The organism is Catenulispora sp. MAP12-49, assembly GCF_041262705.1.
Lineage (GTDB): Bacteria > Actinomycetota > Actinomycetes > Streptomycetales > Catenulisporaceae > Catenulispora.
The window spans coordinates 1-57,671 of the sequence record NZ_JBGCCP010000041.1 but is presented as its reverse complement, the minus strand read 5'-3'; the positions used below and the strand labels follow the sequence as shown (position 1 = coordinate 57,671).

The 57,671-nt window shown below is 72.6% G+C and carries 43 protein-coding genes, 1 tRNA gene and 1 pseudogene (1 of these 45 running past the window's edge); 28 read left to right on the top strand and 17 right to left on the bottom strand.

Annotated features, from left to right (window positions below; all coding sequences use genetic code 11):
- The 7 genes from metG to ABIA35_RS42290 all read left to right on the top strand — a co-directional run.
- On the top strand, positions 1–573 hold the 3' end of the coding sequence (gene metG, locus ABIA35_RS42320; RefSeq protein WP_370361733.1) for a methionine--tRNA ligase. The gene continues 1,245 nt to the left of window position 1, outside the view; 573 of the gene's 1,818 nt are visible here — the last part of the coding sequence; the start codon falls outside the window, past its left edge; it ends in the stop codon at positions 571–573.
- 103 nt (positions 574–676) lie between these two features.
- Complete coding sequence (locus ABIA35_RS42315) at positions 677–1,522, top strand: TatD family hydrolase (RefSeq protein ID WP_370361758.1); 846 nt, start codon at positions 677–679, stop codon at positions 1,520–1,522.
- A gap of 208 nt (positions 1,523–1,730) precedes the next feature.
- A complete protein-coding gene (locus ABIA35_RS42310; protein ID WP_370361732.1) occupies positions 1,731–2,861 on the top strand; it encodes a ubiquitin-like domain-containing protein in 1,131 nt (376 codons plus the stop codon).
- A gap of 49 nt (positions 2,862–2,910) precedes the next feature.
- Positions 2,911–3,975 carry a 16S rRNA (adenine(1518)-N(6)/adenine(1519)-N(6))-dimethyltransferase RsmA gene (gene rsmA, locus ABIA35_RS42305; protein WP_370361731.1) on the top strand — a complete coding sequence of 355 codons (1,065 nt, stop codon included), beginning with the start codon at positions 2,911–2,913 and terminating at the stop codon, positions 3,973–3,975.
- The gene (locus ABIA35_RS42300; RefSeq protein WP_370361730.1) at positions 3,972–4,925 is read left to right on the top strand and encodes a 4-(cytidine 5'-diphospho)-2-C-methyl-D-erythritol kinase; all 954 of its coding nucleotides are present in this window, start codon (positions 3,972–3,974) and stop codon (positions 4,923–4,925) included. The genes rsmA and ABIA35_RS42300 overlap by 4 nt, the downstream gene beginning before the upstream one ends.
- A 74-nt stretch (positions 4,926–4,999) precedes the next feature.
- Positions 5,000–7,531: a protein kinase gene (locus tag ABIA35_RS42295; protein ID WP_370361729.1), complete on the top strand. Its 2,532-nt coding sequence runs from the start codon at positions 5,000–5,002 to the stop codon at positions 7,529–7,531.
- Between the two features lie 70 nt (positions 7,532–7,601).
- Complete coding sequence (locus ABIA35_RS42290) at positions 7,602–7,892, top strand: YiaA/YiaB family inner membrane protein (RefSeq protein ID WP_370336598.1); 291 nt, start codon at positions 7,602–7,604, stop codon at positions 7,890–7,892.
- A gap of 42 nt (positions 7,893–7,934) precedes the next feature.
- On the opposite strand, the gene ABIA35_RS42285 is transcribed toward ABIA35_RS42290, so the two are convergent.
- From ABIA35_RS42285 to ABIA35_RS42275, 3 genes are read right to left on the bottom strand one after another with little or no spacing between them, the layout of a single operon-like run.
- Positions 7,935–8,516, bottom strand: coding sequence for an MgtC/SapB family protein (locus tag ABIA35_RS42285; protein WP_370336600.1), 582 nt, complete (start codon positions 8,514–8,516; stop codon positions 7,935–7,937).
- Position 8,517: 1 nt separating this feature from the next.
- Complete coding sequence (locus ABIA35_RS42280) at positions 8,518–9,777, bottom strand: aminotransferase class I/II-fold pyridoxal phosphate-dependent enzyme (RefSeq protein ID WP_370336602.1); 1,260 nt, start codon at positions 9,775–9,777, stop codon at positions 8,518–8,520.
- Positions 9,777–12,035 carry a putative bifunctional diguanylate cyclase/phosphodiesterase gene (locus ABIA35_RS42275; RefSeq protein ID WP_370361728.1) on the bottom strand — a complete coding sequence of 753 codons (2,259 nt, stop codon included), beginning with the start codon at positions 12,033–12,035 and terminating at the stop codon, positions 9,777–9,779. Before ABIA35_RS42275 ends, ABIA35_RS42280 begins: the two co-directional genes overlap by 1 nt.
- 250 nt (positions 12,036–12,285) lie before the next feature.
- Here ABIA35_RS42275 and ABIA35_RS42270 point away from each other — a divergent pair, with 250 nt between their 5' ends.
- The 7 genes from ABIA35_RS42270 (at position 12,286) to ABIA35_RS42240 (ending at position 27,882) form a co-directional block, all read left to right on the top strand.
- A complete protein-coding gene (locus ABIA35_RS42270; protein WP_370361727.1) occupies positions 12,286–15,681 on the top strand; it encodes a DUF4132 domain-containing protein in 3,396 nt (1,131 codons plus the stop codon).
- Positions 15,678–18,905, top strand: coding sequence for a DUF4132 domain-containing protein (locus ABIA35_RS42265; RefSeq protein ID WP_370361726.1), 3,228 nt, complete (start codon positions 15,678–15,680; stop codon positions 18,903–18,905). Before ABIA35_RS42270 ends, ABIA35_RS42265 begins: the two co-directional genes overlap by 4 nt.
- The gene (locus ABIA35_RS42260) at positions 18,902–21,178 is read left to right on the top strand and encodes a DUF4132 domain-containing protein (RefSeq protein ID WP_370361725.1); all 2,277 of its coding nucleotides are present in this window, start codon (positions 18,902–18,904) and stop codon (positions 21,176–21,178) included. Before ABIA35_RS42265 ends, ABIA35_RS42260 begins: the two co-directional genes overlap by 4 nt.
- A gap of 68 nt (positions 21,179–21,246) precedes the next feature.
- Positions 21,247–22,320, top strand: a complete 1,074-nt coding sequence (locus ABIA35_RS42255) for an AAA family ATPase (protein WP_370337568.1) — start codon at positions 21,247–21,249, stop codon at positions 22,318–22,320.
- Positions 22,320–24,656 (top strand): DUF5682 family protein, encoded by a 2,337-nt coding sequence (locus ABIA35_RS42250; protein WP_370361724.1) that lies wholly within the window; start codon positions 22,320–22,322, stop codon positions 24,654–24,656. Before ABIA35_RS42255 ends, ABIA35_RS42250 begins: the two co-directional genes overlap by 1 nt.
- Before the next feature lie 50 nt (positions 24,657–24,706).
- A complete protein-coding gene (locus ABIA35_RS42245; RefSeq protein ID WP_370337570.1) occupies positions 24,707–25,816 on the top strand; it encodes a VWA domain-containing protein in 1,110 nt (369 codons plus the stop codon).
- Entirely contained in the window at positions 25,813–27,882 is a 2,070-nt protein-coding gene (locus ABIA35_RS42240) for an SWIM zinc finger family protein (RefSeq protein WP_370361723.1), read from the top strand. Before ABIA35_RS42245 ends, ABIA35_RS42240 begins: the two co-directional genes overlap by 4 nt.
- A gap of 105 nt (positions 27,883–27,987) precedes the next feature.
- On the opposite strand, the gene ABIA35_RS42235 is transcribed toward ABIA35_RS42240, so the two are convergent.
- A complete protein-coding gene (locus tag ABIA35_RS42235; protein ID WP_370361721.1) occupies positions 27,988–31,383 on the bottom strand; it encodes a PAS domain-containing protein in 3,396 nt (1,131 codons plus the stop codon).
- 381 nt (positions 31,384–31,764) lie between these two features.
- Between ABIA35_RS42235 and ABIA35_RS42230 the strand changes: the two genes are divergently transcribed.
- The 3 genes from ABIA35_RS42230 (at position 31,765) to ABIA35_RS42220 (ending at position 34,417) form a co-directional block, all read left to right on the top strand.
- Positions 31,765–31,855, top strand: a tRNA-Ser gene (locus ABIA35_RS42230).
- Between the two features lie 212 nt (positions 31,856–32,067).
- The gene (locus ABIA35_RS42225) at positions 32,068–32,640 is read left to right on the top strand and encodes a class IV adenylate cyclase (protein ID WP_370361720.1); all 573 of its coding nucleotides are present in this window, start codon (positions 32,068–32,070) and stop codon (positions 32,638–32,640) included.
- Between the two features lie 172 nt (positions 32,641–32,812).
- Positions 32,813–34,417, top strand: a complete 1,605-nt coding sequence (locus ABIA35_RS42220; RefSeq protein ID WP_370361719.1) for an alkaline phosphatase family protein — start codon at positions 32,813–32,815, stop codon at positions 34,415–34,417.
- A gap of 37 nt (positions 34,418–34,454) precedes the next feature.
- Here the strand turns inward: ABIA35_RS42220 and ABIA35_RS42215 are convergent, their stop codons facing one another.
- From ABIA35_RS42215 to ABIA35_RS42195, 5 genes and pseudogenes are all read right to left on the bottom strand, one after another.
- Positions 34,455–35,483 (bottom strand): carbon-nitrogen hydrolase family protein, encoded by a 1,029-nt coding sequence (locus ABIA35_RS42215; RefSeq protein WP_370361718.1) that lies wholly within the window; start codon positions 35,481–35,483, stop codon positions 34,455–34,457.
- Between the two features lie 166 nt (positions 35,484–35,649).
- On the bottom strand, positions 35,650–36,663 hold the full coding sequence (locus ABIA35_RS42210) for a DUF2804 domain-containing protein (RefSeq protein ID WP_370336624.1): 1,014 nt from the start codon (positions 36,661–36,663) through the stop codon (positions 35,650–35,652).
- A 60-nt stretch (positions 36,664–36,723) separates the two neighbouring features.
- Positions 36,724–37,038: an oxidoreductase C-terminal domain-containing protein gene (locus ABIA35_RS42205; RefSeq protein WP_370361757.1), complete on the bottom strand. Its 315-nt coding sequence runs from the start codon at positions 37,036–37,038 to the stop codon at positions 36,724–36,726.
- Positions 37,039–37,053: 15 nt separating this feature from the next.
- A pseudogene (locus ABIA35_RS42200) lies at positions 37,054–37,215 on the bottom strand (rubredoxin); the annotation flags it as partial.
- Entirely contained in the window at positions 37,212–38,156 is a 945-nt protein-coding gene (locus ABIA35_RS42195) for an alkane 1-monooxygenase (protein ID WP_370361755.1), read from the bottom strand. The pseudogene ABIA35_RS42200 and the gene ABIA35_RS42195, both read right to left, overlap by 4 nt.
- Before the next feature lie 122 nt (positions 38,157–38,278).
- On the opposite strand from ABIA35_RS42195, the gene ABIA35_RS42190 reads away from it, so the two are divergent.
- Positions 38,279–38,590 (top strand): DoxX family protein, encoded by a 312-nt coding sequence (locus tag ABIA35_RS42190; protein WP_370361754.1) that lies wholly within the window; start codon positions 38,279–38,281, stop codon positions 38,588–38,590.
- Here ABIA35_RS42190 and ABIA35_RS42185 read toward each other — a convergent pair.
- Positions 38,504–39,502, bottom strand: a complete 999-nt coding sequence (locus tag ABIA35_RS42185) for a LysR substrate-binding domain-containing protein (protein WP_370336626.1) — start codon at positions 39,500–39,502, stop codon at positions 38,504–38,506. The genes ABIA35_RS42190 and ABIA35_RS42185 overlap by 87 nt on opposite strands.
- 193 nt (positions 39,503–39,695) lie before the next feature.
- Here ABIA35_RS42185 and ABIA35_RS42180 point away from each other — a divergent pair, with 193 nt between their 5' ends.
- Entirely contained in the window at positions 39,696–40,193 is a 498-nt protein-coding gene (locus tag ABIA35_RS42180) for a hypothetical protein (RefSeq protein ID WP_370336628.1), read from the top strand.
- A 15-nt stretch (positions 40,194–40,208) separates the two neighbouring features.
- On the opposite strand, the gene ABIA35_RS42175 is transcribed toward ABIA35_RS42180, so the two are convergent.
- The gene (locus tag ABIA35_RS42175; RefSeq protein WP_370336630.1) at positions 40,209–40,814 is read right to left on the bottom strand and encodes a DNA-binding response regulator; all 606 of its coding nucleotides are present in this window, start codon (positions 40,812–40,814) and stop codon (positions 40,209–40,211) included.
- Positions 40,815–40,956: 142 nt separating this feature from the next.
- Between ABIA35_RS42175 and ABIA35_RS42170 the strand changes: the two genes are divergently transcribed.
- The 5 genes from ABIA35_RS42170 to ABIA35_RS42150 all read left to right on the top strand — a co-directional run bounded on the left by ABIA35_RS42170 (position 40,957) and on the right by ABIA35_RS42150 (position 46,778).
- A complete protein-coding gene (locus ABIA35_RS42170; RefSeq protein ID WP_370361717.1) occupies positions 40,957–42,888 on the top strand; it encodes a sensor histidine kinase in 1,932 nt (643 codons plus the stop codon).
- Between the two features lie 87 nt (positions 42,889–42,975).
- Positions 42,976–44,112, top strand: coding sequence for an FAD-binding oxidoreductase (locus ABIA35_RS42165; RefSeq protein WP_370361716.1), 1,137 nt, complete (start codon positions 42,976–42,978; stop codon positions 44,110–44,112).
- A 107-nt stretch (positions 44,113–44,219) separates the two neighbouring features.
- On the top strand, positions 44,220–45,551 hold the full coding sequence (locus tag ABIA35_RS42160; RefSeq protein ID WP_370361715.1) for a sensor histidine kinase: 1,332 nt from the start codon (positions 44,220–44,222) through the stop codon (positions 45,549–45,551).
- Positions 45,552–45,669: 118 nt separating this feature from the next.
- Complete coding sequence (locus ABIA35_RS42155) at positions 45,670–46,317, top strand: response regulator (protein WP_370361714.1); 648 nt, start codon at positions 45,670–45,672, stop codon at positions 46,315–46,317.
- Positions 46,317–46,778 (top strand): ASCH domain-containing protein, encoded by a 462-nt coding sequence (locus ABIA35_RS42150; protein WP_370336640.1) that lies wholly within the window; start codon positions 46,317–46,319, stop codon positions 46,776–46,778. Before ABIA35_RS42155 ends, ABIA35_RS42150 begins: the two co-directional genes overlap by 1 nt.
- Positions 46,779–46,813: 35 nt before the next feature.
- On the opposite strand, the gene ABIA35_RS42145 is transcribed toward ABIA35_RS42150, so the two are convergent.
- A complete protein-coding gene (locus ABIA35_RS42145) occupies positions 46,814–47,575 on the bottom strand; it encodes an SDR family oxidoreductase (RefSeq protein WP_370336642.1) in 762 nt (253 codons plus the stop codon).
- 125 nt (positions 47,576–47,700) lie between these two features.
- On the opposite strand from ABIA35_RS42145, the gene ABIA35_RS42140 reads away from it, so the two are divergent.
- The gene (locus ABIA35_RS42140) at positions 47,701–48,168 is read left to right on the top strand and encodes an Rrf2 family transcriptional regulator (protein ID WP_370336644.1); all 468 of its coding nucleotides are present in this window, start codon (positions 47,701–47,703) and stop codon (positions 48,166–48,168) included.
- 223 nt (positions 48,169–48,391) lie between these two features.
- Here the strand turns inward: ABIA35_RS42140 and ABIA35_RS42135 are convergent, their stop codons facing one another.
- A complete protein-coding gene (locus ABIA35_RS42135; RefSeq protein WP_370336646.1) occupies positions 48,392–48,826 on the bottom strand; it encodes a pyridoxamine 5'-phosphate oxidase family protein in 435 nt (144 codons plus the stop codon).
- A gap of 192 nt (positions 48,827–49,018) precedes the next feature.
- Here ABIA35_RS42135 and ABIA35_RS42130 point away from each other — a divergent pair, with 192 nt between their 5' ends.
- Together ABIA35_RS42130 and ABIA35_RS42125 are read left to right on the top strand one after the other, a co-directional pair.
- Positions 49,019–50,917 carry a hypothetical protein gene (locus ABIA35_RS42130; RefSeq protein WP_370361713.1) on the top strand — a complete coding sequence of 633 codons (1,899 nt, stop codon included), beginning with the start codon at positions 49,019–49,021 and terminating at the stop codon, positions 50,915–50,917.
- Between the two features lie 60 nt (positions 50,918–50,977).
- Positions 50,978–51,985 (top strand): LacI family DNA-binding transcriptional regulator, encoded by a 1,008-nt coding sequence (locus ABIA35_RS42125; protein WP_370361712.1) that lies wholly within the window; start codon positions 50,978–50,980, stop codon positions 51,983–51,985.
- Here ABIA35_RS42125 and ABIA35_RS42120 read toward each other — a convergent pair.
- From ABIA35_RS42120 to ABIA35_RS42110, 3 genes are all read right to left on the bottom strand, one after another.
- Positions 51,972–52,199, bottom strand: a complete 228-nt coding sequence (locus ABIA35_RS42120) for a GNAT family N-acetyltransferase (protein ID WP_370361711.1) — start codon at positions 52,197–52,199, stop codon at positions 51,972–51,974. The two genes, ABIA35_RS42125 and ABIA35_RS42120, sit on opposite strands and share 14 nt — an antisense overlap.
- A gap of 28 nt (positions 52,200–52,227) precedes the next feature.
- Complete coding sequence (locus ABIA35_RS42115) at positions 52,228–52,401, bottom strand: hypothetical protein (RefSeq protein ID WP_370361710.1); 174 nt, start codon at positions 52,399–52,401, stop codon at positions 52,228–52,230.
- Between the two features lie 114 nt (positions 52,402–52,515).
- Entirely contained in the window at positions 52,516–53,238 is a 723-nt protein-coding gene (locus tag ABIA35_RS42110) for an MBL fold metallo-hydrolase (protein WP_370361709.1), read from the bottom strand.
- 106 nt (positions 53,239–53,344) lie between these two features.
- On the opposite strand from ABIA35_RS42110, the gene ABIA35_RS42105 reads away from it, so the two are divergent.
- Positions 53,345–56,278 (top strand): BTAD domain-containing putative transcriptional regulator, encoded by a 2,934-nt coding sequence (locus ABIA35_RS42105; RefSeq protein ID WP_370361708.1) that lies wholly within the window; start codon positions 53,345–53,347, stop codon positions 56,276–56,278.
- A gap of 68 nt (positions 56,279–56,346) precedes the next feature.
- On the opposite strand, the gene ABIA35_RS42100 is transcribed toward ABIA35_RS42105, so the two are convergent.
- Entirely contained in the window at positions 56,347–56,520 is a 174-nt protein-coding gene (locus ABIA35_RS42100; protein ID WP_370361706.1) for a hypothetical protein, read from the bottom strand.
- Positions 56,521–57,671 lie beyond the last annotated feature (1,151 nt).

The window sequence follows — 57,671 nt, the reverse complement described above, 5'->3', positions numbered from 1 at the left end:
AACCGGGCCATCTCGATGGCGGCCAAGAACCTCGGCGAGATCCCGGCCGCCAAGGACCTCACGCCCGAGGACGAGGCGCTGCTGGCGGCCTCGCGCGGGGCCTTCGAGGCGGTCGGCGACCTGCTGGACCGCTGCCGGTTCAAGGCCGCCCTGGCCGAGGCGATGCGCGTGGTGGCCGAGGCCAACAAGTACGTCTCCGACAACGAGCCGTGGAAGCTGGCCAAGACCGACCCCGAGCGCATGGCCACCGTCCTGCACGTCACCCTGCAGGTCGTCGACGACGCCAAGACCCTGCTGACGCCGTTCCTGCCGTTCTCCTCCGAGAAGGTCTTCCACCTGCTCGGCGGCGAGGGCACCTGGTCGGCGATGCCGGAGCTGCGCGAGGTCGAGGACCTGGACGGCGGGCCGGGCTACCCGGTGCTCACCGGCGAGTACGACCAGGCGCTGGCGCGCTGGGAGTCCACGCCGATCGAGGTCGGCCGCGCGCTGGCGCCGCCGACGCCGATCTTCAAGAAGCTGGACCCCTCGATCGTCGACGAGGAACTGGCCCGGCTCGGCGGCGAGACGGCGTAGGCGCGTGGCGGACGAGACCGTGTCGGACGAGGCAGAGGCCAAGCGCAAGCGCAAGCGGAAGTCCCGGGAGCGGGACGAGACCCCGCCCCCGGCGCCGGAGCCGCTGCCGGCCCCGGTGGGCGACAGCCACACGCACATGGACATGCAGGAGCCGGCGGCCGCGGACATCATCGCGGCCGCCGACGCGGTGAACGTGCGCACGCTGGTCCAGGTCGGCGTGGACGTCCCGTCCTCGCGCACCGCCGTGGAGCTGGCGGCCGCCTTCGAGCGCGTACACGCCGCCGTGGCCCTGCACCCGAACGAGGCCCCGCGCCTGGTCCTGGGAGACCCGGACGGCTGGTCCGGCCAGGACCGCGCGCCCGGCGGCGCCCAGGCCCTGGAGGCGGCGCTGGCCGAGATCGACAAGCTCGCGGCCGACGCGCAGGTGCGCGGCATCGGCGAGACCGGCCTGGACTACTTCCGCACCGGTCCGGAGGGCGTGCAGGCGCAGCAGGACTCCTTCCGGGCCCACATCGCGATCGCCAAGCGGCACGGCAAGGCCCTGGTGATCCACGACCGCGACGCGCATGAGGACGTCCTGCGCATCCTGATCGAAGAGGGTTCCCCCGAAACAGTGGTCTTCCACTGCTATTCGGGTGACGCCGCGATGGCCGAGGTGTGCGCCGAGAGGGGCTACTACATGTCCTTCGCCGGCAACCTGACCTACAAGGCGAACGAGGCATTGCAGGAGGCATTCCGGGTGGCCCCGCTCGACCGGATTCTGGTCGAGACCGACGCCCCGTTCCTGACGCCGCTTCCTTATAGAGGACGGCCGAACGCGCCCTACCTGGTTCCCTACACAGTCCGGGCGATGGCGGCACTGCGAGGCATCGACAGTGACACCGGTTTGGCCGAACTCTGTCAGGCCCTCGACAGCAACCTGCGCAATGCCTTCCACCTGGGGGCATGATGGCGGGATCAAATTAGTCATATCAGACGACCAACGGCCGACGTGGGTTCAAAGGGATGTCGGAGGACATCAAGCGGACGTTGGTGGCGGGTGCGGCGGAGTTGCCGCTAGTGTCACCTCGGCAGCCGGATCGACGCGAATTCAAACGGGTCTTCGAAGCCTTCGAAAGCCCGGCGTCGTAGCCGGAGGGCACTAGGTCTGGATCAGCGTGAGCAGTAGACGTTCCGCCAGCCGGCACAGCGAGGGTTCCAAGGTCAAGGTCCGCGCCGTCCAGGGCACGGTCCTTCTGGGGCTCGTCGGCGCCGCAGGAGCCTACGTCGGCTTCGAGAAGACCGTCCATTTGACCGTGGACGGCCAGGAACGCACCATCCACACGTTCGACGGCAAGGTCGCCGACGTCCTCAAGGCCCAGGGCATCGCCACCGACGCCCACGACCAGGTGGCCCCGGCCCCCGGCGACAACCTCGTGGACGGCGAGCAGATCTCGGTGCGCTACGGCCGCCAGCTCGACGTCAGCGTCGACGGCAAGGACCAGCAGATCTGGTCCACCGCGACGACCGTGTCCGAGGCGCTCGGCGACATGGGGGTCCGCGGCGGGTCGAACCCGTACCTGTCGGTCAACCGCGACCAGCCGATCGGCCGCCAGGGCCTGAGCTTCCAGGTCCGCACCGAGCGGCACGTGAACATACTCGTCGACGGCCGTTCGGTTCCGCTGGACACCACCGCGCAGACCGTGGGGCAGGCGCTGTCCCAGGCGAACATCACGCTCGCCGGCCAGGACACCGCGACCCCGGACCCGACCTCCTTCCCCACCGACGGCGAGAACATCACCGTCGACCGCGTGACCGGGACGCAGGAGACCAAGCAGGTCCCGATCGACTTCTCCACGACCCAGCAGTCGGACCCGAACTCCTACGTCGGGTCGCGGACCACGGTCACCGAGGGCGTGCCCGGCGTGCAGCAGGTCGTGTACGCGTACCTGACCGTCAACGGCGTGAAGCAGGCCCCGAAGATCGTCAGCAAGACCGTCACCAAGCAGCCGGTGAACGCGGTGGTGAAGGTCGGCACCAAGGCGGTCCCGAACACCGTGGCCGGCGCCGACAACCTGAACTGGGCCGGGGTCGCGCAGTGCGAGTCCGGCGGCAACCCCAAGTCGGTCGGCGGCGGCGGGCTGTACTTCGGGCTCTACCAGTTCTCGGTGTCGACCTGGGCCGCCATGGGCGGGTCCGGGCTGCCGTCCAACGCCACGCCGGCGGAGCAGACCTACCGGGCCAAGCTGCTGTACGTGCGCTCGGGCGCCGGGCAGTGGCCGGTCTGCGGACGGAACCTGTTCACCTAGCAGTGAAGCCGCGCTGCCGGATGAGGCAGCGCGGCTACGATGGCTGGCGATGTCCGAAACTCCGCACTCCACGCCACCGCGCACCGGTTCCGCCGAGGCTGCTGATACCGCCGGCGCCGCGGCCACAGGCCCCGGCAAGGCCACAAGCCCCGGCGATGCCGCCGCGCCCGACCGCCACCCGGCCCGCCTCCTGGGCCCGGCCGAGGTCCGCCGGCTCGCCGACAAGCTCGGCGTCTCGCCGACCAAGAAGCTCGGCCAGAACTTCGTCATCGACCCGAACACCATCCGCCGGATCGTGCGCGCCGGCGACGTCACCGCCGACGACGTGGTGGTCGAGGTCGGTCCGGGCCTGGGCTCGCTGACCCTGGGGCTGCTGGACGTCGCCCGCCGGGTGGTCGCCGTCGAGATCGACCCGGTCCTGGCCGCCGCGCTGCCGGACACCCTGGCCGAGTTCGCGCCGGGCATCGCCGCCGGCGAGGTGGAGTTCGAGCTCGTGCACTCCGACGCGCTGCGGGTCGCCGAGCTGCCCGGCCCGCCGCCGACCGCGCTGGTCGCGAACCTGCCTTACAACGTCGCAGTCCCGGTATTGCTGCACATGCTGGAGCGCTTCCCGAGCATCGAGCGCACCCTGATCATGGTCCAGGCCGAGGTCGCCGACCGGCTCGCGGCCGAGCCCGGCGGCCGGGTCTACGGCGTGCCGTCGGTCAAGGCGCGCTGGTACGCGGACGTGAAGCGGGCCGGCTCCATCGGCCGCAGCGTGTTCTGGCCGGCGCCGAACGTCGACTCCGGGCTGGTCCGCCTGGACCGCCGTGCGGTCCCGCCGACCACGCGAGCCGAGCGCCGCGACGTCTTCGCCGCCGTGGACGCCGCCTTCGCGCAGCGCCGCAAGACCCTGCGGTCGGCGCTGAGCGGCTGGGCCGGCTCCCCGGCCGCCGCCGAGCAGGCGCTGACCGCCGCCGGGATCAACCCGGGGGCCCGCGGGGAGACGCTGACCGTCGAGGAGTTCGCCCGCCTGGCGGAGCACCGACCGGAGCGGGAGACGGCAGACGGCTCGCGTACCAAAGAGCACCCGCCTCCTAAGCGGGGGGCCAATCGTTCCGAGGACACGCCATGACGGCCGCCGCGCTCAGCCCCGACGACGACACGCCCCGTCCCGGCGCGACCGAGTCCGTGACCGTCCGCGTCCCGGCGAAGGTCAATCTCGCGCTCTCAGTGGGCCCGCTGCGCCCGGACGGCTACCACGACCTGGCCACCGTCTTCCACGCCGTCGGCCTGTACGACGAGGTCAGCGCCGCCGCCTCCGACACCCTGGCGCTCACCTGCGAGGGCGAGGGCCAGGTCGAGGTGCCGCTGGACCGCACGAACCTGGCCTGGCGCGCCGCCGAGCTGCTGGCCCGGACCGCCGGCCGCGCCCCGGCCGTGCGCCTGCACCTGACCAAGGGGATCCCGGTGGCCGGCGGGATGGCCGGGGGCTCGGCCGACGCCGCCGGCGCGCTGGTCGCCTGCGACGCGCTGTGGGGCACCGGCCTGTCCCGCGACGACCTGCACGAGCTGGCCGCGCAGCTGGGCAGCGACGTCCCCTTCGCCCTCTACGGCGGCACCGCCATGGGCACCGGCCGCGGCGAGCAGATCACCCCGGTGCTGGCCCGCGGCGAGTTCCACTGGGTCTTCGCCTTCGCCCACGAGGGGCTGTCCACCCCGGCGGTCTTCCGCGAGCTGGACCGGCTCCGCGAGGCGGCCGGCGAGCACGCGGCGCCCCCGGGGGTCGACGAGGAGCTGCTGCGGGCGCTGCGGGCCGGAGACTCAACGCTGCTGGGTGCGGCGTTGCGCAACGACCTGACCCGGCCGGCCACCTCCCTGCGCCCCGACCTGCGCGCCACCCTGCAGGCCGGCCGCGAGGCCGGGGCGCTCGGGACCCTGCTGTCCGGGTCCGGCCCGACCTGCGCTTTCCTTGCCGCGGACGCCGTCTCCGCGGCCGCGGTCGCGGCCGCGCTGGAGGCGGCGCCGTCGGTCCGCGCGGTAAGGCGGGCCCTGGGGCCCGCAGCCGGTGCGCACGTGCTGTGAAGACGGCGAACGTCCCCGTGGTGCCACCGAACCAGGAACTCGCCGATACGCTTTCCCCTTGAAGGGGGACCCCAATGGATGCGCTCAAGCCCGAAGACCCGTCCCGCGTCGGGCCGTTCATCCCGCTCGCGCGGATCGGCGCGGGCGGAATGGGCCGGGTCTACCTGGCCCGGTCACGCGGCGGCCGGCCGGTGGCGGTGAAGGTGATCCGCGCCGAGTACGCCGAGGACGAGCGTTTCCGTACCCGTTTCCGGCGCGAGGTGCAGGCCGCACGCACCGTTGACGGCATGTACACGGCGCCGGTCCTGGACGCCGGGCCCGACGACCCGGCGCCCTGGCTCGCCACCGCCTACATACCCGGCCCCTCGCTCCAGCGCGCCGTCCACGAGCACGGCCCGCTGCCCGAGCACTCGGCGCGGGTCCTGGGCGCCGGCATCGCCGAGGCGCTCGGCGCGATCCACAGCGCGGGCCTGATCCACCGCGATCTGAAGCCCTCGAACGTCATCCTGGGCCCCGACGGCCCGCGCGTCATCGACTTCGGCATCAGCGCCTCCGAGGGCGGCAGCTCGCTGACCACGACCGGGATCGTCGTCGGCTCGCCCCGCTACTCCAGCCCCGAGCAGTGCCGCGCCGATCCGGCGATGGGCCCGGCCTCGGACGTCTTCGCGCTCGGCGGCGTCATGGTCTACGCCACCACCGGCGTCCCGCCGTTCGGCGACGGTCCGGACCACGTGCAGCTGTACCTCGTCGTGCACGAGCAGCCGGACCTCACCGGGGTGCCGATGGCGCTGCGGCCGATCGTCTCGGCGTGCCTGGAGAAGGACCCGGCGAACCGGCCGACCACCGACCAGCTGCTGGACATCCTGCTGCCGCCGGACGCCGACATCAGCGGCGTGGACTGGCTGCCCGAGGCCGTGAACCGGGACATGCGCGAGTACGCCTCCGCGCCGATGGTGCTGGCCGCGCAGTCCGCGTCCGGGCAGGCGACATCCGGGCGGCAGGCGGAAGGCGACGGCACGCCGACGCCGGCCCCCGCCGACGCGGACGTCACGAACGCCGGAGTCGGCGGCGCGGACGCCACCGGCAGCGGCGTCGCGATCGGCACGACGGCGGCGCCGACGGTGTCCGGTCCCTCCGGCGTCGCGAACCCCGGCCGGCGCCGGATGCTGGCCGGGATCGCCGGGGCCGTGGCGGTGGCCGCGTCCGGCGGCGGCGCCTGGTACGCCGCGACCCGCCACGGCGACAAGAAGGGGGCGACGCAGGAAGCCGGGGCCACGTATCCGCCCGGGACGCCGTCGAAGAGCGCCCCCTCGGGCGCGTCGACCGCCCCGGCGACAAGTTCCGCCGCGTCCTCGGCCCCCACGCCGACCCCGACTCCGACTCCGACGCACGCCCTCGGCCCGTGGGGCGAGGACTGGAGCTCGAAGACCGACCTGGGCGGCGCCTCGGGCGGCGCCGTGATCAGCGGCACCAAGCTGATCGGCATCTACCAGGCCACCAGCGTCGTGAACCCGAACCCGCCGCAGGACCTGGTCGCCATCGACACCGTCGCCGGCGGCACGGCCTTCCCCCCGGTGTCGATCCCCGCGGTGACCAACGTCGGCGGAGCGGGCATCGCCGCGGACGACAAGTTCATCTACAGCTACGGCGACGGCGTCGTCTACGCGTGGAACCTCGCCGACGGTTCGCAGGCCTGGACGGCCAAGACCGGCCTGCAGGCCTCGACGTCCACGAACAACATGCCCCCGACCGGCATCCTCGGGCTCATCGGCACCATCCTGATGGTCGGTTCCGGCAACTACGACCCCAGCTTCCCGCCCTGCCTGGCCGCCTTGGACGTCACGACCCGCAAGACGATCTGGTCCATGGCGCCGACCGACATGCAGGTGGTGGCCTCGCCGCCGAGCGGCCTGGTCCTGGCCCAGACCACCGTCGGGGTGTCGGTGCCCAAGGCGGGGAACCTGTTCTACGTCTCGTTGTGCGACCAGAACTCACTGCGGATCCTGCGGGGCATGGACCTGCGGACGGGCAAAGAGGTCTGGCACGTCCCCTTCGCGGCGTACAGCGACAACGGCGCCGGGACCGCCAACCCCACCGTGACCGGCACCGAGCAGCACGTCTACCTGACCGACATGCACAGCGGCTCGGTCCACGCCTACGACACGGCCGGCAAGTGGATGTGGACCTACCCCAGCGCCCTGGACAAGACGCCGCCCTCCAGCGACCGCCGCTTCACCGGCCTGGTGCTGGAGTCCGGCGACTCCGTCTACGCCGCCGACGCGAACCGCGTCTACGCCCTCCAGGTGAGCAGCACGGTGAAGAGCGGCACCACCCTGTGGAAGAACCCTGCGACGTTCAACGGCATCGCCAACGTCCCGGCCCTGGTCGGGGACAAGATCTGGATCGAGGTCCACACCCCGACCTCGCAGAACCCGCTGGCGATGACGGTGGTGGACACCGCGGACGGCCACGTGGTGCACAACTACCCGATGCCCGAGGGTCCCACCGCCAGCAGCGCCGACCTGACCGTCCCGGACCCCTCCGGCCAGGCGGCGTACGTCCTCACAGCCAGCGGCGAGGTACTCGGATACCGCCGGAACCAATGAGCCGCGGATGAGTACCCATATGAGTACTCGTACTCACGATCGGTGACCGCCTCGGCGCCATCATCGAAGCATGAGTACGCCACTGGCAAACAAGAACACGGCCGCGTACTACTTCCAGGCGGTCGCCTCCTTCATCGTGTCCGCCGGCGCGACCGTCGTCGGCATCTGCTACCTCCCGGTCAACGCCTGGGAGCGCGCCTTCCTGGGCCTGGGCCTGCTGTACACCATCACCTCGGCGATCACCCTGGCCAAGGTGGTCCGGGACAAGCAGGACGAGGTACAGCTGGTCGGGCGCGTCGACCAGGCCCGGCTGGACAAGCTGCTGACGGAGCATGACCCGTATCGGGTGGATGCGCCGTAGGGGAGTCGGTTGGGCGCGGGTTGGGGTTGCGCTGACCCATAATCAGAGCCGCCCGGCCCCGCCCCCTGCGCCCCCATCTCCCGCGCCCTCGTCTCCCCCGCCTCCGGCCCCGTCCCCCGCGCCCCCGGCCGCGTCCTTGTCCGGCAGCAGCACCTCATCGTTCGCGAACCGCGAAGCCCACCGCCGCCCGTCGGCGAACTTCAGCAGCGGGATGTGGCGCACCTCCAGGGCCAGCAGGACCAGTGCGGTGCCGCCGGTGGCCAGCAGGAGGCGGCCGAATCCGCATGCGGCGCCGATCGCGGCGGCGGCGAAGATGGTCGCGGCGGTCGTGACGCCCTTCACCATGTCGAGGAGGTGGCGGCGGGGGGTGGTGGCCAGGCTCGGGCGGAAGACCACGCCGGCGCCGATGAAGCCGACGCCGGTGATGACGCCGGCCAGGGCGTTGGGGGCGTTGCCGTCCTTGGCCAGGACGGCGATGATGGCGCTGCCCACGCCGATCAGGGAGAAGGTGCGGTCGCCGGCCGGCGAGCCGCGCAGGTCGCGCTCGAAGCCGAGCAGGTAGGTCAGGGCGAAGGCCAGCGTCAGGCGCCCCAGCTGGCTCAGGCTCTCCAGGTGCGGGTACACATCAGCTCCCTGATGTTCCCGCCCCGGCGCCGCCGCGGTGTTCGGCCTTGCGCAGCAGCGGCTCCAGTTCGGTCAGTGCCGCGTTCAACTGGTCGATCTCCTCATCGGTGTTCGCCGCGGTCACCTGGATCCGGAATCCGGCCTGGTCCCGCGGCACGAGCGGGTATGCCGCCAGTGTGACGTAGATGCCGCGCTCCCACAGCAGGGTGGCGATCTCGTCGATGTCCGAGGCCTGCCGGGCCGGCAGCTCGATGATGGGGAAGCCGCTGACGTTCGGTGTGTACAGGCCGAGTTTGCGGACGTGGTCGATGACCCGCGCGGTCTTGTGCCACAGCCGGCCGCGGATCTCCTCGCCGCGCTCGCGGTTCACCTTCAGCCCGGCCAGGACCGTGGCCAGCGAGGCCGTCGGGGATGGTCCGGAGTACAGGTACGGCGCCGCCGCGAACTTCAGGTACTCCTTCATCTGCGTCGGCAGCGCCAGGAACGCCAGGAGCGAGGAGTAGGCCTTGGAGAACCCGCCGACCAGCACCAGCCCTTCGTACGACTCCCCGAGGTGCCGCACGATGCTGTTCCCCAGCGCCCCGTACGGCGACGTCTCCGCCGCCGACCGCTCGCCGATCACGCCGAACCCGTGCGCGTCGTCCACATACAGCAGCGCGCCCTCGGCCCGGCAGATGTCCGCGATCCCCGCCAGCCCCGGCTCGTTGCCGGTCATGCTGTTGATGCCGTCCATGCACACCAGGCGCGGCAGGTCCTTGGGCGCCTTGCGCAGCGCCACGGCCAGCCCGCCGAGGTCCGAGGCCCGCCAGCGGTGCAGGGTGGCGCCGTTGCCGCGGGCCACCGAGCTGCCGTCGTAGATGGTCCGGTGCGCCTGCGCCTCGCAGAACACCGTGCCCTTGCCGGCCAGGACCGGGATCACCGTCATGTGGATGTGCGTGATGGTCGGCAGGACCAGCGTGTCAGGGGCCTGTAAAAGGTCGGTGAGCTGGTCCTCGATGTCCAGGTACGGCCGCGGGTTGCCCAGCAGCCGCGACCAGCTCGGGTGCGTGCCCCACTTGGCGATCAGCTCCGCCGGGGCGGCCATGATCTCCGGGTCGACGTCGAAGCCGAGGTAGTTGCAGGACGCGAAGTCGGACATCCAGTGGTCGCCGATCCGGATCCGCCGGGGTTCGACGCGGTCCTGCTCCTCGATGACCGCGTCGTAGAACCTCGTGGTGTCCTTCAACCGGGCCAGTTCCGCCCACACTTCGTGCCGCGCCATCAGCCGTCTCCCTTCTCGATGGTGGCCTGCACGCCGGCCGTGTCCGCCAGCGGCACCGCCGGCGAGTACAGGAAGCCCTGCGCGTAGGCGCACCCCATGTCGCGCAGCAGGTCCCGCTGCCCGACCGTCTCGACCCCCTCGGCGACCACGGCGATGTCCATCGTCCGGGCCACGTGCACGATCCCCCGCAGCAGCAGCTCGTGGTCCTTCTGGTCGGCGATCCGGTCCACGAACGACTTGTCGGCTTTGATCACGTCGAACTTCAGGTCCCGCAGGTACCCGATCGAGGAGTAGCCGGTCCCGAAGTCGTCGATGGCGATCCGCACCCCGAGCAGCGCCAGCCGCTGCAGGTCGATGAGGGCGTTGGCGGTCGCCTCGTGCAGGAAGACGTTCTCGGTGATCTCCACGGTCAGCCGGTGCGCCGGCAGGCCCGCCGCGCGCAGCGCCGCGCGCACCGAGTCGACGAAGCCGCCGTCGCTGAACTGGTGCGGGGAGACGTTGACGGCCACGTACCCGAACCCGGCGGCGGCCGCGTCCACGGTCGCCTGCCGCAGGATCCAGGCCCCGATCGGGGTGATCTGGCCGGTCTCCTCGGCCACCGGCACGAAGTTCCCCGGGGACAGCAGCCCCAGCTTCGGGTGCCGCCAGCGCACCAGCGCCTCGAACCCGGCCACCCGCGGCGGGCCCTGCAGGTCCACGATCGGCTGGTAGTGCAGCTCGAACTCGCCGACGGCCAGGGCCCGGTCCAGGCCGGTGCGCAGGGCCAGCCGCTGGAGCGCGGCGTCGTACAGCGCCGGGTCGAACAGCCGCCAGGTGCCCTTGCCGTCGGCCTTGGCCGCGTACAGCGCCAGGTCGGCGTTGCGGAACAGCACCTCCTCGGTGCCCCCGGCCCCGCCGGCGCTGGTGGCCACCCCGATGCTGGCCCGCACCGGCACCGGGGCCCCGGACAGCCGGAACGGCTCGGCCAGCACCTTGATCAGGCGTTCGGCCAGCGCCGTCGCCGCCTTCTGGCTGGCCCCGTCGGACAGCAGCACCGCGAACTCGTCGCCGCCCAGGCGCACCGGCAGGTCGCCGGGCCGCACCGCCTCGGCGATCCGGGAGGCGGCCGCCACCAGCAGCTCGTCGCCCACCTTGTGCCCCTGGGTGTCGTTGACCTCCTTGAAGTTGTCCAGGTCGATGAGCAGCATGGCCGCCACGCCGCCGAACTCCTCGGCCCGGGCCAGGGCGCGCTCGGCCCGGTCCTGGAACCGCAGCCGGTTGCCCAGGCCCGTGAGCGAGTCCCGGTAGGCCCGGTACTTCAGCTCGCGCAGCATGGCCCGGGTGTGCGCGCGGTTGTCCAGCTCCCGGGTCTGCCGCCCGGCCAGGTACAGCCGCAGCAGGACCAGCAGGAACATCAGCGCCGAGCACACGGCGATGACCACCCCGTCGCGCTGGTTCTGCTCCAGCGCCTCGATCATCAGCACGGTGGGCGCCACCAGGGCCGCGACCGCCAGCGGGATGACCCGCGAGCTGTCGGCGCCGTGCCGGTGGCGCGCCACCGGCTCGGTGAGCTCGGTCATCGACGGCGAGAGCCCGGCCGCGCCCCAGGAGATGTAGAACACCACCCAGCCCAGGTCGGCGGCGGTGCCCACGTGCCAGGTGCCGTACAGCCGGACCAGCGCGTAGGCGACGTCGGACCCGGTCAGCCCCACCACGCCGAGCAGCAGCAGCCGCACCGCCGGCCCGCGCAGGGCGCCGCCGGTGGCCAGGCGCGCGGTCACCGCCAGCAGCATGACGTCCCCGAGCGGGTAGGCGATGGACACCGCGCTGCTCAGCCAGGACTGGGTCCCCTTGTCCGCCGTCGGAGTGATGATGTAGACCCACAGCAGCAGCGTCACCGCCGTGGTCAGGATGAGCGCGTCGATCAGCGCCGCCCGGTCGCGCAGCGGGCTGCGCCGCCGCACCATGAGCAGCACCCCGGCCGCGGCCAGCGGGTAGGTCGCCAGGTAGATGGCGTCGGCGACCGAGGGGAACGGCTCGACCTGGCCGAAGACGTCAGTCAGCAGGTTGTACGCGGTGTCCCCGCTGACCAGCGTCAGCATCGCCCCGGCCAGCAGGTACCAGGCCTCCGGGGTGTGCGGGCGGTAGCGGCGGACGCCGAACAGCACCGCGCCGACCCCGCCGAGGCCGATCACGGTCCAGGTCAGCAGGTGCAAACTGGGAACCGAAAAGTAGAAGACGGTCCACAGCGCCATGAATGCCGCGAACCGGAGCGCCATACGTTCGAGGGGATCATGCACCCGAACGGGTCAGCAACTTGAGGGCAGCGTGCGGATGACGCCCGCGGTGCCGCGCCGGACCCGGCGCTGACCCGCGTCGACTCGCGTTGACCAGTGCTGACCCGTGCTGATGCACGCTCCCTGCCTCCGGGTCGCCGGACCCTGCCACCCCTGTCGGCTTGCCTCGCTATGGTTCTGGCCATTCGGGCGGGCGCGGTGTTGCTGGCCAATAAGGGGCTTGGGAGGGCTAGTGGGGAACGTCCTGGAACCGGTGGACGCTGTCGCAGGACTGTTCGACAGGCGGTTCGACCCCCGGGCGCTGGTGATCCCGCGCCGCGACGGGAAGGCGGCGGGCTTGGCCGAGCCGATCGAGGTCTCCCGGAGCGCGGGGGAGGCGGCGGCCGACTTCGAACGCGTATTCGCCAAGGCGGCCCGGACCGTCGAACTGGTGCTCGCCCACGACGGCACCGACGGCGACCTGGCCGAGGCCATGCGGCAGCCGGAGTTCGGCGACCTGGCCGCGATGACGCCGCAGCAGGCTGCGATCGCCGCGTCCGTCGTCCTCTACGACGCCCCGAAGAGCTACGAGCCCTACGTCCTCGTCGACGCCTGGGTCGCGGCGCGGGGCGTCCCCTTCGCGACCGCGGCGACGGCCCACCTCGGCGGCTTCGGGATCTGGGCCCTGCGCAAGGGCCAGAAGGCTCCCGGACTGCGCCGCAAGGACCACGACGCCGCCCACGCGCAGGAGCGCCTCGCGATGGCCGCGCGGATGCGCCGCTACCTGGCCGCCGCGAGCGCCGAGGACCACGCCGCGGCGCTCGCCGAAGCCAGTGCCCTGCGCGGCCTGGCCGACGTCCGGAACACCTTCCTGTCCTTCCTGTTCCCCGAGCGCGCCGACTGGGTCGATGAGGACGTCACCGGCCCGCTCGGCCGCCGCTGGGAGGGCCGCGACGGGCTGGCGGCGTGGCTGCTGATCGGGGCGGTGAGCACGCCCCAGCAGGCCGAGCGGCTGACCAAGTGGGCGCACGCCGACGCGCTGCGGCTGTGCTCGGCGGCGACCGCGACCATGGTCGCCACCATCGGGCTGGACCTGATCCCGGCGATCGCGAACTGGGTCGAGCACTACTGGGACGGCGTCGAGGCCCGGCAGCGCGTGCAGCGGATACTCGCCGGCTTCGACAGCGACGCCGCCTTCCTGGCCCTCCTCGGGCAGCTCGCCTACCGCGGCACCTCGGCCGTCCTGGCCGAGGCCGCGCAGCGGTTCCCGGAGCGCGGCATCCGGCTGCTCACCGAGGCGGCGCCGGAGCAGCCGGCCGTGCGAATCGCGGCCGAGCGGGTGCTGCGGCTGACGGTCACCAGCCGGCCGGACGCGGCCCGCGCGGTCCTCCCGCACCTGTCCGACGAGGCCAGGACCCGCGTGGAGAAGCTGGTGGGCGGCCTCGCGGCACCGCTGCCCTCGGCGTCCGCCGACACCCTGCCGGACTTGCTGACCACCCCGCCGTGGGAGAAGGCGCGCGAGACCGTGAAGCCGGTCATCATCAGGGACCTGATTGCGCCGACCAGCAGCGAGGTGGTGTGGCTGAGCGACCAGGAACGCGAGGACTGGCGCGCCGACACCCTCGGCGTGGCGCACCGCGAGGACGAGGACTGGGACAAGCGCCTGGCCAAGGCTTTGGGCCGGCGCAACGCGTATCAGCTCATGGTGATCGTCATGAGGGCCCCCGAAACGCAGGCCCGGCGAGCACTGCGCAACCTCGTGGACGGCTACTCCTACGACGCCCTCGCCTGGTGCAGCACCGCGACCGCGCGTTTCGGCGTGGACGCCTTCCCCGCGGTGATGAGCGCGGTGCGCAGCAGTCCGGTGGAGAACGCCGAACTCCTGCTGCCGTTCGCCTGCTCCGAGATCGCGCCGCTGGTCGCGGACTGGCTGCGGCTGAAGACGCTGCGTTCCCCGGCGCAGGCCTGGATGCGCCGCCATCCCGCGCTTACTGTTCGTACCCTGATACCCGCGGCATTCGGCAAGGCGGGCCGGACGCGCCAGGGCGCCGAGGCCGCGCTGCGCTTCCTGGCCGCCGAGGGTTTCGAGGACGAAGTCCGCACCGAGGCGGCGGCCTACGGTCCCGAGGCCGAGGCCGGCGTCGTCCGGCTGCTCGCCCAGGACCCGCTGGTCGCCGGGCTCCCGAAGACGATGCCGGAACCGCCCGGCTGGGCCGAGCCCGAGAGCCTGCCGCAGCTGCTGGTGGCCGGTCGCAAGGAGGCCCTGCCGCCGACGGCCGTGCGGAACGTGGTGCGGATGCTCATGGTTTCCACCGCCGAGAACCCTTATCCCGGGCTGGAGACGGTCAAAGAACTCTGCGACACCCGCTCGCTCGAAGACTTCGCCTGGGCCGTGTTCGAGAACTGGCAGACCGCGGACCACCCGGCGAAGCTGTCCTTCGCGATGGACGCCCTGCGGTGGTTCGGCGGCGACGAGGCCGTGCGCCGCCTGTCCCCGCTGATCCGGGTCTGGCCCGGCGACGGCGGCCACGCCCGGGCGGTCGCCGGTCTGGACGTGCTGACCGCGATCGGCGGCGACACCGCGCTGCTGCACCTCTACGGGATATCGCAGAAGGGCAAGTTCCGCGGGCTGAAGGACAGCGCCCAGGAGCGCGTCGCCGCCATAGCCGCGGAGCTGCGCCTGACCCGCGACCAGCTCGGCGACCGCCTCGTCCCCGACCTCGGCCTGGACGCCTCCGGCTCGATGGAGCTGGATTACGGCCCGCGCCGGTTCCGGGTCTTCTTCGACGAGCAGCTCAAGCCCGGCGTCACCGACGAGGACGGCAAGCGCCTGAAGTCGCTGCCCAAGCCCGGGGTGAAGGACGACGCCGAGCTGGCCCCGGCCGCCTACCAGCGCTTCAGCGGCCTGAAGAAGGACGTGCGGACTCTGGCCGCCGACCAGATCACCCGGCTGGAGTCGGCGATGGTGGCGCGTCGCCACTGGACCAAGGCGGACTTCCAGGAGTACTTCGTCGGCCATCCGCTGCTGCGCCATCTCGTCCGGCGCCTGGTGTGGTCGGACTTCCGGCCCGACGGCACCGGCGTGCGCGCCACGTTCCGGGTCGCCGAGGACGACTCCTGCGCCGACGCCGCTGACGACCCGATCACGCTGCCGGACGACGCCCTGATCGGCGTCGCGCATCCGCTGGATCTCGGCGAGGATCTGCCGCGCTGGTCGGAGGTGTTCGCCGACTACGAGATCCTGCAACCGTTCCGGCAGCTCGGCCGGCCGGTCCTCGCGCTCACCGCTGAGGAGGCGGAAGGCAGCTCGCTGATCCGCTTCGCCGGCGTCCGGACGCCCGCCGGCAAGGTGCTCGGCCTGGAGCGGCGGGGCTGGCGGCGCAGCGACCCGGCCGACGCCGGCTGGCAGGGCCACCTGCTGCGCGAGCTGCCCGACGGCCGCACCGTGGTGGTGGACCTGGCCCCCGGGTTCGGCGCGGGCTGGGTCGGCGACGCCGAGGACCAGGAGCTCAAGAGCGTCTGGATCTCCGGCGAGAGCCTTCGCCACGGCTACTGGCGGCGCGGGGAGCGTTCCGAGCCGCTGTCGTCGCTGGATCCGGTGACCGTTTCGGAGATCCTGAACGACCTGAGCGAGGTGACCGGACTGTGAGCGGCGCTGTGGAACTGCCGAAGGCCTACCAGAAGGTCGAGCCGATCGCGCGCGGCCGCTGCCGTCCCGACCAGATCCCGCAGACCGACACCGAAGCAGTGCAGCGGCTGTACGAGCGCCGGCGGGGCATGGCCAAGAACTCCCAGGGGCTCATCGAGGCTGCCCTGAAGCATCCGGGCAGCGACAAGCGCACCGTCGAGGCGATGACGGGGATGGACTTCGGCGACCTGACAAAGCTGACGCCGCGTCAGGCGGCCCTGGCCGAGGGCACGCTCGATCGGCTGGATGACTTCGGGGCCGAGGCCGCGGTCGACGTCTGGAACCACGTGCGGGGCGTTGCCTACGCGCTGGAGGCGTCCGCCGTCTACGGCCAGCTGGGCTATCGAGAACGCTTCAGCGTCCTGGACCGCATGGGCCCGGCGCGGCACCTGCTGGATCTGGTCCGCTCGGCGCCGGACGACGTCCACGCCGAGGCCATGGCCGCCGCCGAGCGGACCAGGACGGCTGAGGACGGCCGGTGGTTCGCCCGGACTCTGGCCACGTTCCTGTTCCCCGAGCGTCCGGACTGGCTTGAGGAGGACCTGGCGGCGGCGGGCCGGGGCGAGCTTCCGCCCGCCGCGCTGCTGCCCTCCGTCGCCACCGCCGAGCAGGCGGCCGCGGTCGGGGAACTCCTGCGGGACGGCGGAAGGTGGGTCTGGCCCGGAGATCCCGCCGTCGAGCTGACGTTCCTGTCGATCGCCGGAGACCGTGCCCTGCCCTTCCTGCTCGCCTGGCACGACGGCCAGTCCAACAGGGGCAAGGCATTGACCGGGGCCACGCTGGCGGCCCTGGACCTGATGTCCCGGATCCCCGGCGACGACGCGATCCGGGCGCTCGCCGAGCGGGACAACGGACGGCCTGAGACCCTGTCCTACCTCCACGCCGCAGCAGAACGCTTCCCGGACAGCGCACTGCGCGTCCTGTCCGCCATGGAGCCCACGCGGGCCACGACCCATGTCCTGGCGGCTCTCACCCGGACCGCGCCGGACGCCGCGCAGGAGATACAGCTCCCTGACATCCTGGCCCGGCCGCCGTGGTCTGACCCGAAGGCCAAGCGGCCCAAACCGATCGTGGTCGGCGGACTGACGCCGCCGGCCGAGGTCGAGATCGCCTGGCTGCCCGGCGAGCGCGAGCGCTGGCTCGGCCGCGGTGCCGGCTGGGAGCCGAGCCAGGGCTGGGCGGCGATCGCCGAGCAGATCGACGCCTGGCGTGCCCAGCCGCTCCAGCCCGACGATCCCATGACGCCGGTGGCCCTCTACTTCGCCGCCTACGCCTCGCCGGAGCTGGTGCGGCCGATGCTGGCGGACGGCTGGAAGCCGCCGCTGCGGCGCGCCGATGATCGAGCCCTGTCCTTCGTCGCGCGCTACGAGCTGCTGGCGCTCCCGGCCGTGCAGGCGATCCGCGGGCGGCCGGGGGACCGGGGCCGGCTGCTCCAGCCGTTCGTCAGCGCGGAGATCGCCGCCTCCATGGTCGAGGGCATGACGCGGCGGCGCAGCGTGGCGCGCGGCGCGGCTCTGGGCTGGCTGCGCCGCCATCCCGCGGCCGCCGTGCGGCTGCTGGCGCCGGCCGCGCTCGGCAAGGCGGGCCCGCAGCGGCGCACCGCCGACGCCGCGCTGCGGTGGCTGGCCGCCGAGGGCACCGACGTCGTGGGCATCGTCGCCGACACGTACGGAGAGGCGGTCGGCGTGGCGGTCAAGGACCTGCTCACCGAAGGCGGGCTCGGCACGTATCCGCGCACCATGCCCGAGATCCCCATGTGGGCCAAGCCCGCGGTGCTCCCGCCGATCGGACTCAAGGACGGGACGGCCGAGCTGCCGGCGCGCGCGGTCCAGTCCGTGGTGGAGATGCTCCAGATCTCCAAGCCCGAGGCCCCGCATCCCGGCCTGGAGGTCGTCAAAGAGCTCTGCGACGAGTCCGGGCTGGGCGAGTTCGCCTTCGCGCTGTTCGACAACTGGCGCGAATCCGGGTCGCTGCCGGAGGACCGGTGGGCTCTGGACGCGCTGGGCCTGCTCGGCGACGACGGCACCGTGGACCGGCTGGAGCCGCTGATCGGGCCCTGGACCACCGAGCGCAACTACCCGCTGGTCAGCGACGCGCTGACGGTGCTGGGCATGATCGGCGGCGACCGGGCCCTGGCGGCCCTGCACGGCGTGGTGCAGAAAGGCCGGCGCAAGCCGGTGCGGCGCCGGGCCGCCGAGCGCTTCCAGGACGTGGCCGCCTCGCTCGACCTGCGGGCCGACGACCTCGCCGACCGGGTGGTCCCGACCCTGGGCCTGGGCCCCGACGGCCGGCTCCGGCTGGACTACGGCCCGCGCTCGTTCGGCGTCGGCTTCGACGAGCTGCTGCGGCCGCGGGTGACCGACGCCGCCGGCAAGGTGCTCCAGCGGATGCCCCGGCCGGTCAAGACCGACGACCCGGAGCTGGCGGTGGCCGCGTACCTGCACTACACCGAGGTGAAGAAGGCCGCGCAGACCATTGCGGTGGACCAGATCAAGCGCCTGGAGAAGGCCATGTTCACCCGCCGGCGCTGGGACCCGGAGGGCTTCGCGGCGTACATGGTCGCGCATCCCCTGCTGGGCCACATCACGCGGCGGCTGGTGTGGGGCGTCTACGCACCCGACGGCACGACGATCGGCTCGTTCCGGATCGCCGAGGACCTCAGCTACGCCGACGTCCACGACGCGCACTACGAGATCCCCGAAGGCGCCGCCATCGGCGTCGCGCACCCGGTGGAGCTCGGACCGACGGCCGCGGAGTGGAGCGAGGTCTTCGCCGACTACGAGATCCTGCAGCCGCTGGACCAGCTGGGCCGGCCGTCCCTGGAGCTGACCGAGGCCGAGCGGTCCGGCCGGATGCTGGAGCGCTTCCAGCGGGTGGTCCTGGACGCGAACGTGATCGCCGCCCTGGAGCCCCGCGGCTGGTACAGCGGACCGGTGGGCGATCCGCCGGTCTGGTCGCGGTTCCTGCGGCAGCTCGGCGACGACCGGTACCTGATCGTGGACATCTCGCCGGGGCTGAAGGGCGGCGTCGCGGCGGGCTCCGGCTACCAGCGCATCGAGCGCGTCTGGCTCAGCGTGGCCGGCGAGCACGCCTCCTTCGAGCTGCACGCGGTGCCGCTGTCCGACCTCGACGCCGTCCCGGCTTCGGAGATCCTGCGCGACCTGACCGAGGTGACGGGCCGATGACCGCGGGGACGGCGCGCCGTGATGCCGCGCTCGCGGATCTGCCCGAGATCCTGGCCGCCCCGCCGTGGCACGACAAGAAGCGCAAGCGCGGGAAGCCGGTCGTGGTCGAGGGCCTGACGCCGCCGGCGGCCGTCGCGGACGTCGAGGTCGCCTGGCTGCCCGGCGAACGCGAGGCCTGGCTCACCGGTCACGGCGCGGGCTGGACTCCGGAGCAGGGGTGGGAGGCGGTCGTGCACGAGATCCTCAACGGCATCTCCGACGAACACCTCCTCACTTACTTCGTGGCATACGCCCCCGAAGAGCTGGTGCGCCCGCAGCTCGCCGACTGGCAGCCGCCGATCCGGCAGGTCACCAACCGGGCCCGGACCTTCGTCGCGAAGTACGAAACCCTTGCGCTTCCCACAGTGCTGTCGCTCTCAAGACTCCCGGCCGTGCGTGCCCAGCTGCTCCAGCCGTTCGAGTCCGCCGAGATCGCGGCGATCATGGCGGACGGGTTCGCGCGGCTGCGCTCCATGCGGGCCCACGCAGTCACCTGGTTGCGACGCCATCCCGAAGCGGCGGTGCGCGGTCTCGTGCCGACGGCGCTGGGCAAGCCCGGCAAGCTGCGCCAGAACACCGTCGCCGCGCTTCGCTTCCTCGAAGCGGACGGCGTGGACGTCGTCGGGGTCGCGGCGGAGGCGTACGGCGAGGACGTGGCCACCGCGACCAAGGAGGTGCTGGCGGACCTCGGCTTCGAGACCTACCCCCGCACTGTTCCGCAGGCGCCGTCGTGGGCGCGCGCGGCGATGCTGCCCGAGATCCGCTTGGAAGATGGCCGGACCACGCTTCCCCCCGGTGCCGCACAGGCGGTCGTGGAGATGCTGATGTTCTCCAAGCCGGACGCGCCCTACCCCGGTCTGGAGGCTGTCAAAGAGCTCTGCGATGCCTCCTCGCTCGCGGAGTTCGTCGGCTCCCTGTACGACGGTTGGGAACAGTCGGGCGCTCCCGAGAGCGAAGGCTGGGTGTTCGCCGCCCTCGGGACCTTCGGTGACGAGAACACGGTCAGCCGGCTGGAGAAGCTGATCCGCGATTGGTACGGGCAGGCGAAGACCGATTTCGTCTACGCCGGTTTCGACGCCCTCGCCGCGATCGGCGGCGACCGCGCGCTCGTGGCGTTGTACACCTTCTCGCGCCGCTCATGGACCCCCAGGACCAAGCGCAAGGCGCAGGCGACGTTCGAGGATGTCGCGCAGTCCATGGACCTGTCGGCGGACCGCCTCGCCGACCGCCTGGTCCCGACTTCGGGGCTGAGCGCCGAGGGGACTTTGCACCTGGACTACGGCAGACGCGGCTTCGACGTGTCCTTCGACGAACTGCTGCGGCCGGTCGTCACCGACGAGACCGGTGCGGTGCTGCGGGCCCTGCCCAAGCCCGGCAAGCGGGACGACCCCGAGCTGGCTCCCGCCTCCTACAAACGCTTCGCGACGCTGAAGACGCAGGCCCGGGTCGGGGCGCAGGAGCAGGCCGTGCGGCTGGAGCGGGGGATGCTGGAGCGGCGCCGTTGGATTCCGCAGGAGTTCGCCACGTATCTGGTTCGCCATCTGGTTCTCGGCCGGCTTGTGCGGCGCCTGGTGTGGGGCGTGTACGCCGCGGACGGCGGCCTGGTCGGCACGTTCCGCGTCGCCGAGGACTTGAGCTTCGCAGACATCGATGACGCCCACTATGAGGTCCCTGAGGACGCCCTGATCGGCGTCGCGCATCCGGTCGACCTCGGGCCCGCCCTGGGCCGGTGGTCCGAGGTCTTCTCCGACTACGAGATCCTCCAGCCGTTCGACCAGCTGGGACGTCCGCCGCTGACGCTGAACGCCGATGAGCTCGCGGGCAAGCTCCTCGTGCGGCCGTACATCTGCCCGGACGCCGTATCCGGCTCGCATGCCTTGGGCGTGGTCCGTTTCGGCCCCGCGAGGTTCGACGGGCTGGCGTCCCGCGGATGGCGGCGCGGTCCGATCGGAGCCGACCGGCTGTGGTCGCGGCTGCTCCGTCCGGTCGGCGACGGGCGGTGCGTGGTCATGGAGCTCGAACCGGGCCTGGAGGCCGGTGCGGCGGCGCAGTCGGCCTACCAGGCCATCAAAGCGGTCTGGCTGAGCGCGACCGAGGACGACCCCGACTACGACCGCCATGCCCTGCCGTGGGGCCGCAGCCCCCTTCCCGAACGGTCGGACCCGTTCGGCACACTCGACTCTGTGACCGCATCCGAGATACTCCGCGATCTGACCGAGGTGACCGCACAGTGAGCGCCAAGCACACCGCCGGGACGGCCGCGGCGCAGTCCTCCCTCGGGCCCGGCCCGGACGGCAAGCGCATCCAGCGCCCGGCCGCCGAGGTCCGCTACGCCGACGAGCTGGCCCGGCTGGCCGCCGCCGACGACGGCGAGCGGCCGCCGGGCTGGGCGTTGAGCCTGCGCGCGGCGCGGCGCTTCATCCTGGGCGACGAGAAGGCCGGGATCACCCGCAAGTTCGTCGGCGACCCCTCGCTCATCGACCGCGCGCTGGTGTCCCTGGCCACCAGCAGAGGCCTGATGCTGGTCGGCGAGCCGGGCACGGCCAAGTCGCTGCTGTCGGAGCTGCTGGCCGCGGCGGTCAGCGGCGACTCGACGCTGACCGTGCAGGGCGGCGCGGCCACCACCGAGGACCAGATCAAGTACTCGTGGAACTACGCGCTGCTGGTCGCCGAGGGGCCCTCGACCAAGTCGCTGGTGCCGGCGCCGCTGTACCGGGGCATGACCGAGGGCCGGGTGGTGCGCTTCGAGGAGATCACGCGCTGCCCGCTGGAGGTGCAGGACTGCCTGCTCTCGCCGCTGTCGGACCGGGTGATGGCGGTCCCGGAACTCACCGGCGAGGACGCGCTGGTCTTCGCGCGCGAGGGGTTCAACGTCATCGCGACGGCGAACACCCGGGACCGCGGCGTGAACGAGATGAGCGCGGCGCTCAAGCGGCGCTTCAACTTCGAGACGGTGTTCGCGATCACCGATTTCGCCACCGAGCTCGCCCTGGTCGAGCAGGAGGCGACGCAGCTGCTGCACGGCTCCGGCGTCACGGTGCCGCCGCGCCGCGACGTGCTGGAGGTGCTGGTCACCGCGTTCCGTGAACTGCGCGAGGGCAAGACCGAGCGGGGCGACGCGATGGAGCGGCTGTCGTCGGTGATGAGCACGGCCGAGGCGGTATCGGTGGCGCACGCGGTGGGTCTGCGCGGCTGGTTCCTGCGCGGGGACGCCGGGACGGCCGCGGACATCGTGGAGTGCCTGGCCGGGACCGCGGCCAAGGACAACAACGACGACCTGGCCAAGGTGCGCACGTATCTGGAGCAGCACGCGCAGCGCCGCAAGGGCGACCAGTGGCAGGAGCTCTACGACGCGCGGCACCGGCTGCCCGGCTGATGACGGGCCCTGAGAAGGTGGTCGGGAACCCGGCCGGCCTCGCCAACCTCACCATCGTGGGCGTCCGGCACCACAGCCCAGCCTGCGCGGGTCTGGTGCGCGAGGCGATCGAGCGGCTGCGGCCGGCGCACGTCCTCATCGAGGGTCCCTCCGACATGAACGACCGGATCGGGGAGTTCCTGCTCGGCCACGAGCTGCCGGTCGCGGTGTTCACCTCGGTGCGGGACGGCTCGCTCGCGCGCGGGTCGTGGTCGCCGTTCTGCGAGTACTCGCCGGAGTGGGTCGCGCTGACCGAGGGCACGAAGGCCGGGGCCGAGGTGCGCTTCATCGACCTGCCGGCCTGGCATCCGGCCTTCTCGACGCTGACCAACCGGTACGCCGACGCCGAGCTGCGGTTCACCCGGACCGTGGAGGAGCTGTGCCGGCAGTTCGGGATGGACAACATCGACACGCTGTGGGACCACATCGCGGAGATCGAGGCCGGGCAGACCTCGGCGGCCGAGCTCGGCGAGCGTCTGAACACGTACTTCGACCTGGTCCGGACGGCGAACGACACCGGCCGGGAACCGGCTGAGCCGACGTCCGAGGAGATCCGCGAGCAGTACATGGCGCGGTGGATCGCGGCGGCGCTTCAGCAGAGTCCTGACAAACCGGTCCTGGTGGTGTGCGGCGGGTTCCACCGGCCGGCGCTGCTGCGGCTCGCCGCAGCGTTGGAGGACTCTGATTGGCCCGAGCCCGACCCGGTGCCCGTCGAGTCCGCCGTCAGCTACCTCGTCCCGTACTCGTTCAAGCGCCTGGACGCCTTCGACGGCTACCAGTCCGGCATGCCGTCCCCGGGCTACTACCAGCGGCTGTGGGAGCTGGGGCCGACCGGGGCGGCCGCGGCGCTGACCGAGGAGGTCGTGCGGCGGCTGCGCGGGCGCAGCCAGCGGGTCTCGACCGCCGACCTCATCGCGGCGCGGGCCAACGGCGAGGGCCTGGCGGCCGTGCGCGGGCACCGGCATCCGGCCCGTGCCGACCTGCTCGACGGCCTGGTCTCGGCGCTGGTCTCCGAGGCGCTGGACCAGCCGCTGCCCTGGACCGGGCGCCGGGTGCTGGCCCCGGGGACGCATCCGGCCGTCGTGGAGATGGTCGCGGCGCTGTCCGGCGACCGCGTGGGCCGCCTGCACCCGGACACCCCGCTGCCGCCGCTGGTGCACGACGCCGAGGCCGAGCTGGAGCGGCACGGGCTGGCGGGCAGGGAGGCGGTGACGCTCGACCTGACCGTCCCCGCCGAGCGGGACGCCTCGCGGCTGCTGCACCGGCTCAGGGTCCTGCGCGTCCCCGGCCACGACCGTTCGTCGGGCCCGGATCCGGCCCTGGAGGACAGCACGTTCACCGAGGAGTGGCGGATCACCGCCGACCCAGACCGGCTGGCCGCGCTGATCGAGGCCGGGGGCTACGGCCCGACGGTCGAGCTGGCCGCGAAGGCCCGGCTCGGCGAGCGGGTGCAGGCCGGCGGGAGCCTGGAGACGGCCGCGCAGGCGCTCTTCGACGCGGTGCTGTGCGGGATCGAGGACCTGTCGGAGGAGGTCCTGGGCTCGCTGGCGCAGTCCGTGGGCGCCGGCCACGAAGTCGAGCCGCTGGGGGAGGTGCTGGCGGCCGTGCTCGGCCTGTGGCGGCACGATCAGCTGCTCGCGGCCCGGCAGTCCGAGACGTTGGGCACGGTCATCGGCGCTTCGGTGGACCGGCTGCTGTGGCTGGTCGAATCGGTGCCGGGGCCCGCGGGCTCGCCGGCCCAGCCGCGCCGGATCGCCGCCGTGCGCGCGGTGCGCGACGCCGTGCGGCACGCGGCGGCCGGGCTGGGGCTGGACGCGGTGCGCGCGCTGGACGTCATGGCGCGTATCGCGGACAACGCGGAGGCTGCTCCCGACTTGCGTGGCGCCGCGTTCGGCTTCGGCTGGTCGCTGGGCACGCCGCCGCCGGACGCCGAGCGCACTATCCGTGCCGCGGGCACCCCGGCCAGCCTCGGGGACTGGCTCGGCGGGCTGTTCGCGCTGGCCCGGGAGCAGTGTCTGGAGGAGGCGTCGGTCCTGGCGGTGCTCGACGATCTGGTGACGGCGATGACGGATCGGGACCTGCTGGTCGCCCTGCCCGCCCTGCGGCAGGCGTTCGGGTACTTCCCGCCGCGGGAGCGCGAGACGATCGCCGGCCAGGTGCTGGCGCTGTACGGGGTCCAGGACTCCGCGTGGTCGATGATCCGGACCGGGATCGGCGACCCGGTGGTCCTGGCCCGGGGACGGGAGCTGGACAGCCATGTGCAGGCGATCCTGGAGCGGGAGGGGCTGATCCGGTGAACGCGGTTCCGCAGGACCCTGAGACAGCCGCGGCGCTGGAGCGCTGGCGGATGATCCTCGGCGCTCCGGCCTCCGGGCGCATGCCGCTGAGCGGCGGCAACGCCTCCCGGGACGCGGCGCTGGACTGGCTGTACGGCCGGGACGACGAGCTGACGGCGCGGGGCGTCCGCAAGGGCGGAGCCGGCGGTGGGCCGAAGGGACCCGGCGGCAGCGGGGAATCGATACTGACCACCGTCGACTGGCTCGACGGGATCACGAAGCTGTTCCCGAAGGAGACCGTCGAGCGGCTGACCCGCGACGCCGTCGACCGGTATCAGATCCATGACATCGTCACCGACCCGAAGGTGCTGGAGCGCGTCGAGCCGAGCCCGGCGCTGCTGAAGGCGGTCCTGCGGACCAAGCACCTGATGGACCCGAAGGTGCTGGAGCTGGCCCGCAAGCTGGTCGCGGCCGTGGTCGAGGAGCTGATGCGCAAGCTGGCCACCGAGGTGCGCGCGTCGTTCTCCGGCACCCGGCTGCGCCGGCCCTCGCAGGTCAGGCTGGCCCGCAACTTCGACGTGAAGCGCACGCTGCGCGGCAACCTCGGCCACTACCAGCCGGAGCAACGCAAGCTCTATATAGAGGACGCGTACTTCTTCACCCGCTCGCGCCGCCACGTCGACGACTGGCAGGTGATCCTGCTGGTCGACCAGTCCGGGTCGATGGTCTCCTCGGTCATCCACTCGGCGGTGACGGCCGCCTGCCTGTGGGGCCTGCCGGGCGTGCGCACGCACCTGGTCGCGTTCGACACCTCGGTGGTGGATCTGACGAGCGAGGTCACCGATCCGGTGGAGCTGCTGATGAAGGTCCAGCTCGGCGGCGGCACCGACATCTCCCGCGCGGTGGCCTACGCCGGCGACCTGGTCGCCAACCCGCGCCGTACCATCGTGGCCCTGATATCAGACCTCTACGAAGGAGGCAGCGAGGCGGGCGTCCTGCGCGGCGCGCGCTCCCTGATCGAGCAGGGCTGCCGCTTCCTGGCCCTGTGCGCCCTGGACGAGGACGCCAACCCCTCCTTCAACCGGGACATGGGCGAACGCCTGGCGAACCTCGGCGCCCACGTCGGCGCCATGACCCCGGGCGAACTGGCGGCCTTCGTGGCCGAGGCGGTGAACTCGTGACCATCACCCGCGCGGACCTGCTCGCCCTCACCGAGGACGCCCTGGTCTCCCTGACCAACCGCGGCCTGTACAAGCGGGCGGCGAAGGAGGTCGCAGCCGGCACCGGCCCGACCGTCGCCGAGGACGCGGACGCGATCCGCGGCACGTTCCCGGACGGCGTCGTCTGCGCCCTGCCGCCCGGCGGCCTGGAAGCGGCGGACTGCACCTGCGGCGCGTCCGGCGCCTGCCGCCACCTCGTCGCGGTGGTGCTGGCCTACCAGGCCACGGCATCCGACGGCCCGGACGACGCCGAGGAGTGGTCACCCGCCGAGTTCACCGACGAGGAGCTGGAAACCCTTCTCGGCAAACGCACCTACGCCTCGGCCCGCCGCCGCCTCGCCACCGGCTACCTGGCCCGCGTCCACCCGCCGACGCCCCGCGAACCGGTGCCCTGGGTCGAGCTCCCGAACTGCTCGGTGCGCTTCCTGGTACCCCACGACCTGGCCTACGCCCGCAGCGACGTGCGCGACACGAAGGAGGCGGTGGCGCTCGCGGTGTGGGCCTGGCGCGCCTGGGCGGGGGAGGCCGGGGAGGCCGGCGATCGGCACTTCGCGGTGGGCGGTGCGGACGGTGGTGAGGCTGGTTCTGGTGCTGGCTCCGGTTCTGGTTCCGGCTCGGGTTCTGGTTCCGGTTCCGGTGCTGATGTCCAGAGCCAAGCCGGGCCATCAGACACAGCCGATGTTCTCGCTGCGGCCGTGGGCGCCGATGGTGTCCAGGCAGCCCGCCCCGACGCCCTGGCCTCAGCCGTCGACCTCGCCGCCGACATCTTCCTCACCGGCGTCGCCAACCTGGCCGCCGGCTTCACCCCGCGCCTGGCGCGCGTCCGTCGCGACCTCGAGGCCGCGAACCTGCGGTGGCCCGTGCTGGCCACCGAGGAGTTGTCCGACCAGTTGGCCGCGCACGCCGACCGGGCCGCGCGGCATCAGCAGGGGCTCGTCGCCGATCTGCTGGCCGAGCTCGTCGCGCGGGCCCGGGTCGCCGGATCGTCGGGCGGGCAGCCCCGGTCCCGGGTCCTGGGGACCGAGGAGGCTGCCGAGGTGGCTCTGCGGCGGCTCCGGCTGACCGCGCTCGGCTGCCGGGTGCAGGCCGTCGGCGAGGATCGCAGGGCCCTGGTGTTCCTGGCCGATCCGGCCGCCGGTGTGGTGCTCACCCTCGACGGTCGCTACCAGAGTGCCGCGACCGGTGCCGACCTGGTCGGGCGGCGGCTGGCCGGGAGCACCGTCGGCGTGCTGGCCGGCGGCAACGTGGTGACCGAGACCGCGCACCGGCGTGCCGACCGGCGGCTGCGGCTGGCCGTGAACCGGGTCGCGCGCACGACCGTCAGCCAGTCCGGCGGCGCCTGGGGCCACCTGCCCGCCACGCTGCTCGCCCGCGATCTCGACGCGCTGGCCGCCGAGTTCGACCGGCTGCCGCCGCGTCTGGTGCGGCCGCGGGTCGACGCCGAGGACGTGCGGGTCGTGGAGATCGCAGAGGTCGAACACCTCTGGTACGAGCCCGGCAGCCAGCGGCTGACGGCGGTGGTGCACGGCGCGGCCGGCGGCACGGCGCGGATCGTCTCCGAGCACCGCTCCGTCGCCCCCGGCGCGCTCGACGCCCTCGCCGACGCTCTGTACCGCGAACCGCGCTACGTGTCGGCCACCGTGCGGCGGGGCCGCGGCGGCCTGGTGCTGACCCCGATCGCGGTCGTGGCCCAGGGGCGCGTCGTGGTGCCCGATCTGGCGTCGGGCGACGGCTCCAAGGACCTCGACGACGGCGCCGCGCCGGCCCCCGACCCGCTCACCGCGGCCATCGAGAGCGCCTTCGACCTCCTCGCCGAGCTGGTGCACCGCGGCGCGCGGCATCTGCCGCAGTCGTTCGGGACGAGCCTGGAGGCGACGGCCGGCCGTCTGGACGCCGCCGGGCTCGGACGCTGCGCCACGGATCTTCGAGGCCTGAACAGCACGCTGGGCCCGGCTCCGGGACGTGCGGCGTTCGACGCGTGGTCCGACGCCGCGATCCGGCTGATCACGACGGCGGAGCTGCGCTGACGGAGCTGCCGGGAGCGCTGACGGAAGCACTGACGGGGCGCTGCCGGGAGCGCTGACGGACCATCGCCGCCGACGTCGTCTGTCGCGTCGGCGGCGCATGCCGTCTCAGTCCACGATCTTGCCCATCAGGTCGCCGATCCGCTGCGCCGGCTCCGGCCCGACCTCGCGGTCCACCAGATGCACCAGCGCCTCGCCGGTGCGAAGCGCGCGCAGCGTGTTGGGATCCGTTATGGCCGCCGGAACGGTGTAGAGGACCATCGGAGCCAGGTGCAGCCGCTCGTACGTCCGCAGCCAGTCGACCACGCCGGACCGCCGCCGCTTGACCAGCGACATGTCCATGACGATCAGCTGCGGATGCTCGGCGACCATGGCCGCCATCGCGTCGTTCTCGCTCGGGGCCTGGATGACGCGCATCCCGTCGCGCTCCAGCGAGATCGCGAAGCTGGCCGCAAGATCCGGGTTCTCCTCGATCAGCAGCACCCGCGGGGCCGGCACCTGCTCCGGTGTCAGAGCCCTGAGCAGCGCGGACGGGTCCGCGCCGCGCCGTGCCGTCGCGGACATCGCCGCGGCCGGAACCGCGCCGAGCCCGGCGGTCACGAACAGCGGGATGCCGGAGTCGGCCGCCGCCGCGCGCAGCGTGTGCAGCGCGGCCCGCGTCACCGGGACCCCGACCGGGTCCGCCAGCAGGGCCACCGGCCGTGTCGTCCCGGTCTCGCTCAACTGCGCGGGCGCCTTCAGTGCGGTGGGCGCGTAGCCCTGGGAAGCCAGCACCTGCTCGGCTCCGGCCTCGGGCGTCGGCCAGACCAGGAGCGTCGGCGGGACCTCGCGGTCGGCACCCGGCGCCGGCCACGCGTCCACACCCGCCGGATCCGGCTCCTCCGGGTTCGGCCACGCCTGCGGCTCGCCCGCCGCCGGCTTCGGGGCCGCGAAGGGCGACGGTGCGAGCGCGCCGAACGGCGAGGCGTTGCCGGCGTCGGCCAGGAACGGCGCGGGCGGCTGGGATTGCGGCGGGGATGGCGGCTGGGCCTGCAAGGGGGCCGGCAACGGGGCCGGCGGCTGCGGTGCGCCGGTTCCGAACGCCGAACCCTGCACCTCGCCGAACGGCGACGGGGCCGGTGCCTTGTCGCTCAGGAAGGGCGCGGAAGGCTGCAACGGCGCGGGCGGCTGCAAGGACGCGGATGCCTGCGCGGCGACCGGCGGGAACCCGACACCGGGGAAAACCTCGTCGTGGGCGTTGAGGTTTCCCCCGTCGGAGTGATGTCCGCGCCGTCCGCCGGCCGTGGCGCTGGACGCGGACGGGTCGCCGCCAGGGACCTCGTCGCGGAACAGCGGCTGCGCCGGGTCCGGACCGTACAGGCTCCCCGATCCGACCGCGCGCGGCCCGCCGAAGCGCGAGTCGCCGCCGTCGAGTTCGCGGAACATCGAGTCGCCGTAGAGCGAGGCAGCCTGCTGCGCCTCCGGGGTGAAGTTCCCCGACGTGGCCAGCGCCGCTTCGTCCTGGTACGAGCCGGACGTGCGCAGCATCGCGTCGGCCGCGGGCTCGACGTGCTGGATCAGGTAGTTGTCGGAGGTCTGATGCTGTGCGGCCCGCCGGCGTCCCCGGGGAGCCGCCGACTCGGTCGGCGCGGATCCGGCCGCCGCTCCCGGCCCCGGTGGCGCCAGCCCACCCGAGCCGTTGGCCGCCGACGCCGCGCCGGTTCCGGCCGACGAGCCCGACGAGCCGGCCGAGGCGGACGAGGCACCGGTCGGGACCGCGAGCGCCTGGCCGAAGCCGAGCTCCTCCATCGGCGCGATCTGCCGGGGGATGGTGGTCGTCGTGGCGGCCGCGGAGTCGATGCGCCGCCGGCTGCCGTGGTTGCCGGCTCCGCCGGGTCCGCCCTGCATGCCGGACGGGTCCGCGGGCTCGATCTCCCGGACGATCGGGATGATCCGCGTCTCCTCGACCAGGTTGCGCGAGGCGGCGGGGGCGCCGGAGGCCAGCTCGTTCTCGCCCTCGGGCCCGACCGGCAGCTCGATCACATAGGTGACGCCCTTGCCGTCCACGCGGTGCACGGTCAGCTGGCCGCCGTGCCGTTCCACGACGGTGCGCGCGAAGCTCAGGTGCTCGGGCACGCCGGCGACCTCCGCGCCGCGCACCTCGATGCGGGCGATGGGGCCGCGCCGGGCGGCGGCGACCACGACCGTGGAGCCCGGGGGAGAGGCCTGGACCGTGTCCACGAGCAGGTGGCGGACCGCCTGCGTCATGCGTTCGGCGTCGATCACGACCTCGGCCGGGCCGGTGTGCACGGCCAGGTCGATGCCCGCCGCGCCGGCCAGGTCGGTCGCGGCGTCGGTGGCCGCGTGCACTATCCGGCCGAGCTCGGCGGGGCGCTTGCGCAGGCCCGTGGGGCCGGCGGCGGCGTCGAGCAGTTCCTCGACCAGGCGCGCGGCCTCGGCGAGCTCGGCGGTGACGTGGGCCAGCTGGTGCCGGGCCGAGGGGGTCAGGGCGTCGCCGGAGTTGGCCAGGCGGGCCAGGCCGTTGCGGGCCGCGTCGAGCGGGCGTTGCAGGGCGCTGAGCGACTCGCCGCCCACGCCGGCACCGGCGCCGTTGGCCCCGATCATCGCGTTGAAGGCGCCCGCTCCGTTGAAGGCCCCTGCTCCGCTGAACGCGCCGACGCCGGGGTGGCCGTTGTTCTGCTGGGGCGTCGGGATCGCGGGCAGCCGGAAGCGCGAGAGGTCGACGAAGGTGACGACCGCCCCGACCAGGGCGTCGTCCTCCATCACCGGCGCCGTCGAGAGCTCGACCGGCACCGCGCCGCCGCCCTTGGCGACCAGGTGCAGCCCGGCCTCGCTGCCGAGACGGTGCTTGCGCCCGGTCCGCAGGGTGTCGGCCACCGGCGACGGCTCGCCCGGGGCGGACCCGCCGATCAGCGCGTCGAACTCCAGCCCGCCGAGCTCGGAGGCCCGGTACTTCAGCACCCGCGCCGCGGCCGGGTTGACCAGCACCACGCGTCCGCCGGTGTCCACCCCGACGATGCCCTCGCTGGCGGCGCGCAGGATCAGCTCGGTCTGCCGCTGCTGGCGGCGCAGCTCGGCCTCGGCGTCGGCGGTCCCGGAGACGTCGCGGACCACCACGACCTCCAGGCCACCGTGCCCGGCGGGCAGGAAGGAGCGCACGACCTCGGCCGGGAACCCCGACCCGTCGGCGAGCTTGGCGACCATCCGCGTGGGCACCCCGGCATCCCCGCCGGACACCGAACCCACCCCGGCCTCACCGGGATCGGTCCACACCCCGGCGGTCGGGTCGGGCGAGGCGACGCGCGCCAAAGCCGTCCCGAACCCGGACAGAAGATCAGTGACAGGCCGGCCGACCAACGGCGCACCCGGCGCCTCGAACCAGCCCACAGCCACGGCGTTCGCGTTGACCACACGACCGCCGCCGTCGACGAGCAGCAGCGCCTCGGGCAGCGAGTCGAGTATCGCCGCCAACCGGGCGACACCCCGCACCGGTGAACGGTCCATCCAGCCGTGGCCCTCCTCGTGGCGTGCGTCAGGCGCCACTACCCCGGCGAGCGACAGGTACTCGCCCCCGGGCCCACCATCCCGTCCCACGCCGCGACCAGAGGCGACGGCAGAGGAAGAAAAGGTGGCGATGGTCACCGATAGGCGACTATCCCACAAGCACCCCGAGCCCGTCTCCCCCGCCCGCGAGATCCCGGCGCGCCGCCCCGTGCCCCGGCGCGCCACGGGCCCCGTCGCCCGCCAGGTCGCCGAGCGTGCCCGGCACCAGGGCCGCGACCAGGTCCGGGAGCACGGAGCCAAAGGCTTTTGTCTACGGTGAGACGACCGGGTACGCTATCGGCGACCGTACAACCGCCGGTGATCCGGCGGGGGTGGGTTATTGGAGGCGTCGCCTAGTCCGGTCTATGGCGCCGCACTGCTAATGCGGTTTGGGGCTTAAACCCCATCGAGGGTTCAAATCCCTCCGCCTCCGCCCTTGGGGTCCTTCGCTGTCAGCGAGGGGCCTCTTTTGGTTGGTCTTTTTTCGGCGACCGAATCCCGCGCGAAGTCCACTCGGTCGTGTGACGCCGGTTCCGTCACCCCCTCGCGATACTCGAACACCCAGGAAAGGTTTCCGCCGCCCGCATCGGGAGATGACCGAGACGGCCGAACACTTCGCCTGGGAGGACGAGGGAACGCGCGATCATGCCGATCGAAGCTGAGCTGAAGGCCCGCGTCCGCGACGTGCCCGCGCTGCTGGCCGCGCTGGACAAGCGCGCCGAGCGCAAGTCGGCCGTGTATCACGACCGCTACTTCGACAGTCCTGATGGAACCTTCGCGTCGGCCGGGCATGAGCTTCGCATCCGGACCGTCGAGACCGATGCCGGTGTTCGGAATCTGCTGACGTTCAAGAAGCCCACGCATGACGCTGCCAGCGGGTCCAAGCCCGAGTACGAGACCACCGTCGGCGATCCTGATGTCGCCGAGTCGATCGTGCTGGGGCTCGGGTACCGGCCGATGATCGCCTTGTCGAAGCAGTGCTCGAACTATCGGTGGCGCCAGGGTGGGCGCGATCTGTTGGCGACCGTCGTCACCGTGGCCGAGATCGAGGGGACGTTCGTCGAGTTGGAGACCGTCGCCGAGGCCGAGGCGGATCTGTCGGCGGCGCTGGATCTGGCCCGTGCCGCGCTGGTGGAGCTGGGCATCGCCGACCATGATCTGACGACTGAGCTCTACACCGACGCGGTCGCGGCGGCGACCAGGGCGCCTGCGGCATAGCCGCGATTCCGCTTCCATCTGCGTGGGCCGTGGCCGCCGGCGGTGTGCCGGCGGCCCCTTTTCACCGGATCGTCGCCGTTTCGACCGGTCGCAGAGCTTGTCAATACGCCCCGGATCGTTAAGTTACTGACGCGTAGCGCTGCCATCGGAACCGTCAGCAACGGAGGACTCCATGAGCGACCCATCCGCACGTCCGGAAAAGCCCGACTTCAGCCGCCGGGACCTGATCGCGGGATCCGCCGGTGCGCTCGGTGCGGCCGCGCTGGCCGGTGTCGGGGCGAGCAGCGGGCACGGGCAGCCCAGCGACGCGCAGAAGAAGATCCTCGACACCGCCTTGGCGGCCTCGGCCAGCGGTGCGGCGAGTCTGAGCGACGTCGAGCATGTCGTGGTCCTGATGCAGGAGAACCGCTCGTTCGACCAGTACTTCGGGACGCTGTCCGGCGTGCGGGGGTTCTCCGACCCGGCGGTGCCGACGCAGACCGTCGGCGGGACCGAGTACCCGGTGTTCGACCAGTTCGGGTTCGCGCCCGGCATCGGCGCCTCCGCGACCGGGTATCTCCAGCCCTTCCAGCTGGTCAGCAACCCGCCGCTGGAGAACGGGCAGACCACCAACGACGTCTCGCACAGCTGGGCCACGCAGCACCAGAGCTGGAACAACGGCGCGATGGACTCCTTCGTCACCGCGCACCTGGCCGCCGACGGCGCCGCCAACGGCCCGGTGACCATGGGCTACTTCACGCGCCAGGATCTGGCGTTCTACCACGCGCTGGCCGACGCCTTCACGATCTGCGACGGCTACCACTGCTCGGTCCTCGGCCCGACCGACCCCAACCGGCTGATGCTGATGTCGGCCTCGATCGACCCCGAGGGCGCGCACGGCGGCCCGGTGGTCGAGACGTTCGGCAACCGGATCGGCGAGACCGGCAAGCTGAACTGGGAGACGATGCCGGAGCGGCTGCTGGCGGCCGGGGTGGGCTGGAAGGTCTACAACGACCCGATCGGCCTGCTCGCGCTGAGCCCGCTGCCGTACTTCAAGAACTACGACAACCCGTTCTCCATCACCGGCCTGGAGCTGATAGGCCGCGGCCTGACGCCGAACTACCCGAACGACTTCAAGGCCGACATCGCCTCCGGCAAGCTGCCGGCGGTGTCGTGGATCATCCCGCCGGTCGCGCAGTGCGAGCACCCGGCCGCGCCGCCCTACTACGGCGAGTACTTCGTCCAGGAGGTCCTGGCCGCGCTGGTGTCCAACCCGGAGGTCTGGGCCCGGACCGTGGTGTTCGTGGTCTACGACGAGAACGGCGGCTTCTTCGACCACGTCGCCCCGCCGACCGCGCCGGAGGGCACGGCCGGGGAGTGGCTGGCGACCCTGCCCTCGGCCGCCGGCGGCGTGGACGGCCCGATCGGGCTGGGCTTCCGCACCCCGGCGCTGGTGATCTCACCGTTCAGCGCAGGCGGCTACAAGTACTCCGGCACCCTGGACCACACCTCGGTGCTGCGCTTCATCGAGACCCGCTTCGGCGTCGAGGTGCCGAACCTGTCGGCCTGGCGCCGCGGCGTGACCGGCGACTTCACCGGGGCCCTGAACCTGACCGCGCCGGCGAACCCGGCGTTCCCGACGCTGCCGGTGGTCTCCATCGGCGACACCTCGGTGGCCGAGCAGGCGGTGCTCAACGCGCTGGCCGGCACGTTGGACGTCGGGATTCCCTATCCGCTGCCGACGTCCAACAGCATGCCGGCGCAGGAGAGCACGCCTGCTCGGCCGAATGTTCCCTAGCGGCTAGCCGGCCTGTTCAGGCTGTCCGGGCATCGCGTTAGAAGGCGGTCCGCGCTTCACTGCGCGGATCCGCCACCACCCGATGCTCCTCGTACAACCCGCCGCGCGCCTCCTGCCGCCAGGGCCGGGCGTGGCGCACGGCGATCTCGACCTCCGCCGCGCCGTCGTCGATCTCCCCGATCGCGACGGCGGCCGCGGTGGACGGCTCGCACCGCGCCGACCACGTCCCGTCCGGCCCGAGCAGGCCCGAAGGCGTGACAGCACCCAGCGCCGCGGGCGCCGCGAACGCCACCCACATGCTGTTCACCGCTGCGAGGCCCTGTGCCTCGGTCGCGAAGGACTGCGACTGTTCCGACGGGCCGGGGCCGGTCGTCGCGAACAAGACACAATCCACACCCTGCTGTTCGTATGCCGCGAACAGCTCGGGATAGTGCACCTCCATCCCGAGCAGGCAGCCGAAGCGCACGCCGTCCACGTCGAAGGTCACCGTCGTCGCCCCCGGCGCGTACATGTACGTCACCTTGGTCTTGGACAGCAGCCGCTCGTCGTACCGGCCGGCCACCTCGCCGCGATCGGAGATCACGTACAGGCTGTTGTGCGGCCGGTTCGGCGGAGTCAGCCGGTGCACGGAGCCGAGCACCGTCCACAGCCGCAGCTCCCCGGCCAGCGCCGCGATCTCGCCCAACTCCTCGCGCAGCACGTCCCACTCGAACCTGGACCAGTCCGAAGGGCCCACCTCGTCCGGGACGGACGACATCACCCGCTTGTTCGGCGCGCACATGGCGCCCTCGGGGAAGAGCACGAGCCGCGCGCCGGCTCCGTGCGCCTCCCGCATCAGCTTCCGTACTTGGCCTCCAGCGCCCCGCAGCCCCGCGACGTCCCGCGGGTCGTCGACGAGCGTGGTCTGCGCGACCGCCACCCGGATCCGCTTGTGGTCCGGCTTGTGTTCCGACATGCCAGCTCCTCCTGAAGCTGTCCGGAAGTGCCGAAGGGCAGCGGTGTAGGACTCGCCGGTCCTGGCGGCGCGGGCACGCACCCGCTGTTTGAACTTCTTGTTCGCTGTCATCCTCGGCCTTCCACGCCCCGAGCGGTGATCCCCCAGCGATCCGCCCGGAACGGCGGCACCTCGACAGCGACCTGAGACGGTGGGTCCCTTTGCCTCCGGTGTCAGGCCGTGCTGGGGACGGCCGTCGGAGGTTCGGCGTAGGCCACGCATCCCGAATACTACCGGCTCACATCCGCGCGTCCATGCTTTCGCAGACGCCGTGCACGTCCTTCACCACGATGACGCTTCCGTCCTCGGCGCGCAGGGTCCCGGCGTACCGGCCGAACATCTGGAAGTAGTCGATCGCCACCACCCCGAGCCGGTGCCGGACCGTCTTGCGGCCCTCGGGGGTGAAGACGACGTCCAGCCGGCCGTCCGCCGACGTGATCAGCCACGGCGCGGTCGAATCCCCGCCCTGCTTGTGGAAGCGGACATCGGCCAGCGCCTCGCACGTCCCCGGCGTCCACAGGCACGACTCCTCCGGCTGCCCGATGATCTCCGGCCGGTTGACGAAGTTCGCCCCGACCGGACCGTCCTCGGTCGGCATGGCGAACGTCCCCCAGACCCAGCGGGTCCGGTACGGGAGCAGCGACCGGTGCTCGTCGAGGACGGCCAGGTCGCGCTCGGGGGAGAAGGCGACCGAGGTGTCGCCGAACTGGAGCGTCCCGGAGACCGGGTACAGCGCCTTGTGCGTGTACATCTGGCCGCCGGGCAGCCGCGAGCTCACCGACAGCGGCGCGCTGGCCGCGGTGGCGTCCAGCGTGAGGTCGGCGGTGATCGCCGGTGCCTCCCCGGTCGCGGCCACGTCGACCTTGATGTGGTGCCGGCCGGTGTGCTCGGAGAAGTCGTAGGCGACGTGGTAGCCGGGGCGGTCGATCGCGCAGCTGTTGTCCATCAGGTTGTGCGGCAGGTTCAGCGAGCCGCCGCGGGCGTTCGCGGCGTGCTGGTGCAGGACCGTGGCCGTCCGGTCGTAGACGTAGATCTCGGAACTGGCCAGGTAGTGCGCGTCCTGCAAGATCAGTGAGGAATGGACCTCGGGGTGCAGCAGCGTGAATCCGACCCATTCCTTCAGGCGCAGCCGACGCCGCGCCCGCGCCAGGCCCTGATACTCGGCCAGCGGGTCGACCACGGTGGGCCGGGCCGGCAGCCGGCCGTAGCGTCGGATGCCGGCGACCACCAGGCGGTCATGATCAGCAGCCATGGGCGATATGTTTGCCCCGGTACGGCCGCGCGTCAAGATGTTCTTGAACTCTGCGCGATCTCAATCCATCGCCGCCAGCGCGAGCTGCCGCAAAGCCCGGAATTCCGCCGGCCGGTTCATCGCCACGACCGCGACCACCTTCCCGCGCCGCCGGAAGACCACCGAGGCGTCGCGCGATGCCGGGTCGCCGTGGACTTCGTGCTCGGTGGCCAGCTCCGGGCGGCCGCAGACCTGGATGGTCACGCCGTGCTGGTCCGACCACGACCATGGCAGGCGCGGATAGGGCGTCAGCTCGCCGGCGATGGTCTTGGCGGCCGCCGCGCCCTGCTCCATCGCCTCGTTCCAGTGCTCGCCGCGGTGCCGTCCGCCGTGCAGGGTGTCGTCCCGCCGTTCGAAATCGATCTTCTCCCGGACCCCGCAGTCCGGGCACGTCCAGTCGTCCGGCACGTCCGGCACGTCCGGCCACGCGGTGCCGGCCGGGAAGCCTTCGCGGGGGTCGCCCCGGCGCTCGTCGTAGACGTAGTCGCACACAGGGCACTGATACGCGCTCACGCCTGCGCCCCGTACTTCGCGATCAGCTTGTCCCGCTTGCGCGGCTGGAGGTTCGCCTGCCGCACGTCGCCCTCGAAGTGCGCCAGCACCCTCGCGTCCATCACCCTGCGCCACAGCGGCGGGACGTAGGCCAGCACGATCACCGTGGCGTAGCCGCTGGGCAGCTCCGGGGCGTCGTCGAAGTGCCGCAGCGCCTGGTAGCGCCGGGTCGGGTTGGCGTGGTGGTCGCTGTGCCGCTGCAGGTGGTAGAGCAGCACGTTGGAGGCGATGTTGTTGCTGTTCCAGCTGTGCCGGGGCGCGCAGCGTTCGTAGCGCTCGCCGTTCTTCTGCCGCAGCAGGCCGTAGTGCTCCAGGTAGTTCACGACCTCCAGCAGGGAGAAGCCGAACACCGCCTGGATCAGCAGGTAGGGCGCGGTCTGCACGCCGAACACGGCGATCAGTGCGGCGAAGACCGCGACCGACATCGCCCAGGCGTTGAGCACGTCGTTGCGCAGCGTCCACGGCTTGCGCCCCGAGCGCTCCAGCCGCGCCTTCTCCAGATGCCAGCCGGAGCGGAAGCTGCCGGCGACCGAGCGCGGCCAGAACCGGTAGAAGCTCTCGCCGAGCCGCGAGCTGGCCGGGTCCTCGGGCGTGGCCACGCGGACGTGGTGGCCGCGGTTGTGCTCGATGTAGAAGTGCCCGTACAGGGTCTGCGCCAGCGCCACCTTCGACAGCCAGCGCTCCAGGTCGTCCTTCTTGTGCCCGAGTTCGTGGGCGGTGTTGATGCCGATGCCCCCGACGGTGCCGACGCTGACCGCCAGCCCGATCGCGTCCACGGTGTCCAGGCGGCCGGTGGACCAGATCCAGGCGGCCGTCGCCAGTCCCGCGTACTGCAGGGGCAGGTACAGGTACGTGCACCACCGGTAGTAGCGCTGGCTCTCCAGCCTGACGGTCAGCAACATCGTGCAACCGGTCGACTCGCCGGAGCGCACCGCGGAGCGGATCGCGCGGATCGTCACGCGCGTGGCGCTGCTGCCCGACGACGAGTGAGACCGACGGCTTCGCTTGTGTCGGCGTTCCGGATATTCGCGGCGCGCGAGGTTGCGGCGTCCAAGCCCTGCTCGCTGCGCTGTTCCTGCTGTCCGGGGCGCTGAAGTCGACCTGGTCGAAGGGCCGCCTCATCGCCTCCGGTCAGACCGGCGTCACGCCGTTCCCGCTTTCGGTGCTCCGGTTCGCAGCGGTCTGCGAATTGTTCGCCGTCGCCGGCCTGATCCTCCCACGGGCTACCGGGATCGCGCCGGTACTGACGTCAGTGGCCGCGGCCGGGCTCTGCTGTGTCATGGTCGGTGCCATCAGCGGTCACAGCTACCTGCTGGTGGCGATCGGCCGGGCCTGAGTCGGGCTGCCAGTAGCGCACCGGGTCCCCGCAGTGCGCCAGTATCTGTTCGGCGAACACCGGCAGCAGCGGGTTGTCGGCGTCGTGGCGCCAGGCCAGTGACACCTCGGCGATCGAGCGGACCGGGGTGACCGGCGGGTAGGCCAGGCCGGGGTAGCGGCCGGCCATGCCCGCGCCGGTCAGCGCCACCGCTCCGCCGGCGACGGCGAACGCCATGGTCAGCGGGTCCTCACAGTGTTCGGCGATGTCCGGGGTGAAACCGGCGTCGTGGCAGGCCTGGAGGCAGCGGTCGTAGGTGAGCGGCATCCACACCCGTCGGAAGGCGACGAAGCGTTCGCCGGCCAGGTCGGCCAGGCGCAGGGTGCCGTCCGGGCGCAGTGCGGGATGGTCTGCGGCGACCACGGCGATCAGCGGGTCGCCGCGCAGGGGTGTGATGACCAGGCCGTCCTCGGGCTCCTCGGCGATGCGGCGGTAGAGTGCGACCTCGACGTCGCCTCGGCGCACCGCCGCGAGCTGGTCCTGGGACGGGATCTGGCGGATGCGGAAGCGCGCCTCGGGCACGATCGCGGCGAGGGCGCGCAGCGTCGGATGCAAGATGTCCCAGAAGCCGCCGACCACCACGCCCACCCGGAGCCGGCCGGTGCGGGCCGAGGCCAGGCCGAGCATCGCGTCGGAGGCGTCGTCGACGGCGGCCAGGACGCGGAGCGCGTGGCGGAGCAGCTGCTCGCCGGCCGGGGTCGGCCGGGTCGGGCCGGCGGAGCGGACGAACAACGGTGTGCGCAGCTGGTGCTCCAGGGCCTTGATCTGCTGGCTCAGTGCGGGCTGCGAGACGTGCAGATGCCGCGCCGCCTCGGTGAACGACCCCAGCTCGGCGATGACCGCGAACGAGCGCAGCAACCGGACCTCGATCATGCCCCGACCCCTCCGCCCCCGACCCCTCCGACGCGGCCTGATAAGCGGCGCTTATGCACCGGCCCGGATCAAGTATTGGACCGCCCGCGCGGCACCGGCGCAACCTTGGACCGGCGGCCGGACGTCAGTTCCCACTTTCCAGGACAAGCAGGACAAGGGAGAGACAACAGTGGCGCGTACCAGGAGAGCGGCGATGGCGATCGCGGCGGGGGCGTTGTCGGCGGCGTGCTGGGGGATGCCGTCCGCGCAGGCCGACGCGCCTGCGAACGGAGCGCATGTCGACGCGACTTTCGAAGGCGTCTTCACCTACCACGCCTGCCCGGCCGGCGACGCGGCCGGCGATTTCTGCCTGTCGGACACGCTGACCGGGGCCTCGCTGCCCGGCGTCGGGCCGGTCGTCGGCCACTTCGAGGTCGACATCCACTACGGGGCCTTCGGCACCGCCGACTGCGGCCCGATCGACAAGCACGGCGACTTCACCGCCGCCGACGGATCGACGATCCACATCGACGCCGCCGGCACGCTGTGCAAGACCCCGGGCACCGCAGAGTACGTGTACGTGGTGACGGGCGGCACGGGGCGCCTGCGCCACGCACACGGCTGCGGCGTGTGGCAGATCCCGGTCGCCGACGCGTACGTCAGCGGTGGTGGCTGGGGCAAGGAGATCCTGACCGGCAGCCTGCACGTTTAGGGATCTACTTGCCGACTAGATCAGCCCGGCCTCGGTCGCGATCCGGATCGCGTCCACCCGGTTGCGCGCCTCCAGCTTCGCGATGCACTCCGTCAGGTAGTTCCGCACCGTCCCGGCCGACAGGGCCAGCCGGACTGCGATCTCCTCGATCTCCGCGCCGGTCGCGGCCGCGCGCAGGACGTCCGTCTCGCGCGGGCGCAGCGGGCTCGGGCCTTGGCGGAGTGCGGCCAGGGCGAGCTGCGGGTCGACGACCTGCTCGCCGGCGGCGATGCGGATGATGGCGTCGGCCAGGGTGTCCGGCGGTACGTCCTTGGTGAGGAAGCCGGCGGCGCCCGCGTCGAGGGCGCGGCGCAGGAGTGCGGGGCGGGCCAGGCCGGTGAGGATCAGGACCTTGCAGCGGGGCGAGGTGCGGGCCAGTTCGGCGGCGGCGGTGATGCCGTCCAGGCCGGGAAGTTCGATGTCGAGGACGGCGACGTCCGCGTCGTGCTTCGCGACCGCCGCTGCCACCTGGTCGCCGGCGGAGACCTCGGCGACCACCGTGATGTCGCCGCGCAGTTCCAGCAGCTCGCGCACGGCCTGCCGCAGCAGGGCCACGTCTTCGGCCAGCACTATCCGCACCATGAGCTGCTCCCTCGTTTTCTCACACACGAGGGTATGAGAATCTCATACCCGGGCTGGGACGTGCGCGTATGGAGAGCGGGGGGCGATGGCCGGGGTACGGGGGGACACGACGCGGGACGCGAACAGGCGCACCGTCGGTGTCTTGTCGCGGGTTCCGGGGCCCGGGGCGATCCGGCCGATCGTCGTGGGCTGGCTCGCGGCCGTGGCCACGGTGCGGTTCGGCGTGCTCGGCGGCGCCGGGGTCGGCTGGACGGTGTGGACGGTGGCGCTGCTCGCGATGCAGGTCGCGCTCCAGGCCTCGTACATCGTCGCCGGACGCCGGCTGCGCGGCACGGTCCTCGGCTGGTCGGTGGTCGCGGCGCAGGCGGTGCTCACCTACCTGCCCTTCGTGCTGTTCGGCCACAACTGGATGGCCGGCAACTCGGGCTTCCTGCTCGGCGCCGTCCTGCTGACCGCCGGGCCGGTTGCCGGGCTGCCGCTCGCGGTCGGTGTCGCGGCCGGCGAGGTGGTGCTGTCGTACACGGTGCTGCACATGACGCAGGCCTCGTACATCGCATATTCGGTGACGGCGCCGGTGGACAACGGCGTCCAGTTCTGGAGTTTGGTGACGCTGGCACAGGTCGCGGCGGACCTGCGGACCGAACGCACGGAGCTGGCCCGCCTGGCCGAGGCCGAGGAACGCTCTCGGGCCGAGCGCACCCTCCGCGACGTCTTTGGCCGTCTGCTGGTGAGCGTCGAAGACCACGTTACCCGCGCATTGCAAAGCCTCGCATCGCAAAGCCTCGCGGCATCGTCCTCGCAGGCCGCGGACGACGTGGCGGCCGCGGTCCGGACGGCGCGGGAGTGCCAGTCCGTGGTGCGTTCGGCGGCCGACTCCGAACCGCGGCCGGAAACGGACTCGCCGAGCGCGTACGACGCCGGTTCGGTCCGCAGCGCGCTGAGCGGGCAGCTGATCGCCGTGGTGGCGCTGAACCTGCTGCTGGTCGCCTACTTCTTCCAAGGGCTGCTCGACGGCGTCGACGGCCAGATCACCTCGCTGCTCGTCCCCGCCTCCGGGGCGATGATCCTCGGTGCGATCGTGGCCCTGTACCGGCGGCGGGACGAGCTCGGCCGGCCCGGTTCGCGGGTCGCGGCATACGTGCGGGTCGTGGCCGTCGTGGGTGCCGTGGCCTATTCGGTGGTCTTCGTCGTGATCGCGGTGCTCACCGCGCCCCCGGCGGGCGTGTGGGCCGGGTCGGGGTTCCTGGTGGCCGGGATCGTGCTGGTCCAGTGGCGCGTCGGCATGACCTGGGGAGCGCTGCTGGTCCTGCCCGCCGGCACCGTCGCGCTGATGGCGGTGATCACACCGGCCAGCTACACCTCGTCGGCCGACGTCATCTACTACTTCGCGAGCATCGCCGCGATCGGCGCGGACTCCTACGGCATGGTGCGCCTGGTCCAGTTCGAGGGCGCGCTGGCCCGGACGCGGCGCCGCGCGGTGACGCTGGCCGCGCTGCGGGAACGGACGCGGGTCGCCCGCGACGTGCACGACCTGCTGGGGCTGGGCATCACGACGATCGTGCTGAAGGGGGAGCTCGCGGCGCGGCTCCTCGACAGCGATCCGGAGCGCGCCCGGACCCACCTGACCGAGATGCGACGGCTCGCGGCCGAAGCGGCCGCCGGGGCCGAGGCCCTGGTCGCCGCCGCCGGTGCGGGGTCCGAGGCCTCGGTGCGCGCCGAGCTGCTCAGCGCGGAGCGGACGCTGGCCGGCGCCGGGATCGCCGTCGACCTCCAGGTCGCCGAGGAGACGGCTTCGGATCCGGTGGACGCGGTCTGCGGTGTCGTCCTCCGCGAGGCCATAACCAACGTTCTGCGACACTCCGCCGCCGAGAAGGTGCGTATCGCCTTCGGATTCGAGGCGGGCCGCGTCCGGCTCCGGGTGGAGAACGACGGTCTGCGCGCGGCGGAGGCCGGCCTCGGGCCCGGCGGACGGGGCCTGCGCAACATGGCGTCGCGGGTCGCCGAGGCCGGCGGCGAGTTCGACGCGGTGGCGGCCGACGGCTGGTTCCGGCTGTCGGTGGACCTGCCGATGTGAAGTTTTCACGCGGCGACGGGGAATCCGTTACCGGGACGGGTGATCGGCGCACTTACCCGGCTGATCACCCGATGGAACGATCGAGGCATGGAACGAGCTGAGACGGGGCCCGGCACGGTGCTGAACGCCGGGGATGCTGCGGATCTGGTGCGCTTCGCCCCCTGCGTGGGGGCGCGGGTGGCGACCGGGACCGATGGCTGGGACGACTTCGACCCGGACACGATCGTGGTCCGCACCGACGGTCTGGACCGGATCTCGGTCTGCGCGCGTTCGCGGATCGCGAAGGTCGGGGCCGGGGTGCGCGCGGGGGAGTTGGGAGCCGCGCTGGCTCCGTACGGGCTGATGGCTTCCGTCGCCGGCTCGACCCACGAGCGCGTGGCGGATCTGGCGCTCACCGGCGGGCTCGGCTGGTTCGCGCGCAAGTACGGACTCGCATCCGACGACGCGGTGGCCTTCGAGGTCGTCGATGCCGACGCGAACCTGCTGCGGGCCAGCGCTCACGAGAACGAGGACCTGTTCTGGGCGTTGTCGGGCGGAGGCGCCGGTTTCGGGCTCGTGACCGCCGTGGAGGTGCAGCTGCACCCGGCGCCGGAAGCGTTCGGCGGGACGATCGTGTGGCCGGCGGCTGCGGCTTCGGAGGTGATGGCGGCGTTGGCGGAGGTCGTGGCGTCGGCGCCGGAGGAGCTGTCGGTGCGGGTGACCGCGGCGCGGGTCCCCGGAACGGCGGCCACGGTCTCGATGTCGGCGGCGTTCCTCGGGGCCGAGGAGGACGCCCGGGTGGCGCTCAAGCCGTTCGCGGCGCTCGGGGGCGAGGTGCTGAACACCTGCCGGTCCTTGCCTCCGGCGGAGATCGGCGGGTTCACAGGCGATCCGGTGGAGCCGGTGCCGGGGCGGGCTCGGGCGGCGGTGCTGTCAGAGATCGATGATGCATTGGGCGCACTGGCCGTGCCGGAAGCCTCGGCCGTGCAGGTGCGGCATCTCGGCGGACGGCTGGCCGAGTCCTCGGCGAAGGGGCCGCACGGCGCGCTCGACGGCGAGTTCGCGGTCTTCCTCGCGGGTCCGGCGGCGAGGCGGGAAGCCGTGACCGCGCGCACGCCGCTGGCCTGGCTCGGCGCCGACGATCCGGTGGCGCGGGCGTTCGGCGACGCGGAGCTCACCCGGTTGCGCGAGATCAAGGCGGCCTGGGATCCGAACGGCGTGTTCGTGGGGCGGTGTCTCGGTTGAGCAGGCCGGATGCCGGAGCGGTCATCCGGATGGGGCGGTTAACCGAACCGCGGAACCTTCGTGCCCGCACGCTGGGCCGGCGGTCTGCGGTCGATCATGATGGTGGCATGCTCACCACGCCGTCACAGCCCGCTGGGGGCGTTGCCGAGTCCGACGTTGCCGAATCCGAAGGGCCGCGGATCGGGTTCGTCGCGGCGTCGCTGTATCTCGTCGCCAGCTCGGTGCTGTGGGCCGTCGCGTTCGCGGGGGTCAGCGCACTGCTGCTGCTCGGCGTGGTGATGTCGGTGACGCCGCTCGGGCCGTGGGTGATAGCGGTCGGGATCGCGGCGGCGCGGGGGTTCGGGGTGCTGTACCGAGGGCTGGTGCTGCGGCTGTTCGGGGAGCGGTTGGAGCCGCCGGCCGAACGCACCGAGCGGGGCGCCTTGGCGTGGCGGCGCTTCATGCTCAGCGCCGACGGCGGCGGCTGGACGGAGGCCGCGTTCCTGTCCGTGCGGCTGCCGGTGGCGCTGCTGAACCTGATCGTCGGCGTGGGGCTGTGGGTCTACGGACTGCTGTGGGTGTTCTGGCCGCTGATGCGGAACTGGGACGACCTCTACACGCGCCGGCCCGACGGCACCGTCCGGCGCGGACTGCACATCTTCGGGTTCTGGTTCGACACGCTGCCGCGCTCGTTCCTGCTCACCGCCGCCGGGCTGCTGACCGTCGCGCTGGCGGCGTGGACGGCGCGCAAGCTGGTGGGGCTGGATCTGCGGTTCTACCGCGTGGTGCTCGGCTCGGGCCGGATGGCGGCGCGGGTCCGGCAGCTGGAGCGCTCGCGCAGCTACGCCGTCGACGACTCGGCGGCGACACTGCGCCGCATCGAGCGCGACCTGCACGACGGCGCGCAGGCCCGGCTGGTCGCCCTCGGCATGCAGCTGGTGATGCTGAAGGACAGCCTGGGCGGGGAGGCGGCCGACGACCCGCGGCTGGAGAACAGCCGGGGGCTGATCGACCAGGCGCAGGTCACGGCGAAGACCGCGATCGCCGAACTGCGCGACCTGGTCCGCGGCATCCACCCGCCGACCCTGGACCAGGGGTTGGAGACGGCGCTGCGCACGCTGACCGCCAACGGCCCGATCCCGGCGGACCTGACGGTGCGGGTCCCCGAGCCGCGTCCGGCCGCCGCGATCGAGACCATGGCCTACTTCTGCGCCGCCGAACTGCTCACCAACGTCGCCAAGCACGGACACGCCACGCGCGCGACCGTGACGGTCCAGACCGATGCGCGCCAGCTGACGCTGCGCGTCGCGGACGACGGGCGCGGCGGTGCCCGGATGCGGCCGGGCGGCGGGCTGGCCGGGTTGGCGGACCGGGTCGGGACCGTGGACGGGACGATCGGGATCGACAGTCCCGAGGGCGGGCCGACGGTGGTGACGGTCGCTTTGCCGTTGAAGGCCTGAGCGCGCGCTACGGTGGTCCCACCTGCCGCCAACGCGGTTATCGCCGTTATCGCGGCCAACGCCGCCAACGTTGCCGCCGCCGTCACCGCCGTCACCGCACCGAAGGGCCGCCACCACCGTGCGCATCGTCATCGCCGAGGACACCGCGATCCTGCGGGACGGCCTCGTGCAGCTGCTCAGGTCGCGCGGGCAGGAGGTGGCCGCGGCGGTCGGCGACGCGCCGGCGCTGCTGGCCGCGGTGGACGAGCACCGGCCGGACGTCGCGGTCGTCGACATCCGCCTGCCCCCGGACCACACCGACGAGGGCGTGCGCGCGGCGGTCGAGCTGCGGCGGCGGCATCCGGATCTCGGCATCCTGATGTTCTCGCAGTATGTCGAGGCACGCTTCGCCACCGATCTGCTCGCGTACAGCTCCAAGGGCGTCGGCTACCTGCTCAAGGAGCGCGTGGTCGACATCGACGACTTCGTCGACGCGCTCACCCGGGTCGCCTCCGGCGGCACCGCGCTGGATCCGGAGGTCGTCACGCAGCTCGTCGGGGCCAACCGGCGGCCGGACCGCGCCGAGCGCCTGACCCCGCGCGAGACCGAGGTGATGGCGCTGGTGGCCGAGGGCCGGACCAACGCCGCGATCGCCGGCACGCTGGTGATCGGCGAGCGCGCGGTCGAGAAGCACGTCGCCAACATCTTCACCAAGTTCGATCTGCCGCAGACCGACGTCGACCACCGGCGCGTGCTCGCGGTCCTGCGCTATCTGGGAGTGGGCTGATGACCGGGACGACCGAGCACCCGGCGGTCTCCGCCGCCGAGGTCGCGGACCTGCCGACCACCGGCTTCGCCTTCCCCGGCCCGCTGCGCGACCAGCTCAACGCCGCGATCCTGGACGGGAGCAAGACCTCGACCACGTCGCTGGTCCTGGAATACCGCCGGGAGAACGAGCCGTTCCCGGAGGTCGGGCAGCGCGCGGTGGTGCTCGGCAGCGACGAGCGGCCGCTGGCCGTGATCGAGACGACCGAGGTGCGGTGCGCGCTGCTCGGCGACGTCGATCTGCGGCACGCCCTCGACGAGGGGGAGGGCTGCGCCTCCGTCGCCGAATGGCGTGTCGGGCATGAGGATTTCTGGCACAGCGACACCATGCGGCGCTACCTCGAAGACCCGGAGTTCACCGTGGACGACGACACCGAGGCGCTGCTGGAGCGCTTCAAGGTCGTCGCCCTCATCGAGGGGTAGCGGAGCGGCTGCCGGCTGACGGTTGCCGGCCGCGGCTACTGCCCCGCGGACTTCCGCTCCTGCTCCAGCCACTCGTCGAAGGTCGTCGGCGCGATGTGCGCGCGCTCGCCGGGCAGCAGGGTGTTCCCGGCCATCGCCGGCCCGAACAGGCCGCCGTCCCACGTCGGCTCCAGCTTGACGCTCTGGCCCCGGGCCTCCAGCGTGCGCCGCGCCATGTCCACCATGTCCTGCTTCTCCGGCCCGGCGACGTCGGCGAAGCGCCCGGTGGGCTTGCCGACGGCGACCATCGCCAGCACCGCGGCGACGTCCGCCGGCGCGATCGGCTGCAGCAGCAGCGGGGCGATGGGGGCGACGCCGTTCTGCGTGACCCAGCCCGCGACCATGGCGGGGAAGTCGTGGAACTGGGTGGCCGGGACGATCGTCCAGGGCACGTTCCCGGCCTCGACCAGGCGCTCCTGCTCCCGCTTGCCGGCGTAGTGGGCGTTGCCCTCGGTGCGGGAGACGCCGACGATCGACAGCAGCACGTGGTGCCGCACGCCGGCCCGCTCCCCGGCGGCCAGCAGGTTCTCGGTGGCCTTGCCGAACCAGGCGACGGTCTCCTCCGGCGAGGCGGCCGGCCCGTTGCTGGCGTCGACGACGGCGTCCACCCCGGCCAGCGCCTCGTCCAGGCCGTCCCCGGAGATCAGGTCCACGCCCTGCTTGCGGCTGATCCCCACCACCTCGTGCCCGGCACGCTCCAGGGCCGCGACGGTGAGGGTTCCGATGTTGCCGGTGGCGCCGGCGACGGCGATGCGCATGGAGGTTCTCCTTGATCGCGGGACCTGGACCCGTCCGGCCGCAGGACCCTGCTGCGTGCGGGATCGTGCCGCCGACTCTATCTCGGACTAAATAGATCCGCAATCTCTGAGATAGAATCGCCGGCATGAAGCTGCCGACCAGCACGGAATGGGTCCTGCACTGCGCCGCCTCCCTGGCCCAGCTGCAACCCGGCCAGACCGCCTCGGCGGCGCAGCTGGCGGCCTACTACGACCTCCCGGCGCCCTACCTGGCCAAGCAGCTCCAAGCCCTGACCCGCGCCGGCATCCTGGCCGCCACCACCGGCCCCCGCGGCGGCTTCCGCCTGGCCCGCCCCGCGAAGGACATCACCATGCTGCAGGTGGTCGAGGCGGTGGACGGAGCCGCCGCGCCGTACGAGTGCCGCGAGATCCGCCAGCAGGGCCGAGGCGCATTGGCCGCCGAGGAGTGCCAGGAAACCTGCCCGCTGGCGCGCACCATGGCCGAGGCGCACGCCGCATGGCGGGCCAGCCTCGCGGCGGTGTCGCTCGGGGACATCCTGGACGAGCTCCCGGCGAGCGCGCCGGGGCGGACGCGGCGGATTCTTTTGGGGTAGGGGAGGCCGGGCTGCCGGGCCGCGAAGCCAGATCGCCGCGCTGCCAAGTTGCTGGGCCGCTCGGCCGCGCTGCCAAGTTGCTGGGCCGCTCGGCCGCGCTGCCAAGTTGCTGGGCCGCTCGGTCGCGCTGCCAAGCCGCCGCGCTGCCAGGTCGCTGGTCCGCGAAGCCAAGTCGCCGCGCTGCCGCCGGGCCGGCCCGCGCCGCCGCCTCCCCGCGGGCCCGCTACTTCCGCCGGATCTCGCGCACTCCGCCCTCGGGCGTCCACAGGCGGATCACCAGCTCGTCGTTCTCGACCGTCGTGAGCACCGCCTCCCGGATGTCCAGTTCGAACAGGTCCGAGCCCTCCGGGTCGCCGCTCGGCACCGCTGTCGCGACGCCGGCGAGCTTCGCGTCGCCGCCGTCCATCGAGCCGTCGCCGGGGTTGGCGTGCAGGGCGAAGCGGCCGTCGCGCTTGAGGTCCTTGCCCTTCAGGGCTTCCGCCATCGAGCCCAGGCGGAGGTGGCCGTCGTCGGTGAGGTCGACTTCGGTGCCGCTCACGCGGGGTGCGCCGGTCGTGCGCAGGGTGGCCAGCACGTGGTGCTTGGTCGCGGTCAGGCGGGCCCGGATCGGGGCGGCCAGGTCGGGTGCTGCGTCTGCGAACTGTTGCCAGGTAGCCATAGCTTCTCAGTCTGCTCCAGGGTTCTGACAAAGGAGCTGTGCGCCACTCATGGCAAACAACTGACAAAGAGTGCTCTTGGTCTGACAGGGTTGGGGTAGCGGTGCGGTGGCGCGGTGGTTGATGAAAAACGCAGATCGTGGTGACTATCCGCACCGTGAATCGTTCTTCACCCCGGAGAAGGGAGAGCCCTCGTGCTCGACGATCGCGACCGCCCCGCCGGCGGGCGGGAGGATCTCGAGGCGGCTTTGGTGCTGCACTATTCGCGCCTGGTCCGCATCGCGTACCTGGCGCTGCCGCCAGAAGGCGACCGGCACGGCCGGGTGCTGGCGGCGCACGCCATAGCGCAGCGCACGCTGCCGGGCCGGCTGGTGCGGCGCTCGCCGAAGCGGGCGGACGGTGATTCCTACGCCATCTTGCGCCAGGCCGTCGTCGCCGCGGTGCTGCGCCGGAGGTGGTGGCCGCGCTCCCTGCACCAGCCCTATGTCTGGGGTCTGCGATTCTTCCCGCTCGGCGGCGGGTCGCAGGAGCTGGCCGTGGACGCCGCGCTGCGCGGTCTGAACGTGACCGCGCGCATGGCGTACGTGCTGCTGGCGCTCGAGGACCTCGGTGCCGACGAGGTGGCCGCGCTGCTCGCCGACACCGGCGTGCGCGGCGTGCCGGCGGCGCTGGAGACGGCGCAGCGGCTGCTCGCCGAACATCCGGCCGACGTCCTGGAATCCTCGGAGTTCGACCCCTGCACGCTGCGCACCCGCCCCACCGACCTGTCCCGGCGCAGGCGCCAGGTCCGGGTCGCGACGGCCGTCGGCGGCGCCGCGCTGGCCGTGGTGCTGGCCGTCGTGATCGGCGTCGGCGGCTCCGGGCCGAGCGGCGCGGAGGCGGCGGCCGGCGCCGCGAACGCCGCCGCGCGCACCCCGGTGCAGGTGGACGGCGCCGCGTGGCAGCAGAGTCCGCGCCTGGACTTCGGCGTGTGGCCGGCGCGCGGTGACGGGGACGCCACCTCGTCCACGGCCGTCGGGCAGGCGCTCGACGCCTGGACGACGCAGCGTCCTGACGTCTACAAGCCCGGGCCCGATGTCGCCGACGGCCCGCCGTTGCAGCCGGTCCACGTCCTGTGGAGCGGGCACCTGGACGGCGCGACCGTCGTGCTCCTCTTCGACTCGACGCGGCTGGCCCGCTACACGCAGCCCGACGCCCCGACAAACGACGATCCGGTCCGCCTGGACGTGGTGCGCGCCGACGACTCCGATCAGACCTCGGCCGGCGCCGTGGTGCTGCGCTCGACCGCGGCCGGCGATCGCTGGCTGGTGGCGCCGTGGGTGGACACCGTCGGTGTCAGGGACCTGCGAACCCCGGCGGTCGCGACCACGCCCGCCGCCGTGTCCGACGGCGTCACCGCGGCCGTGCCCGCGCCGCCGGCGTCCGGCTGCGGCTCCTGGCCGCTGATCCAGCTGCACGCGGCCCCGGCGGTCGGCGGCCAGACGGTCGCGATGACGGACCTCGGCGGCGTGACCGGCACCAATCTGCTGTACACCGCGCCGCCGAAGATCGACCCGGCGCAGGCGCCGCGCGAGGTGGCGACCGTGGACACGTACGGCGCCGAATCGCGGGTGGCCTGCGGCCTGTCGGCGTTGCGGGGCCAGGACGTGAAGCAGGTCGACACCTGGGTCTTCGCGCAGCAGCCGCTGCCGGAGTCTCAGGGCCTTGCGTCGTGGGTCTGCGTGCGCGCCGACCAGTGGAGCGGCAGCGGCTCGGCGACCAGCGAGTTCCTGCCGCCGGCGGTCGCGGCCCCGGCGACGGCGACCGGCAGCGAGTCGGACGGCAGGTCCTGCTCGGCGCTCGGGCAGAACGTCGTCGCGCAGGCCCGGTGGCGCGCCCCGGACGGGAAGACCTATCTGCTCGTCGCCGGGTCGCGGCACGTGGTGAAGGTCTCTGTCGTCGACGGCGCCGGAGCCGTGCGCCAGACGGTCGCAGCACCCGAGCACACCGCGGCCGTGATCCTCACCGGCGCGGCGGCCGCCACCGGCAGCGGCGTCGGCGTCCTGGACACCGGCGGGCAGCTGCGGCCGATGGATCCCCAGCAGGGGCAGTAGACGATCGGCTGCCGTGCCACAATCCTGCTGGGGGTTTGGCACGTAGGACGGGGGAACGGAATGCGGGTCACCATCGCCCATGTGGCGTTGCGAGCCGGGGTGAGCAAAGCCACGGTCTCGCGGGTGCTCAACGGAAAAGGGGAGACGGACGCGGCCACCGAGGCCCGGGTCCGGCGGGTCGTCAAGGAGCTCGGCTACGTGCCCAGCGCCCGGGCGGTGTCGCTGGCCAAGGGCCGGACCGGGGTGGTCGGCGTGCTCGCGCCCGCCCTCACCCGGCCGTGGCTCGCGCAGGTGATGCAGGGCGTCGTGGACTCGATGGAGAACAGCGGCCACGGGCTGATGCTGTTCACCCGCACCCGCGGCGACGACTCCTTCCGGCGCTTCGCCGGCCAGGTCGACGCCAACGCCTTCGACGGCCTGTTGGTGATAGAGCCCGAGGAGACGGCGCCCGCGGTGGCCGCGATGGCCTCGGCCGCGCTGCCCGTGGTCCTGATCGGCGACCGGGATGCCGGGCCGGGGATACCGGCCGTGGCCTCCGGGAACCGCCCCGGCGCGCGACAGGCCGCCGAGCACCTGCTGAGCCTGGGCCGGCACCGGCCGCTGGTGCTCGCCGGACCCGAGGGCTACGACTGCACCGCCGAGCGCCTGGAGGCCTTCACCGGCGTCTTCGCCGAGGCCGGATTCCCGATACCCCAGCAGGCCTGCTTCCCCGGCGACTACTCCGGCGAGTCCGGCCGCGTGGCCGTGTCGCGGGCCGTGGCCGACGGGATCGAGTTCGATGCCGTGTTCACCCACAACGACCTGTCGGCCTCGGGCGTCCTGCAGATGCTCGGGATGACGGGCCTGCCGGTGCCGGAGAGTGTGGCGGTCGTCGGGTTCGACGACGCCGGACACGCCGCGCTCGGCGCGCCGGCGCTCACCGCGGTGCGCCGTCCGCTGCGCGACATGGGGGCCGAGGCGGCGCGGATGCTGGCCTCGGCGCTGGCCGGTGCGGCGGTCCCGGACGAGCCCGTCGAGATCGCGACCGATCTCGTCGTCCGGGAATCCACGGTCATCAGGACTCCGTGACGTCCTGCCGGTAGAAGTACAGCCCGCCCTCTTCTTTCACCAGCGCGAAGCCCGTCTTGTCCAGGACGCGTTGTGAGGGGGCGTTGCCGGTCTCGGTGTCGGCGACCATCGTGCGCACCTCAGCGTGCGACCGGCAGAAGGCCACCAGACCGCCGAGGGCCTCGGTCGCGTATCCGTGGCCGCGGGCGCCGGGCACGAGCCCGTAGCCGAACATGACCTGGCCCTCCTCGTCCGGGGCCCCATCAATACTGCGACGCGGAGCGTCTCCTTAACGGGCGGTGGTGGGAGACGGGTGGGGCAATGGTGCCGATCGCCGCGCCGTCCTGGTCGATCCGGTAGCAGCCGAACGGGCCGGCGTCGTGCCCGGCCTCGGCCGCGCCCAGGAAGCCCTGCACGCCGTCACGGTCGTCCTGCATCGGGAAGTCCGCGGCCCAGCTGTCCTGCTCGCCGGGCGTGACGTCGACGATGCGGCGTCCCTCCTCGACGGTGAGCAGGTGCAGGCTGAGCCGTTCGGTGGATAAACCGGTCGGTCATGCGCGTTTGGCCTCTTTCAGGTAGCGCCGTACGGTCTCGCGGGCGTTCTGGGTCACATGCTTGCCGTGGGTGAACGCGGCGATCTCGTAGTCCATCTCGCCGAGGACGTCCGCGGTCTGCTGGTTGAGCTTGATGTCGTTGCAGAACGCGCGGACGCCCCAGCTCAGTTTCCGCACGTTCCAGATCGAGTCGCCGGTGATCAGGACGCCGTCGGCCTCGTGCAGGAGCGCAACGTGCCCGGGGGTGTGGCCGGGGGTGTGCGTCACCCGCAGGCCGCCGCCTACCGGCAGCACGTCGCCGTCGGCGAACTCCTCGCCGACGATCACCTTGGCGAACTTGTTCGCCCCGGGGCCCAGCAGGTTCAGGATCTTGCCGCCCAGCGTCGAGCCGTCACGCCGCGGGGCGTGGCCGTCGCGGGCGTAGGGCGCGTCGATGGCGCTGATGGAGACGTCCGCGTCGGTGCTCTCCTTGATCTTCGCCACCCCGCCGGCGTGGTCGCCGTGGGCGTGGGTGAGCACGATGCGGTGGACGTCGGGCAGGCTCCTGCCCATCGCCTTCAGCCCGGCCTCGATGCGCTTGACCGAGCTGGGCATGCCGGTGTCGACCAGTGCGACCCGGCCGTCGTCCTCCAGGATCGCGAAGCTGTTGACGAAATCGAACGGTCCGGCAGGGATCCGCCAGATCTGGGGGGTCAGTTGGAACGCCGCTTGGCTGGCCATCGTGGATGCTCCTCGACATTCGACAACGTTTTTGCCCATGATGGCCGGACCGGATTGCGCGCGCATTGCGCGGGAGCCGGGCGGGGTTCGACGGATGGGGCGGGACATGCGTTACGCGGTCTTGGGGTCGTTGAAGGTGTGGGATGACGCCGGCGTCGAGGTCCCGGTACCCGCGGGGAAGCAGAGTTCGGTGTTGGCCGCGTTGCTGCTGCGGCCGGGACAGGTTGTCGGGTTCGACGCGCTGGTCGGTGCGCTGTGGGCGGACCGGCCGGTGGCCGGGGCGCGTTCGGGGCTGGCGACGTACGTCTCCCGGCTGCGCGCGGTGCTCGGGCCCGACGGTGCCTCGCGGGTCCGGCACGAGGGCCGCGGCTACTTGTTCGCCCCCGAGGCCGGAGACGAGATCGACCACGTGCGGGCCGCGGACCTGGAATGCCGGGCGCGCGCGGCGGCCGTGGAGGGACGCTGGTCGCAGGCTTGTGAGGCCTCTGCGACGGCACTGGGCCTGTGGCGCGGCGAGGCGTTGGCGGACGTGGAGTCCGACGAGCTGCGCGGCGAGTACCTGCCGTACTTGGAGGAACTACGGATCCGCTTGGAGCAGCTGCGGATCGACGCGCATCTGGCCCGCGGTGAGTTCGACGCGATCCTGCCGGCTTTGCGGGCTCTGGCCGGCTCGCATCCGCTGAACGAGCCCTTCCACGAGCGGCACTTCCTCGCGCTGTACGGCGCGGGCCGGCATGCCGACGCGCAGGAGTGGTACCGGCAGGTGCGGCTGCGGCTGCGGGAGGAGATCGGGTCCGAGCCGTCGCCGATGCTGCGCCGTTTCTATGAGCAGACGCTGCGTGGCGCCGGTGTCGGCGCGATGGTCGAGGACCTGCTCGGCCCGCGGCCCGTGACGCGGCCGGCGGCGGGGTTGGGGGCGGGGGTGGCGGAGCTGCCGATGCCGGGGGCGCTCGCGGCCGTGCGGGAAGCCGATGCGTTCTCGACCGAACCGCCGTTCCCGGACCTGCTGCCTCCGTCGCCGCGGCGGTTCGTCGGGCGCGAGGGCGAACTGGCTCTGCTGACCGAGGCCATGCGGGGGAACCATCCGCCGGACCTGCCGGGGTTGACGCTGCTGGTGGGCATGGCCGGGGTGGGCAAGTCGGCGTTGGCGCTGACGTGGGCCCACCGGTCGGCGCCGGCGTATCCGGACGGTCGGATCTACGTCGATCTGAAGGGGTTCGCCGATCGCGGCGCGCCGCTGACGGTCGACGAGGCGGTGCGGACGCTGCTGGACTGCTTCGGGATCCCGGAGCACCGGATGCCGGCCACCGCCGCCGGCCGGGTCGCGCTGTATCGGGCGGTGATCGCGGACAAGCGGGTGCTGATCGTGCTGGACAACGTCGGGCACTCCGATCAGGTGCGTCCGCTGCTGCCGCCGATGGGTCCGGCGCAGTTGCTGGCCACCAGCCGCAGTGCGCTGGCCAGCCTGGTGACGATCGACTTCGCGAAGAGCGTGAAGCTGGAGCCGTTGTCGGCGCGCGAGTCGCGGGATCTGCTGAACGTGCGGCTGGGCGCCGAGCGGACCAGCGGGCACGAGGAGGCACTCGCTGCCATCGCAGAGCACTGCGCTCACCTGCCGCTGGCGCTGGTGGTCGCGGCGGGGCGTGCTCGGGTGCGGCCGCAGACGCCTTTGGAGGAGTTGGCCGCGCAGCTCGGCGAGATCGGGAGCAGCCTGGGCGCTTTGGACGGCGGGGACGCGGCGGTGAACGTGCGGACCGTGCTGTCGTGGTCGTACCGGCAGCTCAGCCCGGAGGCGGCGCGCTTGTACCGGCTGCTGGCGCTGCATCCGGGGCCTGATCTGTCGATGGCCGCGGCGGCCTCGCTGGCCGGTCTGTCGATGGCCGACGCGCAGGCGACGCTGACCGAGCTGGTGTCGATGAACATGGCGGCGGTCGACGCGGACGGCCGGTACGGACGGCACGGGCTGCTGGAGGCGTTCGCGGCCGAGCGGCTGGCGGCGGAGGAGGACGGGGCCGAGCGGGACGCGGCGTTCCGGCGGCTCGTGGACCACTACCTGCGCGCCGCGGTGAGCGCGAACGTCTACGTCTCGACGGTCGCGCTGCCCTCGCCCGCGGAACTGCCGCCGCCCGGGCCGGACACGGTGTTCACGCCGGTCCGGGACACCGCCGGCGGCGGGGCGTGGTTCAACGGCGAGCGCGAGGTTCTCAGCGTCCTGGTCCCGGCGGTGGCCGCGGCGGGACTGGACGCCGAGGTGTGGCAGCTGGCGTGCGCGCTGTCCACCGGCCTGGCGCGCATCGGCCGCCTGCAGGAGGACGTCGCCAACGCCCGCCTGGCCCTGGACTCCGCCCGGCGCCTGGCCGACCCCGTGGCCGAGGCGCACGTGCACCGCATGTTCGGCCGCGACCTGCCCCGCCTGGGCGACCCCGAGGGCGGCCTGCGCCACCTGGGCAGGGCGCTCGAGCTGTACGGCGAGGCCGGCCACGGGGAGGGCGTCGCCGAGACGAAGCGGACGGTGGCGAACGTCCGCGTGGTCCAGGGCGACCTCGCCGCGGCGGTGCCGCTGCTGAACGAGTACCTGGCGTACGCGGAGGCCGCCGACGACCGCCACGGCCAGGCGATGGGCCTGAACGCACTGGGCTGGAGCTACGCGCACCTCGGCCGCCTGCCGGAGGCACTGGCCAGCTGCCGCAAGGCACTGAGACTGAAGGTCGCCAGCGGCCGCCTGGACCACATCGGCATGCTCTGGGACAGCCTGGCCCTGGTCCACCACCGCCTCGGCGACCTGGACGAGGCCCGCACCTGCTACCGCCGCGCCATCGCCGCCTGCCTCGCCGAGGGCGACACGACGCAGGCGGCCCTGTCCTCGATGCGCCTCGGCGACGCCCTGCGCGACCGCGGCGACCACGCCGGCGCGCGCGAGAACTGGCGCGAGGCGCTCGCGGTGTTCGAGGCCGCCCGGCGACCGGAGGCGGCGCTGGTGCGGGAACGGTTGTCGGCGATTCCGCGGCAGCGGTCGGGGGTGGAGTCGGGGTTGCGGTGACGGGGGGTGTGTCGGCGGCTCGACCCGAACCGCGCCCTTAGCCTTCAACCCTGACCGACGAACACGGCCTACACGACCAGCACGGCCAGCCCGACCAGCCCGACCAGCCCGACCAGCCCGTCCAAGCCGCCATCGACGCCGAGTTGCGCCTCCTGGACCCCGAGGTGCGCGCATCCCCGGACCGGGAGCTCGGTGTGGCGTCTGACGGAGACCGGCTGGCGGATGTACTTCCACCAGGGCACTCTGGCGGGTTAAGCGGCGCCCCTGGCCTGTTGGTGGGTGTGGCTGGTTGCGGTTTGTTGGTGGGTTGACAGTCACAGGCGTTTGTTGACGGCTTCGCGCAGGGTTTGCGGGATCCGTTGGTGGCGCGGGTCGGGGGTGGTGCTGGTTTCGTGGGGCGGTGGTGGTGTGGGTAGGTGGTTGGCTCTACTGCGAAAATCAAAGGCACGAGCAAGGGCACGAGCAAGGGCACGAGCAAGGTCAAGGTCAAGGGCTTACAGGCGCCTCCGGCGGCGCCTGCGCGGCGAGCGGCCTCGCTCCGGGGAGTGGGGGTTGCGCTGGCTGCTGCCGGTCGTTGCTTGTGGTCGCCTTTGTCCCGGATTCCCCGTCGCTTCGTCGCCCGGAGGGAACCATCCCGGCCTGGGCGGTGTCAAGCCGGATCACTGTTGCTGTGGCCCAGTATCGGCGGCTTGACACCGCCCAGTCCGGGATGGTTGTGCAAGCACCGCCGAAGCGACGGGGAATCCGGGACAACCCCCGCCTGTGGGAAGGGTTCCCGCACCTCACGCGCACACCACCTGGCCGCCGCTGTGCCTCACCGAGTGGACCCGGTCCACACCACAGACCGGGGTTGTCCCGGATTCCCCGTCGCTTCGGCGGGCGAAGCCAAGCAGGCCGGGCCGGTGGTGTCAAGTCGCTGATACCTGGCCACCAGCTGGGCGATCCGACTTGATACCACCGGACCGGTCTGCTTCCGTTAGGCGACGATGCGACGGGGAATCCGGGACAGAGGCGACCACAAGCAGCGTCCGCCGCCGGGCAGCGCGGCCCCCCATCCCCGGAGTGAGGCCGCTCGCCGCGCAGGCGCCGCCGGAGGCGCTTTTGACCTTGACTGTCGCTTTTGCTCTTGACTGTGGCTTTAGGCTCGGCGGCCTGCCCACACCACCGCCGCCCCACGAAACCAGCACCACCCCCGACCCGCGCCACCAACGGATCCCGCAAACCCCGCGCGAAGCCGTCAAGAAACGCCTGCAAGCCCCCACCCCAGCCGCACCCACACGAGGAACTGACCCACACATCAATGCCGGGTGTTTAAGGATTGATCTTGCCGGGTTGCAGGCTGGTCTCGATCTGCCGGTTTGATATGTCAATGAACGAAGCTCCCAGGTAGAAG

Bases quoted from the DNA above. Each gene is read 5' to 3' on its own strand.
- ABIA35_RS42140 (WP_370336644.1), top strand. From the start codon at position 47,701: ATGAAGCTGCCGACCAGCACGGAATGGGTCCTGCACTGCGCCGCCTCC.
- ABIA35_RS42280 (WP_370336602.1), bottom strand. From the start codon at position 9,777: ATGGCGCGGCACGAAGTGTGGGCGGAACTGGCCCGGTTGAAGGACACC.
- ABIA35_RS42235 (WP_370361721.1), bottom strand. From the start codon at position 31,383: ATGGACCGTTCACCGGTGCGGGGTGTCGCCCGGTTGGCGGCGATACTC.
- ABIA35_RS42125 (WP_370361712.1), top strand. From the start codon at position 50,978: ATGCGGGTCACCATCGCCCATGTGGCGTTGCGAGCCGGGGTGAGCAAA.
- ABIA35_RS42110 (WP_370361709.1), bottom strand. From the start codon at position 53,238: ATGGCCAGCCAAGCGGCGTTCCAACTGACCCCCCAGATCTGGCGGATC.
- ABIA35_RS42245 (WP_370337570.1), top strand. From the start codon at position 24,707: ATGATCCTCGGCGCTCCGGCCTCCGGGCGCATGCCGCTGAGCGGCGGC.
- ABIA35_RS42220 (WP_370361719.1), top strand. From the start codon at position 32,813: ATGAGCGACCCATCCGCACGTCCGGAAAAGCCCGACTTCAGCCGCCGG.
- ABIA35_RS42275 (WP_370361728.1), bottom strand. From the start codon at position 12,035: ATGGCGCTCCGGTTCGCGGCATTCATGGCGCTGTGGACCGTCTTCTAC.
- ABIA35_RS42290 (WP_370336598.1), top strand. From the start codon at position 7,602: ATGAGTACGCCACTGGCAAACAAGAACACGGCCGCGTACTACTTCCAG.
- ABIA35_RS42215 (WP_370361718.1), bottom strand. From the start codon at position 35,483: ATGACAGCGAACAAGAAGTTCAAACAGCGGGTGCGTGCCCGCGCCGCC.
- ABIA35_RS42135 (WP_370336646.1), bottom strand. From the start codon at position 48,826: ATGGCTACCTGGCAACAGTTCGCAGACGCAGCACCCGACCTGGCCGCC.
- ABIA35_RS42185 (WP_370336626.1), bottom strand. From the start codon at position 39,502: ATGATCGAGGTCCGGTTGCTGCGCTCGTTCGCGGTCATCGCCGAGCTG.
- ABIA35_RS42165 (WP_370361716.1), top strand. From the start codon at position 42,976: ATGGAACGAGCTGAGACGGGGCCCGGCACGGTGCTGAACGCCGGGGAT.
- ABIA35_RS42175 (WP_370336630.1), bottom strand. From the start codon at position 40,814: ATGGTGCGGATAGTGCTGGCCGAAGACGTGGCCCTGCTGCGGCAGGCC.
- ABIA35_RS42210 (WP_370336624.1), bottom strand. From the start codon at position 36,663: ATGGCTGCTGATCATGACCGCCTGGTGGTCGCCGGCATCCGACGCTAC.
- ABIA35_RS42160 (WP_370361715.1), top strand. From the start codon at position 44,220: ATGCTCACCACGCCGTCACAGCCCGCTGGGGGCGTTGCCGAGTCCGAC.
- ABIA35_RS42260 (WP_370361725.1), top strand. From the start codon at position 18,902: ATGACCGCGGGGACGGCGCGCCGTGATGCCGCGCTCGCGGATCTGCCC.
- ABIA35_RS42295 (WP_370361729.1), top strand. From the start codon at position 5,000: ATGGATGCGCTCAAGCCCGAAGACCCGTCCCGCGTCGGGCCGTTCATC.
- ABIA35_RS42145 (WP_370336642.1), bottom strand. From the start codon at position 47,575: ATGCGCATCGCCGTCGCCGGCGCCACCGGCAACATCGGAACCCTCACC.
- rsmA (WP_370361731.1), top strand. From the start codon at position 2,911: ATGTCCGAAACTCCGCACTCCACGCCACCGCGCACCGGTTCCGCCGAG.
- ABIA35_RS42195 (WP_370361755.1), bottom strand. From the start codon at position 38,156: ATGTTGCTGACCGTCAGGCTGGAGAGCCAGCGCTACTACCGGTGGTGC.
- ABIA35_RS42120 (WP_370361711.1), bottom strand. From the start codon at position 52,199: ATGTTCGGCTACGGGCTCGTGCCCGGCGCCCGCGGCCACGGATACGCG.
- ABIA35_RS42300 (WP_370361730.1), top strand. From the start codon at position 3,972: ATGACGGCCGCCGCGCTCAGCCCCGACGACGACACGCCCCGTCCCGGC.
- ABIA35_RS42105 (WP_370361708.1), top strand. From the start codon at position 53,345: ATGCGTTACGCGGTCTTGGGGTCGTTGAAGGTGTGGGATGACGCCGGC.
- ABIA35_RS42225 (WP_370361720.1), top strand. From the start codon at position 32,068: ATGCCGATCGAAGCTGAGCTGAAGGCCCGCGTCCGCGACGTGCCCGCG.
- ABIA35_RS42250 (WP_370361724.1), top strand. From the start codon at position 22,320: ATGACGGGCCCTGAGAAGGTGGTCGGGAACCCGGCCGGCCTCGCCAAC.
- ABIA35_RS42150 (WP_370336640.1), top strand. From the start codon at position 46,317: ATGACCGGGACGACCGAGCACCCGGCGGTCTCCGCCGCCGAGGTCGCG.
- ABIA35_RS42115 (WP_370361710.1), bottom strand. From the start codon at position 52,401: ATGCAGGACGACCGTGACGGCGTGCAGGGCTTCCTGGGCGCGGCCGAG.
- ABIA35_RS42180 (WP_370336628.1), top strand. From the start codon at position 39,696: ATGGCGATCGCGGCGGGGGCGTTGTCGGCGGCGTGCTGGGGGATGCCG.